The sequence below is a fragment of the Streptomyces sp. NPDC058239 genome, from assembly GCF_042882185.1.
GTDB lineage: Bacteria > Actinomycetota > Actinomycetes > Streptomycetales > Streptomycetaceae > Streptomyces.
Genome location: NZ_JBHVWS010000054.1, coordinates 18,488 through 62,058, shown reverse-complemented (window position 1 = coordinate 62,058; position 43,571 = coordinate 18,488). Strand labels below are relative to the sequence as shown.

The 43,571-nt window shown below is 66.8% G+C and carries 27 protein-coding genes and 3 pseudogenes; 12 read left to right on the top strand and 18 right to left on the bottom strand.

What is annotated here, in order from left to right; all coding sequences use genetic code 11:
• Nucleotides 1–174 precede the first annotated feature (174 nt).
• Nucleotides 175–840: an SDR family NAD(P)-dependent oxidoreductase gene (locus ACFVYE_RS37940; protein ID WP_383975889.1), complete on the top strand. Its 666-nt coding sequence runs from the start codon at nt 175–177 to the stop codon at nt 838–840.
• A gap of 870 nt (nt 841–1,710) precedes the next feature.
• Nucleotides 1,711–2,304 carry a hypothetical protein gene (locus tag ACFVYE_RS37935; RefSeq protein ID WP_389608465.1) on the top strand — a complete coding sequence of 198 codons (594 nt, stop codon included), beginning with the start codon at nt 1,711–1,713 and terminating at the stop codon, nt 2,302–2,304.
• 200 nt (nt 2,305–2,504) lie between these two features.
• Here the strand turns inward: ACFVYE_RS37935 and ACFVYE_RS37930 are convergent, their stop codons facing one another.
• Complete coding sequence (locus ACFVYE_RS37930; protein WP_389608467.1) at nt 2,505–2,696, bottom strand: hypothetical protein; 192 nt, start codon at nt 2,694–2,696, stop codon at nt 2,505–2,507.
• Nucleotides 2,697–2,916: 220 nt separating this feature from the next.
• A complete protein-coding gene (locus tag ACFVYE_RS37925; RefSeq protein WP_389608464.1) occupies nt 2,917–4,461 on the bottom strand; it encodes a hypothetical protein in 1,545 nt (514 codons plus the stop codon).
• A gap of 313 nt (nt 4,462–4,774) precedes the next feature.
• Here ACFVYE_RS37925 and ACFVYE_RS37920 point away from each other — a divergent pair.
• Nucleotides 4,775–5,564 (top strand): annotated as a pseudogene (locus tag ACFVYE_RS37920) (phospholipase domain-containing protein); the annotation flags it as partial.
• 58 nt (nt 5,565–5,622) lie between these two features.
• Here ACFVYE_RS37920 and ACFVYE_RS37915 read toward each other — a convergent pair.
• Together ACFVYE_RS37915 and ACFVYE_RS37910 are read right to left on the bottom strand one after the other, a co-directional pair.
• Nucleotides 5,623–5,748, bottom strand: a complete 126-nt coding sequence (locus ACFVYE_RS37915; RefSeq protein ID WP_389608463.1) for a hypothetical protein — start codon at nt 5,746–5,748, stop codon at nt 5,623–5,625.
• A gap of 266 nt (nt 5,749–6,014) precedes the next feature.
• Nucleotides 6,015–7,349 (bottom strand): GH1 family beta-glucosidase, encoded by a 1,335-nt coding sequence (locus ACFVYE_RS37910; protein ID WP_383978166.1) that lies wholly within the window; start codon nt 7,347–7,349, stop codon nt 6,015–6,017.
• A 61-nt stretch (nt 7,350–7,410) separates the two neighbouring features.
• On the opposite strand from ACFVYE_RS37910, the gene ACFVYE_RS37905 reads away from it, so the two are divergent.
• The gene (locus ACFVYE_RS37905) at nt 7,411–8,034 is read left to right on the top strand and encodes a TetR family transcriptional regulator (RefSeq protein WP_383978169.1); all 624 of its coding nucleotides are present in this window, start codon (nt 7,411–7,413) and stop codon (nt 8,032–8,034) included.
• A 135-nt stretch (nt 8,035–8,169) separates the two neighbouring features.
• Here the strand turns inward: ACFVYE_RS37905 and ACFVYE_RS37900 are convergent, their stop codons facing one another.
• From ACFVYE_RS37900 to ACFVYE_RS37890, 3 genes are all read right to left on the bottom strand, one after another.
• Complete coding sequence (locus tag ACFVYE_RS37900; RefSeq protein WP_383978172.1) at nt 8,170–9,432, bottom strand: MFS transporter; 1,263 nt, start codon at nt 9,430–9,432, stop codon at nt 8,170–8,172.
• A complete protein-coding gene (locus ACFVYE_RS37895) occupies nt 9,429–11,489 on the bottom strand; it encodes an alpha-galactosidase (RefSeq protein ID WP_389608462.1) in 2,061 nt (686 codons plus the stop codon). The genes ACFVYE_RS37900 and ACFVYE_RS37895 overlap by 4 nt, the downstream gene beginning before the upstream one ends.
• 221 nt (nt 11,490–11,710) lie before the next feature.
• Nucleotides 11,711–13,774, bottom strand: a complete 2,064-nt coding sequence (locus tag ACFVYE_RS37890) for a discoidin domain-containing protein (RefSeq protein WP_383978237.1) — start codon at nt 13,772–13,774, stop codon at nt 11,711–11,713.
• A gap of 1,149 nt (nt 13,775–14,923) precedes the next feature.
• Here ACFVYE_RS37890 and ACFVYE_RS37885 point away from each other — a divergent pair.
• Entirely contained in the window at nt 14,924–15,391 is a 468-nt protein-coding gene (locus tag ACFVYE_RS37885; protein ID WP_383978240.1) for a hypothetical protein, read from the top strand.
• Nucleotides 15,392–15,527: 136 nt separating this feature from the next.
• Nucleotides 15,528–16,871: an endonuclease domain-containing protein gene (locus ACFVYE_RS37880; RefSeq protein WP_383978234.1), complete on the top strand. Its 1,344-nt coding sequence runs from the start codon at nt 15,528–15,530 to the stop codon at nt 16,869–16,871.
• Between the two features lie 273 nt (nt 16,872–17,144).
• On the opposite strand, the gene ACFVYE_RS37875 is transcribed toward ACFVYE_RS37880, so the two are convergent.
• Complete coding sequence (locus tag ACFVYE_RS37875; RefSeq protein WP_383978231.1) at nt 17,145–17,267, bottom strand: hypothetical protein; 123 nt, start codon at nt 17,265–17,267, stop codon at nt 17,145–17,147.
• Nucleotides 17,268–17,448: 181 nt separating this feature from the next.
• Here ACFVYE_RS37875 and ACFVYE_RS37870 point away from each other — a divergent pair, with 181 nt between their 5' ends.
• From ACFVYE_RS37870 to ACFVYE_RS37860, 3 genes are all read left to right on the top strand, one after another.
• Nucleotides 17,449–17,889, top strand: coding sequence for a hypothetical protein (locus ACFVYE_RS37870; RefSeq protein WP_383978228.1), 441 nt, complete (start codon nt 17,449–17,451; stop codon nt 17,887–17,889).
• Nucleotides 17,890–18,040: 151 nt separating this feature from the next.
• Complete coding sequence (locus ACFVYE_RS37865) at nt 18,041–18,775, top strand: hypothetical protein (protein WP_383978225.1); 735 nt, start codon at nt 18,041–18,043, stop codon at nt 18,773–18,775.
• A gap of 372 nt (nt 18,776–19,147) precedes the next feature.
• On the top strand, nt 19,148–19,687 hold the full coding sequence (locus ACFVYE_RS37860; RefSeq protein WP_383979186.1) for a YidB family protein: 540 nt from the start codon (nt 19,148–19,150) through the stop codon (nt 19,685–19,687).
• Between the two features lie 208 nt (nt 19,688–19,895).
• Here ACFVYE_RS37860 and ACFVYE_RS37855 read toward each other — a convergent pair whose 3' ends face one another.
• From ACFVYE_RS37855 to ACFVYE_RS37845, 3 genes and pseudogenes are all read right to left on the bottom strand, one after another.
• Nucleotides 19,896–20,402: a hypothetical protein gene (locus tag ACFVYE_RS37855; protein WP_389608466.1), complete on the bottom strand. Its 507-nt coding sequence runs from the start codon at nt 20,400–20,402 to the stop codon at nt 19,896–19,898.
• Between the two features lie 20 nt (nt 20,403–20,422).
• On the bottom strand, nt 20,423–22,906 hold the full coding sequence (locus ACFVYE_RS37850) for an Ig domain-containing protein (RefSeq protein ID WP_383979189.1): 2,484 nt from the start codon (nt 22,904–22,906) through the stop codon (nt 20,423–20,425).
• 56 nt (nt 22,907–22,962) lie between these two features.
• Nucleotides 22,963–23,070, bottom strand: a pseudogene (locus tag ACFVYE_RS37845) (carbohydrate ABC transporter permease); the annotation flags it as partial.
• A gap of 120 nt (nt 23,071–23,190) precedes the next feature.
• Here ACFVYE_RS37845 and ACFVYE_RS37840 point away from each other — a divergent pair.
• Nucleotides 23,191–23,349 carry a hypothetical protein gene (locus ACFVYE_RS37840; protein ID WP_389608461.1) on the top strand — a complete coding sequence of 53 codons (159 nt, stop codon included), beginning with the start codon at nt 23,191–23,193 and terminating at the stop codon, nt 23,347–23,349.
• 13 nt (nt 23,350–23,362) lie between these two features.
• Here the strand turns inward: ACFVYE_RS37840 and ACFVYE_RS37835 are convergent, their stop codons facing one another.
• The gene (locus ACFVYE_RS37835) at nt 23,363–28,201 is read right to left on the bottom strand and encodes a discoidin domain-containing protein (protein ID WP_389608460.1); all 4,839 of its coding nucleotides are present in this window, start codon (nt 28,199–28,201) and stop codon (nt 23,363–23,365) included.
• A gap of 139 nt (nt 28,202–28,340) precedes the next feature.
• On the opposite strand from ACFVYE_RS37835, the pseudogene ACFVYE_RS37830 reads away from it, so the two are divergent.
• Nucleotides 28,341–28,880: pseudogene (locus ACFVYE_RS37830) on the top strand (zinc ribbon domain-containing protein); the annotation flags it as partial.
• A 344-nt stretch (nt 28,881–29,224) separates the two neighbouring features.
• Here ACFVYE_RS37830 and ACFVYE_RS37825 read toward each other — a convergent pair.
• The 3 genes from ACFVYE_RS37825 to ACFVYE_RS37815 all read right to left on the bottom strand — a co-directional run bounded on the left by ACFVYE_RS37825 (nt 29,225) and on the right by ACFVYE_RS37815 (nt 34,239).
• Nucleotides 29,225–32,287 (bottom strand): TIM-barrel domain-containing protein, encoded by a 3,063-nt coding sequence (locus ACFVYE_RS37825; RefSeq protein WP_383973804.1) that lies wholly within the window; start codon nt 32,285–32,287, stop codon nt 29,225–29,227.
• A gap of 218 nt (nt 32,288–32,505) precedes the next feature.
• Nucleotides 32,506–32,778: a hypothetical protein gene (locus ACFVYE_RS37820; RefSeq protein ID WP_389608459.1), complete on the bottom strand. Its 273-nt coding sequence runs from the start codon at nt 32,776–32,778 to the stop codon at nt 32,506–32,508.
• A gap of 81 nt (nt 32,779–32,859) precedes the next feature.
• Nucleotides 32,860–34,239, bottom strand: a complete 1,380-nt coding sequence (locus ACFVYE_RS37815) for a glycoside hydrolase family 36 protein (protein WP_389608458.1) — start codon at nt 34,237–34,239, stop codon at nt 32,860–32,862.
• A 60-nt stretch (nt 34,240–34,299) separates the two neighbouring features.
• On the opposite strand from ACFVYE_RS37815, the gene ACFVYE_RS37810 reads away from it, so the two are divergent.
• A complete protein-coding gene (locus ACFVYE_RS37810) occupies nt 34,300–34,596 on the top strand; it encodes a hypothetical protein (protein WP_383973808.1) in 297 nt (98 codons plus the stop codon).
• A 68-nt stretch (nt 34,597–34,664) separates the two neighbouring features.
• Here ACFVYE_RS37810 and ACFVYE_RS37805 read toward each other — a convergent pair whose 3' ends face one another.
• The 3 genes from ACFVYE_RS37805 to ACFVYE_RS37795 all read right to left on the bottom strand — a co-directional run bounded on the left by ACFVYE_RS37805 (nt 34,665) and on the right by ACFVYE_RS37795 (nt 43,369).
• On the bottom strand, nt 34,665–37,046 hold the full coding sequence (locus ACFVYE_RS37805) for an Ig domain-containing protein (RefSeq protein ID WP_389608457.1): 2,382 nt from the start codon (nt 37,044–37,046) through the stop codon (nt 34,665–34,667).
• Nucleotides 37,047–37,173: 127 nt separating this feature from the next.
• The gene (locus ACFVYE_RS37800; RefSeq protein WP_389608456.1) at nt 37,174–40,560 is read right to left on the bottom strand and encodes a discoidin domain-containing protein; all 3,387 of its coding nucleotides are present in this window, start codon (nt 40,558–40,560) and stop codon (nt 37,174–37,176) included.
• A 436-nt stretch (nt 40,561–40,996) separates the two neighbouring features.
• On the bottom strand, nt 40,997–43,369 hold the full coding sequence (locus ACFVYE_RS37795) for a discoidin domain-containing protein (protein ID WP_383973814.1): 2,373 nt from the start codon (nt 43,367–43,369) through the stop codon (nt 40,997–40,999).
• Nucleotides 43,370–43,571 lie beyond the last annotated feature (202 nt).

Sequence of the window (43,571 nt, the reverse complement as noted above, 5' to 3'; positions counted from 1 at the left end):
GATCCGAAAATCGATCACCCTCAACTGCCTTCAACTGTCCTGGTCTTGGCACACCAACTCAACGAGCCAGCACCTGCAAAGTCACCGGTATTGGGACTAAACCCCGCGTACGCCCCTTCGTCTTCGCCCGGCCGACCGGCCGGGACCGCGCCACCCCCTCGCCAAGGAGTACGTATGCCCACTATCGCCATCGTCGGAGCCGGACCGGGCCTGGGCCTGTCCATCGCCAAGGTCTTCGGCGGTCACGGCTTCGACGTCGCTCTGATCTCCCGCACCGAGGACAAGCTCGACGTCCTGGTCGCCGAACTCGCCGAGGCCGGGATCACCGCGGAAGCCTTTCCCGCCGACGCCGGAGACTCGGCCCAGCTCACCGATGCGCTGGGGGCGGCGATCGCGCGGTTCGGGCGGATCGACGTCCTGGAGTTCTCCCCGCACGCGGGCCTGTCCATGACCGCACCCAAGGAGGTGACCATCGACACCCTGCGCCCGCAGATCGACAGCCTGCTCTACGGTGCGGTCGCCGCCGTCCAGGTGGTGCTGCCCGGGATGCTCGAGGCCGGATCCGGCACCCTGCTGTTCACCACCGGCGGCGGCGCGGTCAGCCCGTACCCGATGCTCGCCGACGCCAACATCGCCCAGGCAGGCCAGCGGAACTGGGCGATCAACCTTCACAACACCCTCGCCGGCGAGGGCATCTACGCGGCCAACGTGGCCATCAACCTCATGATCGGCACCGAAGCCCCAGAAGGCGTCCCCTACCGCTCGCCCGACGAGATCGCCCTCGACTACTGGGCCCTCCACACCAGCCGTGACCAGGCCGAGCACTTCATCGGCGTCTGACCCCAGTACACCGACGACGGGCGGCCCCCAGTCCACGCTGTCACCGGACGATGGACGGCAGTAGAAGCTCTCGATGTTGATCCCCCGTGAGCTCACGGATTCTGAAGGGTGCTCCGGACGAACCCACGGATGGCCTTGGGAATTTGGCCTGCATGGGCCTGCTGTCGGAGTACTCGTCCGCCCAGCCGGGTGCACGCGAACAGGCTCTGGCGCTGATCTTGTGATGCCGATGGATGCTCAAGTCCGAACTGGTGCCAGGATGGGCTTGTGCCGGACGCCGTAGTGAGGGGGCGACATGGGCGGGCTGCCACGGTGGCTTGAGCTGTGGTTCGCAGAGAACGAGGCCGGGTGCCGAGCGCGTGGAACCAAGGTGGTGCTGTGGCTCAGGCCTGCCAATGGTCCCCTGACCGTCCGGGCCGAAAGCCGACTGCCGACGTGAGGGTGACCGCCGAAACGGGCAGCCGGTGGGGCAACGCCGCCGTGTATGCCGAGGGCTGGGGCCGTCTCATGGGGATTGATGACTTGACCGAGGCAGTTTGGCAGGCAGACATTCACCCAGAGTCACAGGGCGAAGTCGATGTGGTCATCGGGCACCCCTGGCTTGGGCCGAATCGACAGCTGAGGTACCGAGCTGGGCCAAAAGCTGGAAGCGATTGGGGCCGCTGGGAGCACTCTTTGCTCTCGAATGGCCTTCGTCGTCCAGACCGGCGTCGATGACCAACTGCGGGATGGCGCCGGTTGTGGAGTCCGAATCGATGGTGCTTCCCATCAAGTGTTGTAGTCGGTACCTCAACCGAAATGTCGGATCCCAGGTCACGATCCGGCGCGACCGGGCAGACAGGGCTGTCAAGACACGAGGAGAGTGAGCGCGTGAGTGGAGAATGGTCTGCGGTGGTGGCGGCCGTTGTGGGCACACTCGGCGCAGCACTTCTGACGCAAAGTCGAGCCGACCGAACGAGGCGGATGGAGCTGGAGGCAGCCCATGCGCAGAGGCGCGAGGAGCGCCAGCATGCGGAGGAGCTCCTCCAAGCCGAGCGCGCTGAACAGAAGGCGCAGGCGCTGGTCGACCTGCACCGTTCCTGCTGCATATCGCTGAACACAGCCACACGGCAGTACATGACCGCTCAGGTCAACCTCCTGCACGCGGTGCGGGAGGGCACTGGGGTCGGCCTTTGCCTGGAGCAGCTCGAAACCTGCCGCATCGCTCAGCGGGACAGCTTTGCTGAGGCTGAGATGGTGGTACCTGATGAGGTGCTTATGGCTGCCACGGCCGCCGGGCACCGGCTGAACGCGGGCTATGGACTGCTCAAGCGTATGTCCGCGACATCCCCGTGCGATCAGGAGGAATTGAATGCTTTCGCAGCCGGGGTCGATGAGTCGTGGGGCCAACTGGCCCTGATGCAGAAACGGATGCGCCAAGCTCTGGGCATCGAGAGCAGTATGCAGAGCGGAGGTGTCGACTGAGCTGCCGGTCTGCCAAGCGGTGGTGTCCTGGAAGGGCAAACCGGTCAGGCAGGAGCAGGTCATCCCAGGTCGGTAACGACCAGCCCGTGTGAAAAGACTCCCCGTGTCCTCACACGCCTCGGCATCACTCGGATCGCCCCGTCTCATGCCCACATCAACGACCCGGACACGGAGCAGTCACATGATCCGCAAGTGAGGTTCTAATAGTCCATAGCCACCACGACGTATAGACACGCCACGGCTGCGACGACGACGAGCGCGACCAAGACGATCAGTGTGCAGGCCAGTGCTCCTGCCGTCCCAGCGATCGCTGCCCAGCCGAACCGCGTCGCTCGTTCGGCCCGTTGGGCTGCGTCGTGGTACTCGTTGTCGTACCAGCCGCGATCGGTCATGGTCACCCCCGGTCGAACCCTATAACTCGGCCATATCGCCCCCGATTTCACGGCGCGGATCCGCTGGGACAGCGATGGCACGATCGCCCGGACAGCTCGTAGTCTTCTTCCGCCGGCTCAGGAGCGGTGCCCGCCGTCGGTAGCCCTCGCCTACATCCACGGGCTGCGGTTCATCACGATCGAGCCCCGCCGGCCGGTGGGCCTGACAGGCCTGGTTTGGCTAGGGAAGGGGGCAGGTGAGCGGCAGGACGCGTTCGGGCAGCCGCCCGGTGAGGTGGGTGTCGGTGACGGCGGCTTCGGTGAGCCAGTCCGCTGCGGTCAGCTGGTCGACCAGGTGCTGCAGTTCGCCGGGACCCACCGGGCACAAGGTGGCGAGGGAATCCAGGGCGACGCCCGTTCCGCCGGGGCCGAGCCGTCCCGATGCGTTGGTCTGGGTGGCCAAGGTCAGGGCGAGCAGCCTGGTACCTGCGGTGGCCTTGGCCTTGCGGAGCTTCTTGTCCGAGACGACCTTCTGGGCCCATCCGCTGAGTTTGGGCCGCAACTTCTTGCCGAACGTGAACGGGGCCGTCCCGTCCCCGCGGGCCACGAGGGACGGGACGGTGACCGGGGTGGGGTTCTCGGGGCGGGAGGCGAGCAGGTCGCCGACGGTGCCGGGGACGCTCAGCCAGCCGCAGTTGGTCATCTTCCCGACCAGGTCTTCCGGATCGGTCAGGCCCAGCGCGGTGAGGTCCTGCTTGACGAGGTTGCCGGTGCCGGTGTGCGCGGTGCGCAGGGTCAGCATCACCACCAGCAACCGTGCTTCCGGGTCGGGCAGCGGGCTGTGGTCGGCCGCGTACGCGAGGACGGAGCGTGCGTGTTCCCATTGCGTCGCCGTGGTCAGCAGCCGGGTCACCGCCGGCCCATCGCTGTCCGTACCGCGGCCGGTGCGCTGCTGGTGCTGGAGGCGGGCGGTGGTGGCGGCCTGCTCGGCGCGCCGGGCCTCAAGCCGCAGATTGACGTCGCCGGTGACATCGGCCCAGGTGGTGAAGGCGCGTGCCTTGCGTTCCTGCAGGTCGGCGAGGAGCGCCAGGTCGGGTTCGGTGCGCTGCTGGTAGGTGCGGAAGAGTTCACCGAGTTCGACGAGTTCGTCCCGCAGGACGACGGGCCGCAGATCGTGGGGGATGGCCCGCTGCGCGATCTTCCCGTACGGATAGTGGCGCCGGACCGGGGCGGAGCGGGGAGCCGGTACGTTCCGCGGGCCGGCCGTGGGCGGGGGGCGGTCGGAGAACTGCGGCGCGCCGGCAGGAGCGTTCGACGGGCGGTCGGCAGTATCCGGGGTGTCGGTCGCCGGGACGGAGGCGGTCTGAGCGGTGATGACGACCTTCGCACCGGGCGCGGCGGCCGCGCAGCGTGAACAGCATTCCATGGCCTGCCACCAGCGGCCTTCCCGGTCGGTGACCACGGCCAGCACGACTGCCCCGCCGCAGCGCCAGGGCTGGGCACGTACCTGCCGGTCGTCGGGACGAAGGTGCGTGTGGCAGCTCTCGGCCCGGCACGCGCAGTACACCTCGGCCCGGGGCCCGGGGGCGGCCCGGAGGTGGGCCTTGAGGTGGGCGACCGCGGCCGCACGGCCGGCGGCCGCGGACGGCAGACGCTGCTCGGCGCAGGAGGGACGGCTGCACGAGATGCGCACCGCCGCACTGCCACGACCGGCAGCGTCCAGACGCACCGTCCATCTGCGCCCCAGCACTCGCTCGTTCGGCTCGCTCGCAGTGGCCTCCGTCATCCCGTTCTTCCTCCCGTTCCGTGTCCGTCCCCATGGCCTGTACCCGTCCTCACCGCGACGGACGGGGCGCGGGGGCGGGCCCACCGTACGCGGGCGGGCGGCCCGATGTCCGGTGAACTCGCCCGGTTCACCAGCCCACGGCGTCGACCTGGCCCGACGGGACGGGTGTGAACCGCTGGACGCGCTTGGCGCGCTGGTCACCGGAAACGGCCGACGTTCTGCATCAGGTTGCCGCGCCGGGGACGGGTCACGGCCGGGTGCGCAGCAGATTGGGCACGCGGCTGGTCTGCCCGAGCCGGGTGGCGACGTCCTTATGGAGAACAGGTTCGGAGTGAAGGAGACCAACATCTCACCATGGCGGCGCGCCATCTGCGGTGACCTCACATCCGCCTTCGACTTCTCCCTCGAGATCACAGACCCGGCCGACCTGCCGGACACCGCGGGCTACGCCCCGCCGGACCGCGACCGCCACAACAGCTACGTACCGAGGCCACCCGCCCAGGGCGCCGCGCCCCGGCAGGAGGCCGGGGCGCGGCCGAGCCGCCCGCTCTCCTACGCTCCCTGCGTCGACGGGGCCGCAGACCTCACGACCGGCAAGTACAAGCTGACGTTCAGCGCAGGGGACCAGGCGGGTGCCGCCTTCCAGGTGCCGCTCGCAGCAGCGCACCGGCGGCCCGTGGACGTACACGGCGGCAGCCGGAAAGCCTGTTTCCGACAGCTGGAACTCGGCGTACTCCGGCGGCAGTTACGACCCCACGGCCCACGGGCCGAACGGCTTCCTGCGCACCTTCAAGGGCAACAACAAAGCCGCCGAGCCGGAGGTGACGGCACGCCACGACGCCGGCAACCTGAAGCTCACCCTGACCAACCCGTCGACCGCCGACGCGCACTTCATCGTGACCAACGCGTACGGCGGCGGCCGACAAACCTACACGGTCCGCGCCGGCGCCACCGTCGTGCAGGGCATCGACCTGCGCGCCACCAAACGCTGGTACGACCTGACGGTCGTCGTCGAGGGCAACGCCGGATACCTGCGGCGCCTCGCCGGGCACGTCGAGAACGGTCGAGCCGGCGTGAGTGACCCGGGCATCGCAACCGTGTGAGACCCGCACCCCACCGCCCGGCGGACGGAGGGGCACACACCCGGAGGATGACGAGGCATCAGCGCGACGTGCCGGAGCTCACCAAGACCTTGGACACACGCACGAGCAAGCACACCGGCAGGGCAACTCTGCCGGTCGGGCGGGCCGCGTACCGGACGGTCATGGTCTTGGTGAACCCGCTCATACGGTTCTCCTTCTCTCCATAGGCGCGCCGGAGACAGCCGACGGCCGCCGCGTCGTACGGGTCGATCATGTCGACGTCGTCGGTGCGGTCACCCCCGGCGCGACGTCATCGACGGGCCCGGGCGTGACGGCTGATCGGTCCGTCGGCTCACCCGCCCTCCGAACGAGGACGAACCCCGCGAGCCTGGCCCGTCAGGCCGAGACCTGATCGATGCACCCGGGGTCCGCCGGAGCGCGTACGGAATCCGCGCGAGCTCGGCGGGCGGCTCAACCGCGGTGAGCGCGGATGAGGTCGCGGTACCACGCGAAGGACGCCTTCGGGGTGCGGACCTGGGTGTCGTGGTCGACGTGGACGAGACCGAAGCGCTGGTGGAAGCCCTCGGCCCATTCGAAGTTGTCCATCAGGGTCCAGGTGAAGTAGCCGCGCACGTCCACGCCCTGGGCCACGGAGGCGTCGACGGCCTGGAGGTGGGTGTCCAAGTACTCGATGCGGTCGAGGTCGAGGACGGTGCCGTCCGCGTTGACGACGTCCTCGGCCGAGCAGCCGTTCTCCGTGATGTGAACTGGCGGTAGTGCCGGGTAACGCTCCTTGAGGCCGACGAGCAGTTCCCGTAGGCCGTCGGGGACGACGGGCCAGTCGAAGGCGGTGCGGCGGTAGCCCTCGATGGGGGCCTCTTCGAACGGCAGCCCCTCGGACGCCGGCGCCTGGATCCGGGTCGGGTTGTAGTAGTTGATGCCGAGCGCGCTCAAGGGGGCCGAGATCAGTTCGAGATCGCCGTCCCGGACGGAGCCGCCGAGGGTCGCATCCGCGCCGAAGTCCGACAGGTCTGGGTAGGTGCCCGCGAGGATCGGGTCGTTGAACAGACGGTTGTGCAGGTTGTCATAGGCTCGCGCGGCGGCGCGGTCGGCGGGGGAGTCCGAGGCGGGCCAGACCGGGGTGCAGTTGTTGGCGATCATCACCTGGAGGCCGCGCCCCCGCAGTTCCCCCAGCGCCAGGCCGTGGCCGAGCAGTTGATGGTGGGCGACCGGCAGGCAGTCCAGGAACAGGGTGCGGCCCGGTGCGTGAGTGCCGAGACCGTAGCCCCAGACCATGTGGATGAACGGCTCGTTGAGTGTGATCCACTTCTGGACGCGGTCGCCCAGCCTGTCGGCCATGATGGCGGCGTACTCGGCGAAGCGGTACGCGGTGTCGCGGTTCAGCCAGCCGCCGCTGTCCTCGAGGCCCTGCGGGAGGTCCCAGTGGAACAGGGTCGGGACAGGTTCGATGTTGTGTGCGAGCAGGCCGTCGACCAGCCGGTCATAGAAGTCAAGACCCCGAGGATTGACCTCACCTGTGCCGGTCGGCTGGATCCGGGGCCAGGCGATGGAGAAGCGGTAGCCGGTGAGGCCCGCCTCGGCCATCAGCGCGATGTCCTCCTCGTACCGGTGGTAGTGGTCGCAGGCCACGTCACCCGTGTGCCCGTCGCGGATTGTGCCTGGCCGCGCGGTGAAGGTGTCCCATACCGAGGGTCCGCGGCCGTCCTCCTTGGTGGCGCCCTCGATCTGATACGACGCCGTCGAGGCGCCCCAGATGAAGTCCGCAGGGAGATGGTCCAGTGTCACACCTAACCTCCTATAACATGAGCAAGGCTCACGTTAACCTGCTTGATGGGATGATGGAAGCGTGAATCAAGATCGCACCGCAGGGACGCTGCGCCGACTGCCGGTCCAGAAGCGCAGCGCCGAACGCTTCGAACGGCTGCTGGACGCCTGCGCCGAACTCCTGGACGAGGTCGGCTATGCAGGGCTGACCACCAAGGAGGTGGCCCGCAGGGCCGAGGTGCCCATCGGCACCCTTTACCAGTTCTTCTCCGACAGGGAGGGGCTGATCGGTGCGCTCGCCGCCCGCAATCTGGAGTCCTTCCTGGGGCGGGTCGCGGACCGGCTGGAGCAAGAGGAGCCCGAAGGCATCTCGGGCATCGTGGATGTGACAGTCGATGAGTTCGTCACCATGCGCCGGACGGTCACCGGTTTCGGCGTGGTCGACTTCGGCGCGGTGGGACAGGACCACATCCTGGAGCCGACCCTGGACAACAACACCGCGGTCGCCGGAAGACTGCGCTCACTGACCGCCTCCCTGATCGGGGCCCAGGACAACGCCGAATTCGAGATCGCGGTGCGGGTGGCCCTGGAGTGCGCGGACAGCGTGCTGCAACTCGCCTTCCGTATCGATCCGCAGGGCGACGCCCAGCTGATCGCTGAGTGCAAACGAGTCCTCAACAGCTATCTGAACGATCGACGCCGGTGACTGGCAACCAGCAGTGGTCAAGGCGTGCTTCGCGGCCGGAGGCGCGAATGGCTGGAGCCACCCGGGCGCTGTTGCAAGCAACGTCGGGTGATGCCCTGGATCTGCCGGAGGACGCCGCCGCCGTCCTCCCGAGTGCTAACGGACGGCTTTGACCTTCCAGACCAATACCGCGCCCAGCGCGGACATGGCCGCCGAGCAGAGGAACAGCGAGCTGTAGCTCCCCGGACCGCCGAGCACGACCGAGGCGATCGGGGGAACGAGAACGTAGGGCAAGGAGGTCATCAGGTTGGCCAGGGCCATGTCCTTGCCGCGGTCCGCCGAGGCGGGGAGCACCTCGGTGACCAGGGCGGTGTCGACGGCCAGGTACACGCCGTAGCCCAGGCCCAGGATGACGGCTGCGACCAGCGTCATGGTCCACGTGGGCGACAGCGCGAGCGGGACCGCGGCGACGGCCATCGTGACGCCGCCGAGGAAGACCAGCATGCGCCGCTTGCCCAGCTTGTCGGAGAGCCAACCGCTGAGGACGACCGTCGAAATCGTGGCCAGGCAGTTGACGCCGATCACGATGAGCAGGCCGTCCTCGGTCGACCGGCCGGGGAACAACTGCTCGTAGTGCAGTACGTCGTCCAGGAAGTACGGCAGGTAGAGCGTGCCCATCCCGTAGCCCAGCCCCATGGTGAACCGGGAGCTCATCGCCCAGGCGAAGTCGGGGTGCTCGCGCGGGTTGATCCGGTAGCCGTCCAGGAAGGTGCGCAGCGAGAACGGCTCGCGGCGCCGGCGGGGAAGCGGCGGATCCTTCATGGTGGTCGCGAACAGCAGTATCAGCAGCGGCAGAGCGGCCATCAGCATGTACTGCGCCGAGAAGCCCGTGACCAGCCCGAGCAGCAGCCCGCCCGCGATCATGCTGCCGGCCTGCGGGGCCATGGCCCAGCCCAGCACCACACCGCGCTGGGCGACCGGGACCTGGTCGGGCACCACTGGGGAGAGTCCGGCACCGATGATCATGAAGCTGGCGGACAGTACGAGGGAGCCGAGCGCGACCCCGGCGACGGTTGTCTGGATACCGATGCAGGCCAGTGCCGCCATGCAGGCCAGCGAGCCTGCGATGATCCACGGTCGGCGGCGGCCGAACCGGCTGGTGGTGCGGTCGCTGAGCGCGCCGGCCAGCGGCGCGAGGACGATTCCCGAGATCGCGCCCATCATGCTGACCCAGGCGTAGCTGCCGACCTTCCCCGCCGGGTCGATCTGGGCGATTTGTTCGGGCATCAGGAACGTGGTCGGCGCCTGCATCGGAATGAACATTCCGACGTTGGCCAGGACGTACAGCGCGACCCAGCCGGGGCCGACTTTACGGGCCGGCTCGGCGAGGGCCTCGGGCCGCTCGGGGGCGAGGCTCATCGGGGCACTCTCTTGAGGTGGACGAGCTCGCTCGTCCAGTCGAAGGACAGCAGTAGCGGGAGGCCGTGGCTGAGCAGGACGGCGCCCTCGTGGACGGCGCCGGTGGTCTCATCCCGGTAGCGGGCGTCGGGGTCGAGGTCCTTCAGCCGGGTGCGGGCGACCGAGCGGGTCAGCGCGGACGGCTGGAACTGGAAGACGACTACCTCGTCCTCGGTGAGATACTGCACGGCGTCGTGCCCCAGGCGGTACTGGACGCCGCCGTGTACCACGGGCCGGATCCGCTTGTACTGCTCGACCAGCATCCGGGCCCAGGCCAGATCCTCCTCGCTCCAGTTCCGCAGGTTGCCGCCGATGCCCATCGCGCCGGCCATCGAGACATGGAAGCGGTACCGGATCGAGGTCGGGCGGGCGGTGAAGCTGTGCGGGCTGTCGGTGACCCAGGCGCCCATGGTCCGGGCGGGCAGCAGCTGGCCGTGGCCGTGCTGGATCGCGACCCGGTCGGCGGCGTCGGTGTTGTCCGACGTCCAGACCTGGTCGGCGCGGGCCAGCACGCCCAGGTCGGCCCGGCCGCCGCCGCCCGCGCACGATTCCAGGTACAGGCCGGGACGGGCGGCGCGCAGCCGGTCCATCACCTCGTAGACCCCGCGCGTGTGCTCGATCCAGACCCGGTCGGGGTCGGCGGCCCCGGGCTGGCCCGCCTCGCTGAAGGGCCGGTTCATGTCCCATTTGAGGAAGACCACGTCCAGCTCGGTGACGGTCCTGACCAGCCAGTCGACCGCCCATTCCCGGACGTCGCGGCGGGCGAAGTTCAGCACGTGCTGGTGGCGGCGCTGGGTGCGGGTACGGCCGTCCTGGCAGAGGATCCAGTCGGGGTGCGCACGGAAGAGGTCGCTGTCGGGGTTGACCGCCTCGGGCTCGACCCACAGGCCGAAGCCCATGCCCAGTGCGCGGACGTGGTCGGCGAGCGGGCCCAGGCCGTTCGGGAAGCGGTCGGGGTTGGGCCACCAGTCGCCGAGCCCGGCCATGTCGCTGGTGCGGGCGCCGAACCAGGCGTCGTCCACGACGAAGACTTCGACGCCGAGACCCGCGGCCAGGTCGGCCAACTCGGTCTGCTGTTTCTCGCTGATGTCGAACTCGGTCGCCTCCCACGAGTTGAAGATCAACGGGCGTTCGGCAGGACGGGCGGGCAGCACCTCACGTTCGATGTAGGCGTGCCAGCGGCGGCTGGTGCCGCCGAAGCCGTCGGGGGCATACAGCCCGGTGAAGACGGGGGTCTCCAGACGCTCGCCGGCGGCCAGCTTCCAGACCAGGCCCTCGTGGCCGAACCCGCCCGTCCAGGAGGCGCGGCCGTAGGCGTCGCGGCGCAGGGTGATCCGGCGGCTGCCGCTCCAGGCCAGGGCCGCGCTCCAGACCTCGCCGTGCTCCTCGGCGGCGTTCTGCGCGTCGAGCATCAGCCACGGCCCGGCGTGCTGTCCCGTGATGCCGAGTCGGCTGGTGAACACGGTCTCCCCGACGGGCACCCGGTCGCGCTGGAGTTGGAACTCCCGGCCCCATTCCCCCACCACATGGCTGACGCGGTAGTCGTCGCGGGCGGGCAGCGTCCAGGCGGCGGAGTCGAACCGCAGGACGTCCACCGGCTCGTCCGCGGTGAGGACGGCCCAGCGCTCGATCTGGTCATGGCCGTCCCGGAGCCGGTAGTGCAGGTCGAGACCGAGGGAGCGGACACGGTCGGTGAAGGAGAGCGTGAGCAGGTCGTCCTCGACCGTGTGCGAGAGGAACCGCCACTCGAAGCCGCGGACACCGTCGTCGAACCGGACGGTCAGGGACTGCGCCCCGAACCGCAGGCCGCCCTCGACCACGTACTCCTCACCCCCGGGGTCGTCGCTGCCGGGGTCCTCGTCGGGCAGGTCGGCCGCGATCACGACGGCCTGCTCCAGGGTCAGCGGCCGGCCCCAGTGCACGTGCCGGGGGGCGTCGTCGGCGTCCAGCTGGAATGCGTAAGAGGTGCCAGGGGTGCTCAGAAGCCAGAGGCGGGCTTCGGAGTGGTGAGTGATCACGCAAATCCTCAAACTTGAGTAGGGCTCATGTTTGGTCAACGTTAGGCACGCGACCCCGCGACGCCAAGCCCCCTGACGGTGGCTATCGAAATTCGCGGCATGTGGTTTCCCGCTCCCTGCGCGGATCGGTCGGCGAACGCGCGGGAAAGTCAGCCGGGGCCGGCCGGATGAGGAGAGCTGATTCGGCCGGCCCCGGCCCTGGACACCGCCTCAAGGGTGCGTCAGTCGGCGTAGACGCCGACCTCGCGAAGCGAGTAGCCCCACTGGGTGCCGCGTTCCAGCCCCTTGATTCGTACGTAACGCGCCCGATTTCCGGCGAAACGTGCCGTGTCCAGGCCGCCGTCACCGGCGGCCGTGGACCAGACCGCCTTCCAGGTCGCGCCGTCCTCCGACAGCTCGACGCGGTACGACTTCCCGTACGCCTCCTCCCAGTCGAGGGTGACGCGGTCGACCGGCTTCGAGGATCCGAGGTCGATCCGCAGCCACTGGTCGTTGTTCCACTCGCTGGCCCAGCGGGTGCCGGTGTCGCCGTCCACGGCCTTGCCGGGCGCGAAGCTGACGAACGGGTTCCACCATTCCGACGAGGACGCCGAGGCGGTGGCACCCGAGGCCAGGTTCGCCCCGGACTCGTGCTTCTCGGTGTTGCCCCAGGTGCGGAGGTAGGACTCGGCGCCCGAGAAGAGGTCGTCCACGACCCCCTGGCCGCCGACGATCCGGATGTCCTCGATCCAGTCCGGGACCATGCCGTAGTGCGAGGCGCCATCGGTGTTGAAGTCCCATGTGCGCTCGCCGGCGGTCTGCTTGTCGATCACCGAGCCGCCGTCCGTGCTGCGGAAGGGGTACTTGACCGGGTTCGGGGTGTCCCCGCCCCGCGGGGCCGGCCAGCCGCCGACACCGTTCATGTCGGTGCCGTATCCGTAGCCGACCTTGTACTTCTCACGCAGCGCGTCCGTGCGCTTGGCCTCGGCGCTGAACGCCTCGGAGCCGCTCATGTACTGGGCGGCGAACCCGCCGAGCTTGTAGAGCCGCTCGGTCCAGCCCAGGTCCATCCAGCTGTGCGAGGAGATGGCGCCCGGGTACGACTCCGACTCCATGATGTCGAAGGCCTGACCCGCGGCCTTGACGCTCATGTGGTCGAGTTCCAGCATCATGTGACGTTGCATCATGCCGCGCACCGCGTACGCGCCGAGGTCGGTCAGCCCGCGGGTGTTGCACTGCGCGTCCGAGGCGTACGAGGGGACGGCCACCCCCTCCGGCAGCTGCTTCTCCGCCTCGGGTGCCTTCGCGTTGCCGATGGGGTTGTCGTGCTGCGGGCCGCGGCAGGTCTCCGTCTTCCAGAAGGTGCCGGTCGACAGGAACTGGCCCACGTTGATGGCCGTACCGAGGGCGCCGGAGTCGTAGCGCACCCCGCACAGGGCGTTGTCGAACTTGTGGCACAGGAACATGCTGCGCACACCCAGCTTGTACAGCTCGTCGAGGCCGCGGTCGATGTCCTCCTTGCTGCACTGCGCGATGTCCAGGATCTGCTTGCAGCCGAACGGCTCGGAGGTCTCGACCCCCAGGACGACGGCCAGCTTGCCCTGCTTGATGACCTCGCGAGCCTGCGCACTGTCGGTGACGATACGGAACCAGCCCTTGCCCGGGCCGCCGTACATCTTGTCGATGAAGGCCTGCATGTCGTACGACTTCTGCGCCTCGAGACGGATGGCGGTCATCTCGTCGCAGCTGCGGTCCTTGAAGAAGTAGACCGAGCAGATCACGCCGTTGGTGACCAGGTCGTTGACCAGCACCCGCTGGCCGCCGCGCCATGCCCGCTCGATCCAGGCGTAGTAGTTCTGCTGGTGGGTCAGCGAGTCGTGGGCGGGCCAGTCCTTGAACGTGGGCCACCCGTTGGGGTCGTGCTTCCCGTCCCCCTTGGTGATGAAGTCGAAGACGGCGCCCGTGCCGTCGGGGTAGTGCTCGGGGCAGTCCTTGAGCGCGTCGGCGACGCCCTGTTCCGAGAACGGCTTGCCGCAGATCAGCCGGCCGCCGAAGCCCTCGTTGGACATGATGTGGTCGTGGGCGTCGACGAAGCCCCTTACGCGCCCTTGGGCGTCGGTGCCCTTGAAAGGCTCGCCCGTGACGTTGATCTGCGAGTCGGGTGTGGGCCGGGCGGTCGGATCCCACCAGTTGGGCTCCGCCGCGGAGCTGGGCACCGGACCGAGTGCCAGGGTCATCACGGCGAGGAGCAGTGACACCACCGTGAGGGATCTGAGTCTGCGGCGTGGAGGTTGAACCATGGTCATCGCGAAGATCCTTAAATGTGAGCGGGACTCATGTTCTGCTCATAACTTAGGGATATGAGCCCGCGACGCCAAGCCCCTGACGGGGCCATCGCCGGGAAATGAGGAAGAGCACCCCACCGGAAACGGGTGCTCGCACGCCTGCTGTCGAGATTGCGCAGCGCATGGGCGCCTCGGACATGACCGGTGTGTACGTAGGAACCTGCGAGAACGGGCGTGACCGCCGTTCTGGCGGCACGGCCGAGACGCGGGCAGGCGAGGACGCGCGCGAGCGCGGCGGTGACGGGGGTGAAGCCGGCCGGGAGGACGGCCAGAGAGGCGGCGGCGAGGCGGCACGCCTGCTCGATGTCGCCGTCGTGGTGGGCACAGGCTGCGCCGTCGACGGCCAGCAGGCAAGGGTGTGGGCGCGGGCGGGGACGGAGGCGGCCAGGGTTGCGGCGGCGGTCGGCGAGGTTCCGGCGACGCGGCGGGCCTGTTCGGCCAGGCCCGCCGCAGCGTTGGGGGAGCCGAAGCTCAGCCCCCAGTATCGCCTTGCGGGCTGTCATCCATGCGTGCAGTTGCCGGTCGCCGGAACCACCGGCGGCACCTCGACCTGGTCCAGCCTCTGCAGGAGTGGGCCGACCGACTGCGGGGCCGGTAGCCCTTCGTGCCGAGGCGGTCTCCGGCGCACCGGCCTTGCCGGAGGACAACAGCCGCCAACTGGCTGGTCCTTGGCGCCCCCTGGCACGATGCGATCACGACACAGGGCATACAGGCCCACGGCGAGGCGCTCGTCGCCGCCGCCCGCGCGGGCGACACCAATACCGCCCGCAGGCACACCGACTTCTTCGTGCTGCGCAAGCACGTGGACGCAGGCATCCCGTACTGGGAGCAGGCCGTGGCGGCCGGCGATGCCTTCTCGCACTACACCCTGCCCGGTACCGCAAGATCCGGGGTGATCGGCAGGCCGCGGACGCGCTCTGCCGTGCCGTCGCCGAACGGCATGCCGGGTGTGCCTACGGACTCGGCGTACTGCTCCAAGAGGATGGTGATCCGGAGGCGGCCGATTGGTTCCGCCGTGGCTGGGAGGGAGAGCGCAACCTCGACTGCAAGATCGAGCTCGGCAAGCTGCTCGCGGCCGAGGGGAGACTCGACGAGGCGGCGAAGTTCCTGATGAGCGACATCGCGGTCTTTCGCTGGGCGCGGCTCTTCGAGTCGATCCGCGAAGACTTCGACCGCGTTGCTGCGGGGCTCGAGGCCGCCGGGGACGGGGCCGCCGCCGCAGAGGCGCTGAGCCCGCTCTTCGCCCTGGAACAGCGTTTCCGTGAATACCCGGGCTTGACGACCGAGGCCGCCCGCACCATGCCGCACACCCTGCGCTCCCTGGAACTGACCGACGAGATCACCGCCGAACTCACCGTCCTCGTCGGATTCGACCAGGACCTCGCGAGTTGCGGGAATTGCTGTAACTCGTTGACGCGGTCTCGGTGTTGGTGGTGGTCCTGCAGGTCTCCTGCAGTGTCCTTCGAGGATCTGCCAGTGACGCTGTCCTGCCACTTTGGCTCGCCGCGGGACTCTGTTGCTCAATTCGTCTGGGCTCGGGGACCGCTGATGTACGAGGGCGACTTGCCCGGTTCTTGACGTTCTGGTGGTGAGGCTACGGGCACGGGAGGTGCTGACGAACCAGATGCTCAGGAATATGGAGTTGCAGGCGGCGGCCCGGCTGACCGAGGCGCTTGGGACCCGTTGCCGCGTTGCAGGCCGTTAGCCTGTCGGTATGTCAGAGCGTGTCATGCCCGGCCGCACGGACGGCCTGATCACCCTGGGCGCCGCGGACGGTCTGTGGGTCGATTTGACGGCCGGCAGTGCTGTGCCGACGGCTCCTGGGGCATTCACCTGCTCTCCTGCCCGTGCCCGGGTGGGGTACGTCCTGCTCGGCGGCCATGCGGTGACGACAGTGAGGGCGAGCGGCGGTCAGTTGAGTGTTCCGGAGGCTGAGGTGCGCCGGGCGGCCGCGGAACTGAACGCGGTTGGGATGGATCGGCAAGACCTCGTCCGCATCGGTCCGTTTCGTGGGGCGCCGAGGCAGGAGTGCAACGAGGAAACGCCGCTGCGCTGGCGCCGGCGCATCACGGGGGAACTGCAGGAGTTGGGCGGCCCCGAGCGGGCAGCACGACGTGAAGACGCCCGGCCGTACCATCTGGCGGGGATCGACTGGCGACAGATACTCGTGGAGCAGACCCGCGACGGGACGCAGCGCACGTGGTGGCTGCCGCGCGCTGTGGTCAGGCTGCTCGATGCGGCCGAGCACACCGAAACGCAGTGGGTGCAAGCCGCGCGGACCCGCCAGGCAAGCGCAGCCGCCACCGAGCCACCCTCCCACCCCCGCCAGGCCCGAGACGCCGACGGTCGGCAGACGACGAGCCCCGAGGGCCCCACCGCCTCACTGCGCCCGTACAACAAAGAGCTGGAAGGCCAGCTGTACTCGGTGCTCAGCAGGAAGCCCGGTACCTCCCGCAGGGTGGCTGGGTGGGCGTGCGCCGTCTGCCGCACTGCGCCCGCCACCGTCCTCGACCACTGCCACGAACACGGCTACGTCCGCGCCCCCGTCTGCCAGTCCTGCAACACACAGGAACGCCCCGACCACCTGTACAGCAACGACATCCGCGTGGCGAACCGCTACACACGCCTCTTCCACACCGACACCGACGACTGGCTCCGCCACTGGCACCGCTGCCCCGGCTGCCGCGCACGCACCACCCTGCCCCTGCCGCACCTCGCCGCATGGACCGCCCACACAGCCTGCCGATCGCTGCGCCCGACCCACCGCGCCCCCCGCGGGCGCAAGCCCTGCGGTGTCCTGCGCGTGTCCTGGACGGGCAGTCAGAACGCGCCCCGTTCCTGCCTGCTCACTGTCGCCGTCGACTTCTGCCCCTCCGGCGAGCACCGTGTCCTGGCGCGAGTCCCCTACCGCGAAGCCGCCGAGCGGTTTCGTATCTGGTTGGCCGAGACGGCCCCTGCCGTGGCCGCCGCGGCCGGTCCTGACCGCTTGGACGGCCTCCCTGCCCAGTTCCGGCCAGTCATCGCGGACACCAGCGGCGAGGGCCTGGCACTGTTTTGAGCGAGCACCGGGAGACCTGACACCCCAACGTCACTTCGCAGCTACTGGCCCCCGACACGCCAACCCCGCACGCCCCAGCGAAATGCGCAGCAGAGTTGAGTGTGCAACGCCTCGTCCGGCCGCTTCAACAGCGTCTCGTCCATCCCCCCGGCATCCCGTCACGGGGATGCCGCCGCCAGGGAAACCCTGGCACTCCACCCCGAAGATCCGGGACCAGGGCCGCTGCCGGGTGCAAGAAGGAGAGGAATAGCGCAGGGTCGGAACACTGCCTCCTCACCAGTACTGCTCACCTACGACCAGGTCGTCCACGAGTACGGGCTGCCCGCGACCGAGGGTGAGCGCGGCGACCCGCGTTGGCCGGCCTTCGCCCGCCGCTACGGCTTCGACACCGCCCACCCCGTGCAGTCGCTCATGAGCACCCCACCCCCCCGCCCCGCAGTCGCGACCTGGGCCCCATCCCAGTCCGGACTGTGCGTGCGCTGTCATCGAACATGTTGTCGATATGGGGTCGGCGGGAAAACCCCCTCTCCCAGGAGTGCCGCGCGCCCGCCCCTCCGTAGACAGCAGAGGAAGACCCATGCGCATCCGCTTCGCTATGCCCGCCCTCGCGGGCATGGCCGTTCTCGCCGCCGTGGCGGCCACGTTCACCGCTCCGGCGGCGGCCGGCTCCGCGGCCTTGAACGAACTGACCTACGGCAGCAATATCCTGCTGCAGAACCAGTACCAGGGCGACGGCGGCTACCTGGACACCAACGGGCGCTCTGCGCAATCCGGGGCCACCTACGACGTGAGCACCAACGAGACTCCCAACAGCCGCGGTCCCAAGACGTTGGTCTGGGAGATCGTCTCCGCCACCGGCAAGGCCAACGGCACCCGCGTCACCAGCGGCGACGTCGTCTACCTCGTCAACCAGTACTCCAGTGGCACCTACCTGGACATCAACGGGCGTTCCGCCCGCTCCGGACGTCACGGATCAGGAGTGACGCGGCGTGCACACCGCACACGTCGCTACGTTTAGTAGCTTCAAGATCGCATAGTGTGTCGGTCGGGCGTCTGTGCCGTTTCGGTTCTTGTGATGCGCCGGGCTCCGCCTGCCGGCAGCACGGGACAGCCACAGTCCGTCGAACCCGGGACAGCCGCGTCAGCCCGTTAACGATCAAGGGAGCGCAGTGAGCGACAACGAACCGAAGCTGATCTACGGTCAGGGAGCCGGGGCGTGCCCCGAGGGGAACTTCTGCCTCTACCGGGGCAGTGGCCTCAACGCCGGTCAGACCCCGGGGCGCGGCGACAAGATCCTCGCCATTCCGATGGGCGCGTACATCAACGACTTCTCCGAGTACGGGTTCGACCACAGTGGCGACGGGGTGAGCTCCGTCGTCAACAACACCACTGAGGACAACGCCCTCTTCTCGGCCGCCAACCAGCAGGGGCACTCGCTGCCGGTAGACGCGGGCACCTCGATTGCCGACCTGCGGGCCATTCCCATGGCCGGAAGCCCCAACGGTTCCTGGAACGACCAGGCCCAGTCCGCACTGGCGTCCCGCTTCGTGGGGAACCTGCGCGTCGAACAGGAGCTTCGGACGCCCCCCTGGCCCGAAGGACCGGGGTACGTCTACTCCTACCGGCTCACCATGCATGCCGCGGAAACCCGCGTCATGAAATGGGCCGTCGGCTTCGGTGACCTGCCGGACGGGACCTCACTGTCCAAGAGCTTCACCGACAACTTCTGGGGCGAGATCCTCCGCAACGGCAGTGACGGTGCAGTGATGCTCGGCTCTCCCCAAGGCGGCGGACACACCGTCGATCCCAATACGCCCCTCCTCATCGACATCCAGGTCCTCTACCCGAACCAGGATCAGGCCTACGAGCACCTCACGGGCCTGCACGCCCAGCAACTGGGCTGACCAGCCCCCCGCCCGACGGGCCTCGCCCGGGGGAGTCGGAACCACTTGGAACCTCGCCGGGTGCACGCGTGCACCCGGCGAGGATCCGAACGGGGCCCATGAGCAGCCTGTCGGCCTGCGGCACCTGGGCCGCCATGATGAACCACTCCCGTCGCCACCCCTCGCCCGCACTGTGCCTGGACCCGACGACGGCAAGCGGTGTACCCAGCCCCAAGCCCGGCCGGAGCCGGGCCAGCGCCGGGTGCCGCCGGGCGTGAGCAGACTGGTGTTCTGTCATATGGGGACTTTTCGACAGAAGCGACAACGAGCGTCACAGCAGTAGAGGAAGATCAAATCAGGGCGGCATCGTGCCGGCTACGAGGAGGTATGGACATGGGAGACCTGACAGGCCGAGGTCCCGCACCCGTGGAGGGAAAAGATCACTCCGTGACCGGTCCCGTGATTTCGCCCAACGACGGCGATGTGTCGCCGGTGACCTTGTCGATCTCTGTGAAGGACCTCTCGGACGCCGGCTTGGAACCGCATTTGCGGTCCTGGATCGGCTCCGGGCCCAACGAGCCGGTGACCGCCGAACAGATCACCCTGGTCATCGGGGAGGACGCACTCGCCCAAAGCGCCGAATCCCTTGGACACGAGCCCGCCGACCTCGCCGCGAAGATCGCGGTCGCTCTCCCTCAACTGATCGACACGGCATCCCCCGACGGCCGTGCCGGACCGGCCCTCACGCAGGACGGTGCTGGCGGCGTCCGCGCCCGTGAACTGACGCTGACACCCCAGATGGTGGTCGGGGAAGCGGAATCGGATGTCAATTACAGGGCCCCACTGAGGATCAGCGCGAAGGGGATGAACTTCACGCCGGGCGACTACACCGGCGCCGTGACGATGATGTTCGACGCCGTGCCCCCGGTGTAGGCCGAGGCAAGGTCGCGGGCGGCGGCATTGACCACGCGACACACCCGAAACGAAGAGCGGCTCCGCCCGCGCGTGCGGCCTCGCCCTGGTGGTCGGCGCCGGTGGGGTCCAGGCGCAGGACGGGGATGTGCGGCAGTGCTCTGCTGTGACGTCATGATCTACCTCCGGTGCACGAGTACGAGGGGCGGGCGGTGGCACGGTGGGACGGCTATTGGGACGAGGGTCTGGTGGGAGTTGTGGTTGCTGCCTTGGTGAAGGTCACGGGCAGGCTGGACGGGGGGCGGCGCGGACCGCCACGCTTGCGGTGCAGTCGTTCCTCGCGCAGTGAGCCCAGCTCGGGTGCGAGCTTCCCTGCCAGGGCCGCCATCTCGTCGCGGCTCATCCCAGTCAGGGCAGGCTCGGCCAGCAGATCGAGCACCTGTCGGCGGGCTGTGTCGTGGTCCGTGACCTGCGCGGGCTCCTCGTTGAGATGGCCGGCGGGCCGGACGGTGTAGTTCCAGATGCCGTGCGTGTTGTGGTACTCGATCGGCAAGCTCTTCAGCTGGGCCTTGCTGATCGAGATGCCCAGGGGGTAGCGGCAGGTGTCGAGTTCGGCTTCGACCCGCAGCCCGCTGCGGGTCCGGGTCGCGGCGATGGCGTTGACAACAACGTCGTGGCTGGTCAGCGGGCGGCCTCGCCAGTTCATCGTGATATGGGAGAACAGCCGATGCTCGATCTTGTACGTACAGGTCTCTTTCAGCGTGACGGTGATCCGCCGCGCTCGACCGACTCACTGGCCACGTCGATTTCGTAGTCGCGCTGGGCCCGCGGCTGGCCGGAGCTCTGGTATGCCGTGATCGTGAACCGCGCCGTTCCCTGGGTGACCGGGGTTCCGACGATCCCTCCGGTGTCGGCGTTGAGTACGAGTCCCGCGGGCAGGGCTCCCGAGGTCACCGCGTATCGCGTGGTCGCCGGCGTGTTGGTCTTCACGGTCGCCTCGTACAGGTGTCCCTTGGCCGCCGCGAGCAGCGGTCCGGCGTCGAGCTTCGGGGTCGGAGCGACGACGGCCTGGGGGGCGCCGACCGGCTTGCCGTCAGCGTCCAACTCCTGCAAAGACCATCGCTTGCCCGGCTCGACCACGGTCAGGTGCCAGTTCGTCGTCAGGTCGCGGAACCGCGCCCGCTGCTCCGCGGTGAACGCACCCAGGTTGCGGGCCGTCTCCCATTGCTGGATGGCATCGAGCAGCCGCGTGGTGTTCTCCCCGCCCGACACGAGGCTGGAGACCGAGCTCTGGAAACCCGCCCCGGCGTTCAGACCGGCGCCTCGAGCCAGCTTCCACTCCATGGTGAGCAGACTGTCCGAGCCCTTGAGGCTGATCCAGCCGAGCATTCCGGGAAGGTAGTTCGCCTGGAGGTACTTGTTGTTCTTGAACACCTGCTCCATCGAGGTGCTGCCGACTTCGCCCCAGCTGGCCCGGGTCAGCGCGTCCCAGGTGTTCGAGGTCATCCGGCTGGTCTCGGAGATGAATCGGTCCTTGGCATTGGTTCGCCGGAACGTCTTGTTCACGAGGTGAGCCATGCCGTATGCGCCCCAGCCGGACTCCGATGCCGACTCCAGGCCGTCCCACGACATACCGGTGATGCCGGTGTTGTTCCACGCGGTGGTCAGCCTGTCGCTGATCTCGTCGAGGACGGCATGGTTACCGATCGCGCCGCCGTAGCTGTTGGCCACGACTCGGGCGGCGTGGTCGCCCGCAGCGTGTGAGACCGCGACCGATCCCCATCGGGCGCGGTCCAGGCCGGTCAGCTTCCACTCGTTCCCGACCTGCTCGGCCGCTTCGTAGCTGACGAATTCGTCCCCGATGCGCAAGTAGCTGTGGTGCACTCCCGCAGCAAGCAGCGCGCCGGAGTCGAGGTACACGGTGGTGTCGCCGGCCGTCAACGAGCGGGTGAGCGAGGCGCTGCCCCCTGTCACGAGCCGGTCGTCGGCGGGTGGCGTGAGGTAGTCGTCGCGCGGGAACCAGGCCCAGTCGTAGGGCTCGTCGCCGGTGCTGATGAAGTCCGACAGGGTGTGTACGCCGAGCTGTACGCCGTTGGCCTTGGCGATGTCCACGGCTGCCGCGGCCCCGGCGTCGCTCCCGCCCAGGCTCGAGTCGAACTTGTAGTGGCCGCTCGACTCCCATGGGCCGTAGCTGCTGGTAAGTGAGTAGATGCGGTTCATGCCGGCCGCCTTGGCGAATCGGGCCGCCGCCGGAATGTTGTCGGTCTTCAGGTCGCCGAGCACGAGCCACGACTGGCTGCTCGCCTGTGAGGCCTTCTGCCACTGACCGTTCAGTCTTGGGTAGGGCAGCTTCTCGCCCGCCGCGATGTAGGACAGGATCGTCGGCGTCGCCTCAGGCGCGGCTCCGAAGAGTGCCATCTTGGAACCGGCGATCTTGCCGTCGCGGCCGGGCAGCGGCCCGACCGGGATCGGATAACCGTTTACCTTGCGCTGGCGTTCCTTGGTGTAGTCGAAGGTGAAGGCGCGCAGTACGGAACCCCAGGGGGTCACGCCTGCCGCGCTCCACTCCTCCAGAGAACCCACGCTCACGTGGTCCGGGTCGTGGTCAACCTCGCTCTCCCAGCCCATGTCCTGGTACTCCTGCGGCCAGGCGCCTTCGGTACGGTCGGTCAGCGGACGGAGCCCGACGGCGAAATCGTCGTCGCGGACCACGCCCACCGATGTGCCGACCGTCTCGGAGATCGACGTGGCCAGTGGGCCCCACAGCAGGGTCTGCACATCGACGCCCTTCGGCGCGTCGACGGCGACCGCCTCGAACGTGGTGTAGCCGGCCTTGCCGACCACCTCCACCTGAATCGTCCAGTTCGCCGCCGTGTTCCTGAACGAGAGAATCCGGCCGCCGCGCCCGGACCGTTTCACCACGGTCGGCCGTTGCTGTGTGCCGTCGACCACCAGGCTCACCAGGGACGCGGCACGATCGGACGCCATGTAATCGACCCCGGTCCTGACGTCAACGAGTCCCACGATCGTCCCGGCCGCGTCCAGCTTGAGTTTCAGATAGCCGGCCCCGATCTCGATCGACGGAGCCATACCGGCGGAGAGTGCTTGCGCCGACTGTGCCCCGACCACAGTCAGGGCGCCGATGGGCAGCATCGCGGCTGCCAACGCACCGGCGCCTCCGCGAAGTACAGCTCTGCGCGGGGTGTGCTGGAAACAAGGCGTGCTCTTTGAGAACTGCATGTTGGTGCTCCTGTCATCTTTGACGGAAACTGCGCGGCACCGGCCGCTTGTGCCGGTCAGCCCTTCGTGGCACCACCGGTCAGGCCACGGACGAAGTGCTTCTGAAACGCGAGGTAGAAGGCCAGAACGGGCAGTGTGGCCAGCAGCATGAAAGCGAACACCGCAAGACCCGGCGGGCACCGCTCAAGTTCGAAGATCTGGCTATTCCAATGCGGCGCGCAGTGCCGCCTGGAGTAGTGCCCGCGCGTCCGGTTCAGCCGCTACCCGCTCGGCGCGTTCGGACGGTGGCACTGTGGAGCCTGACCTTCGTCTTCCCGACGGCGTTCATCACTTATCTCGCGAGCGCTGCCCTGCTGGAGCGGCTCGACGGAGTCCCGCTGCCGCCCAGGCTGGCCTGGGCGGCAGCGGGAGCCGGCGTGATCGTCTTCGCCCCCAACAACTGAGTTGTCAGGCCGGCTACTTGTCGGTCACGGTGACGACCGCTCGCGCCTTGACCGATGTGTCGGCGACCGTTCCGGCCACGGTAAACCGTCCCTCCTTGGCCACCGTGTCGTCCGAGACAGGATCCCAGGTCACATCGACCGACTTGGTCGTGCCGTCGCTGTAGACGGCCTCGGTCTGTGCGGGCAGCGTAGGCATGGCGCCGACCTTCGTATCGACTGCGACGGTCTTGAAGTCGACGATGGACGTCGCCTTCTGCGCCTCGTACACCTGGAACTCGGCCAAACCGCTCTCCGCGCCGGTCGGGTTCTGGTAATTGCCATCGGGATCGATGGTGAGCTTCACCCAGTTGGTCTTGACGGGCGCATCAAGTTTCACGACATTGTCCGGTTGGCCATCCCACTGGATATCGGTGACCCGCTTGCTGCCACCTTCCCATTCCAGGACTCCTTCCGAGATCCGGTCACCAGACCCTCCGCGATCGGCCAGGTTGATGTGATCAATCTCCACCGCAGTGGGGAAGTCGAGTTTGATCCACGGAGTCCGGTCTGCCTTCTTCGCTGCCCAGGAGGTGGCTTTGGAACCGTCGATCGCCTTCGCACCGAGATAGCGGTCGTCTTGATCGTTGCCGTCCGGGTTGCCGTTTCGATCTCGCACCGAAGAGACCGTCACCTTTGCCTGAGTGGCAATGTTGGTGCTGCGCGCGACGATCGCTTCCTGGTTCGAGCGCACCTTCACCCCATCCAAGGTCACGACCACTTCCGCAGTCGCCTTGAATGTGCCGGTGATCGGCTCCTTCAGCACGATGGTGTTACTGCCCGGCACGTTCTCCAGGCGGTCATCGCTGAACTCGTAGGCGACCGTCGCCTTCGACAGGTTTACTTTCTCGCCGGTGCTGAGGGTTCCCTCAACCGCTGCGACAATCGGCTCGTTTGTCTTGATGTCGCTCTTGTTGAGCGACAGCTTCGCTTCTTTGAGGAATACCGGCAGGGACAGCTGGCCGGATGCATCCACGTCGACGTAGAAGTAGTCGCTTGCGCGGTACCCGTCCAACTCCGCGGTCACGTTGATTCTGGCGCGCCCCTTCCCTGCGGCCGTTACCACACCGTCGGCCCCCACTTCGGCCACGGACGGATCATCGCTGGTGAAAGCAAGCTTTGCAGCTCCCAGGTCGATCGGCTCACCGAGGAAGGAGAATCCTGCTACGCCGGTCGCGGCGGTGCGGCCACCCGCACCGACCTTCGGATCCAGTTTGATGCTGCCGAGCGCGGTGAGATCCTTGGAGGAGAAGGCCTGGACTTCGAGCACGTCGACCGGGCTGCCGTTCTGGCCACCGCCGGGGAACGAGACCCTCACGTAACGCGCCTGCACGCTGGAGTGGTCAGGATCGACCGGATAGTTGTAGTAGAGGCCTTCCTGTTCCCAGGCATACAGTGTCGTGTCACTCGTCGGAACGGCCTGCGTGTCCTTCGACTTCGGCAAACCCGCCCCAGACAGGACCGACGTTTCGTTGCCCTTGGTCCACTTCACGCCATCTTCGCTGTACTCGATCTTCACCTTCTTCGGCACGTTGTAGTAGGTCACATTGTCGGGGTTCGGCATGTGATGGTTGAAGAAGACGTTGACGCGAGTGAGTTCCTGCATCTTCCGCAGGTCGTAGGTGATGCTCGGCGATTCATCGCAGGCCGGCGCGACCCACTTTTCGGAATTGCCTCCCGACGCATCATTGATGGTGCCGTCGGACAACGTGCTCGCGTGCTCGCTGTCGGTGGACACCTGCGGCGCGATCCCCTCCGCGGCATTGAAATCGGGCAGGAGCGTGACGTAGTTCCGGGTTGAGGTGTAGGTCTTCCCATCCACCGTAATGTCGGCCCAGTAGCTGTACATCGTCGGCTTGGCGACCTTGCCGGTGAACTTCATGGTGTTGCCATCGACGACGAACGGCGATTCGTCGGCCGGTACCTCGGTGACCGTGACCTTGCCGGCCGCGTTGTCGCGCTTGCCGTCGACGGTCGCGTAGTGGTACTTGATCTTGGAAGTGTCCAGGATGTCGACCGTGCCGCCCTTACGGGTGAAGGCCTTGAAGGCCACCGGGACGTCCTTGTTCGTGGAGAACTGTCCCCAGAACGTCGCCCCCTTCGTGTACATGTTCACGCCGACAATCGGGAGTGCCGCCGAGATCGCGCCGTTGTGAACCTTGACCGGATACGTGTCGGTCTTGACCTGGGGATCGTTCACACCGTCGTCGTAGGTTGCGGTCACCTTGATGGTCGCGGTCCCGTCGCCGAAAGCCTTGACCCGGCCGGAGCCGCCCACCCTTGCGACCTGCTCGTTGTCGCTGGCGAACTTGAGCTTCGCCGGCGCGAAGACATTGGTGTAGTCGTTCATGTAGCTCTCGGCCCTGAGCTGCAGGGCCTTGGTCGAGGTCTGGCTGCTGAACAGCTTGACGCTCGTCATCTTGTAGTCTCTGACCGGGCTCTTCGTCCTGATCTTGATGATCGTGTCGATGGGATCCGTGGTCACCTTGGACGTGTCGATGTTGATGTAGTACTTGTTGCCGTCCCGCTCCATGGTGAACGGCAGCTCGGTCCCCTTGTTCAGCCACTTCACGGCGTCGACCTTGTAGTCGAACGGCCCGATCCGGCTCATCCGATCCTGGCCGCTGAAGCCCGACTTCGCCACGCCGGAGATCTGGTTCTTGACCATGTGCATGTAGACGTACTGGTCACGAGCCATGGCGTAGCCCCACTCGGGACCCTGACCGTGAGCGATGGCCTTCTGCGGATCGGTGTACCAGCCTGGCTTGCGCGTGTAGTCCAGGGTGTACGGCGTGGTGCCGTACATGGACTCGCGCAGATCAGGCCCGGTGCTGTTGTCCATCCACTTCACGATCGACGCGCGCATGTCCGACAGTTGCTGTGAGGAGACCGGCACCATCGAGAAGATGTTGGTGTTGTCCAGGTTGCTGCTCAAGTTGTCCATGCCGCGGGTCACGGTGATCGAGGAGTCATAGTTCATGACGTAGCCGTGGCCGTACTGGTTGATCAGCTCTTTTGCTGCTTCGGCCCAGTTGTCCCGCTCATTGCCCTTGGCGTATTGGGTCCAGACGTCCAGGGCCGTGGTGTAGGGGTCGTTCCATTCCTCATGGGCGACCTTCCTGCCCTGCGGCAGGACTCCGTTATGCCAGCCGCCGTTGTTGTACGGTTCGCTGTTCCAGAACGGCCGCTCGTGCAGAGTGATGTCCTGATCGCCGGTTTGCGCATTCGGGTTCGCGTCGATGAGTACGCGGTCGTTGTAGTTGCGGGCCGAGCTCCAGGCGACGTCGACGTTGGAATAGGACTCGGGGCCACCATCGGCGAACACGTACGACGGGTTGTATCGCGCCACCAAGTTCTGGATGTCGCTTTCGAGAATCTCGGATCCCTCGTACAGCGATGAGACGTAGACACCGAACTTCAGACCGTAACGCTCGGCAGCCTCCTTGGCCTGCTGTACGCGGTCCTTCACGTGCCAGGTGCCGTCATCCGCCTTGTACAGCGCGTTGTACTTGTACAGCTTGTTGCTGTCGCTCGGGGCCAGGTTCGCATTCGGCGACGGCCAGTAGTAGATGGTGTTCTGGAGGCTTTCTGTCGAAAGCATCGTCATGCCCATCTCTTTGGCCCTCTGGGCCCACTCGTCGTAGTTGTAGTTCGGGTCGTAGAGGTTCGGCGTCGTCCCCGTGGTGTGCGACAGGGCCGACATCTTCCCGTCGATGAACCAATCGACCGGGTTCCTCTTGACCGTGATGGTGTACTGCTTCGTCGCGGAGGCGCCCTGAGCGTCGGTCACCTTCACGGTGAAGGTGTAATCCTTCTGCGTCTTGCCTTGCGCACCGTCCGAGACCGTGCCGTCGATGTGACCGTCGGCCGCCAGTGTGAGCCCGGGCGGCAGTTGGCCATCGGCGACGATCCACTTGTACCCAGGAGCTCCGCCGGCGGCCTGGAAGGAGAACGGAGCAGCCTGCGGGGCGATACTCGACGTGTTCCGCTTGCCGTCGATCGTCGCGACCATTCCGACATACGGGTTCTCGTCATAGGCGTACGGCAGGCTGTTGGACGGATAGTCGTTCGCCGGCGTGTTCGCGTTGCGCTTCTTGAACGCCTCCTGATCAACACTGAGGCCTGTCGTGACAACGGACAGCTGATTGTTGGACGCATTCGGTCCCGCCACGGAGTGCGTCAGGCCGGGGACGAGGTCTCCGTTGCCGTCGCACAGTCTCGCGTAGAAGCCGAGGAAGTTCTTGTTCTTGCCGGTGTTCTTGTGCTGAATCTCGATCAGAAGCTTGTTCCAGCCCTGCTTCAGCTGAACGGGATACTTCGTGCCGTTCTTGTTGACCCTGTTCACGACGCTGCCTTGCTGACCGACCTGAGCGTCGTCTGCGAACAGCCGGTACACACCCGAGCCGCCGACCTGCCACTGAACGTCCTGCGCGGTCGGGCTGTAGACGTAGCTTGCGGCCATAACCCACTTGCCGGTTGTGGCCTGGCCCTGCTTGACGTCGAAGTAGCCCATCAGGTCGTTGTAGTCGTCGTAGTTCCGGTTGAAGATGCGATCGTCGAAGTACTGCCAGGTCGAGGTCTCGTTGCTTCCCGGGTCAGCAAGAGACTTGCCGATCGCGGGGACAACGGGTACGGAAGACCGCTCGACCACCGGATCGGTGTAGGGACCGGAGACCACCCACTGGTTCAGGTATGGTGCCGTGCCTCCGGTTTGAGCCGCCTGGGCTTGCGGCCCCGTGACTACATTGCCAACCGCAAAGGCGAGCGCCATTGCGGTCGCGACGACGCCGCACTGGATCTTGCGCAAATTTTTCATTTTACCTCCTTGTACTTGTCGAGATGGCCGATGCCCGCCGTTGTGGATCTTCAGCGGCCCATTCGCCCCCACAGCCGTCCTCAAGTCGCGGGATCGAAGCCTCCCTCCTGCCCACACCGCTGCATTCAGGGTTGTCAGGATGTTTCACATCCTTTCCAAGGGCGTGCGAATTAGATCAGATCTATTCTCGCCCGACAAGGGTTCTAACGGACGTACCTGTGGCGCGCCGGCATGCAGCGAAGCGAACGCACGGCGATGGCCAGGCACGCGCAACGGGTCCCGCGTCGCGCTCTCGTCGACCCGTGACGGGCTTCCGTGCCCCTCAGCTTTGGCCATTGAGCAGATCTATGCTGGGTCTTCGAACGTGAGCGGAATGAGATCCATCACCGGGTCGCGAAACCTCCCTGAGGACACCCTCCACCAGATGACGACCCGCCTCGCCTGCGAGTACGGCACGATCGTCGTCGAAAACCTGGGCGTCGCCGGAATGGGCCGCAACCGGCGCCTGTCCCGCCGCTTCGCGGACGCCGCGTTCGGCGAGATCCGACGCCAGCGCACCTACAAGACCTGCCGGCGCGGCACGCGGCTCTTCGTCGCCGACCGCTGGTACCCCTCCTCGAAGACCTGCTCCCGCTGTGGTGCGGTGAAAACCGAACTGCCCCTCAGCATGCGCATCTTCGAGTGCGACAACTGCGGCCTCGTCCTGGACCGGGACGCCAGCGCCGGACACAACCTGGTCGCCCTCGCGGCCCGCACCACAGGTACCGGAGTGGCCGGAGACTGGACCTCGCCAAGGCGAAGTCGAAGCCCCGTGGAGCCGACCGGAAGACCCGCGCCACCGGCCCGCGCCGCAAGGCCGGGACGGGGCGGGCAGGTGGCGCGATCCCCAGCCCCCGGGCCGGGAAGGAAACGGGAGACCGTCAACAGGACACCGGCGCGCACCTCGCGCTCTGATGACCCGTTACGGACCATTCCGGTGGAAACATCGGGATCGCTGAGATTGCTTGTTGATCAAAGCAACGGTCAGTGGATCGTCAGGCTGTCCATGTGGGCGCCGTTGGATCCGGCCGTGGTCGCGCGGATCGTGACCCTGCCCACGGGCAGCGCGGCGGCGAGGGAGGTCGTCTTCCAGGTGGCCCACCCCCCGGTCGGGTGGAACGGCAGGGCGCTCTCGACAGGGGAGCCGTTGACCGACACGGACAGCCGGCGATCGCTCGGGCCGCCGTTGGCATAGCGGAAAGTCAGCGTCCTGGTTCCGGCGTCGGGAACGTCGACGGTCCACTCGATGAAGGCGCCGTCCGCCGAGGAGTCGGCGAAGCAGGCGTAACCCGTCCCGGTGTAATCCGGGTGCCGTGTGTCGATGAACGCGCCGTCCAGGGCGGCGCTCTCGACCTGGTGCACGGTCCCGCCCGTGGCCGTCGGGAGCTGCTCGCCGCTCGGCTCGATCCGCGCGGCCACGCCGCCGCGCTCGGCCGCGGGGATCGAGGGTGTCACGACCGACAGGACCTTCCTGGCGGAATCCCACACCGTTCCGCTTCCGTTGACGATCGCCGCGGCCTCGCTGGTGAAGGCGGGCAGGGTGGCGCCGCCGTTGACGCGCATACCGACGGGCGCTGAGAGACCGTGGAGGCGGACCACGTAGCGGCGCGCGGTGGGTGCGTCGGAATAGGTTCCCCGCGGGTGGCGGATGACGACCTTGCGCGCCTTGTCGGCGTAGGTCAGTTCGGTGACGCTCCGCTCGCCCAGTTGGTGGTCCTCGGTGACCCCGTCGTCCTCGACGAGGGAGAACGCACCGTCGGCGCCGCAGTAGACGTCCATCTCCAACTGCCGCTTGTTCATGTACTTCGTGCTCTGCGCGTAGGGATACCTGGGCAGGATGGCGCCGGCCTTGACGAACAGGGGTGTCTCTCCGGTGCGGGTGGCACAGGAGAGTTCGCTGTTGTCGGAACCGGTGTACGGGGTGTCGTTCCAGAAGTCGTACCAGGTGCCGCCCGCGGGCAGCCAGACCTGGGTGCTGCCGCCGCCGTCCGAGGTCAGTGGCGCGACCAGCAGCGAGGGGCCCCACATGTACTGCAGGTCGTGCGCGTAGGCGGTGGCCCTGTCCTGGTAGTCGATGAACATGGCCCTGGCCATCGGCATACCGGTGGAGTGCGCCTGGTGGGCGATTGTGTAGATGTAGGGCATGAGTGTGTAGCGCAGCCGGCTGTACTTCGTGAAGTCCGCCTGCGCGTCCGTGCCCTGGTCCAGCGGCCAGCGAGAGGCGCGCCGACCCGCGCTCGTCGTGTTGGCCGCGCCGTGCGGCCGCCAGATCGGCGAGAGGCTCGACCAGGCCGCCGGCCAGTTGCGGTAGAGGGGATCGGAGATCAGGCCGTTCGCGGCGGGGTGGTAGCCCCCGCCGTCGATGTTGGCGTAGGGGAAGCCGCCGAGGCCGGCGGCCTGCATTCCCCTGATCTGCATCCGCATCTCGTCGTAGGTGGAGTTGGTGTCGCCGCTCCAGTAGTGGCCGTAGCGCTGCTGGCCCGCTGAGGCGCCCCGGCTCCAGTTCCAGGGGCGCTTGGCGCGGCCGATGTGGTCGCCGGTGTCGGGGTCCCAGCCTTCCTGGCCGACTCCCTTGTGCAGATAGAAGAAGTACGCGTTGCGCAGCTCCGACCACTTCCAGCCGTTGGCCGCGTCGGCGTTGTACGGGATGGGTCCCAGCTCGTCGGGCTCGTCCAGCCAGAGGCCGTCGCCGGGATACTTCAGAGTGGGGTCGAAGGCCTTCTTCCAGAAGACGCTCCACACCCAGGCGCGGGTGGCGGGGTTGGTCCAGTCGGGCACCGCGTCCTTCTGGTTCACCGCCGTGACGTCGGCGGCGTCGAAGCTGTAGCCGGGCGGCGGCCCCGCGACCCAGCCGTCCATCTCGTTGGAGTTGTTGCGGTTGTAGTCGAGGGTGACCGTGACACCGTGGGCAGCGGCCCACTCCTCGTATCCCGCGGGGTCGGGCCAGCGCTCGTCGCTGAACTCGAACCACGATCCCGACCAGGCGCCCGAGCCCTGTCGCCAGCGGTTGTCGTTGACCTGGTGGTCGAACGGGAATCCGGCGGCACGGTGCTCGGTGATCTTCTGGCGCCACCAGTTCTGGTCGCTCACACTCGCGAAGTTCTTGTCCGACATCTGCAGGCCGAAGATGGATGCCTGGGGCAGCCGCGGGCGTCCGGTGAGCTGCGTGTACTGGTCGAGCAGGCCGGCGAAGTCCGGGCCGTTGATGAGGAAGTAGTCCAGCTGGGGACGGACACCCTCGGTGTTGTGATCGTCGGCGGAGAACGCATAAGGTCTGCTCCCGCCGAAGCTGAAGGTGGTGTCGAAGGTCGTGTTGAAGAAGACGCCGTACCCGTTGCTGGACAGATAGAGGGGGACGAGCGCGGGCGCCTGCCCGCCGCTCGTGGTGGAGTAGTTGTGCGCTACGAGATCGCCGGTCCGGTCGAGCCTGGGCGACCGCCCGAACGTTCCGTGTCCGGCCTTGATGAAGTGCTCGTCCGCGTCCGCCACAGGCGGCACGAATTCCTGTGTGACCACGCTGTTGTCGGGGCCGCCCCAGCCGAGACTGCGCGTGTCGTCCTCCTTGGCCAGCAGATTGCCGGCCTTCGTGGAGCGCGTGGAGTGCTTGCGATGGAACTCGAGGCGCAGGGGCTTCTTGCGCAGCAGAATCCGGATGCCGTCGAGACCGGCGGTGGTGATCACGAGGGAGTCGTCGTGGTCGTCGACGCTGAGACTTCCGCGCATCCGCGCATGGTTGCCGGGCACCACCATCTCGTAGCGCGAGTCCGGAAAGAACGTCTCACCTGCGCGGATCGCCTGGACCCGCACCATTTGATGGCCATAAGCGGTGATCTTCAGCTGCTGGCCCGTGGCGCTGGTCACGGTGAGGCTGCGGGTGTCCGCCGTGTGGCCGGCGTAGTCGCCGAGTCTCTCCTGGCCCTCGGCGTGGGCGGGGTCGGCGAGGAGGACCGAGGCGGCGGAGGCCGGCAGGGCTGCCGCGGTCAGACGCAGACCTAAGGCACCGACGGTGGCCCGGTTGAACTGACGGCGATTCATCGAGCTGGGCATGACAACTCCTTGCGGTTCTTCGAAGGAGGGGCGGAAGGACCATGGAAGGCTCCCCGCATGAGAGATGACTCGGCTTTAAGTTCACGTATATATACGAAACTTGGACTCGTGAACGGAATGTAGTCAAGCCGCGCTCACGGTGCAAGGGTGCGTGCATGGACCTGAAGGGACAGGTCTGGCACGGATTCTCAAGGTCCCCGACAGGGTCTCTCATCGGATCAGTGGAGAAGGCGGAGGGAGAGCAGGCCCGACGGTGGGACGGTCAGCGAGTACAGACCGGGCCCGAGGGTGAACCGGCGGTTACCCATGAGCGCCCCGGTGGCGTCCCGGACGGTTTCCTCCACGTCAGTTGAGCCGGTGACGTCCAGCGTGACCCGGGGCGCTGAGGTGACGTTCACCACCTCGACCAGCCGGGTCCGCGCCAGATCGACCGGGGCGATCCGCTCGGCATGCAGCACGACGACCTGGTGCCCGTCCGCTCGGGCTCGCACGATCGGGTACAGCTCGTCGGGACGGCCCGGGTCCACTTCGCCGTCGAGCAGGACCGGCCGCAGCCGGGTCCAGGTCCGCAGTCAGAACGCCAGGGCCGCCCGGTGGTCGTCGCGCAGCCGGTCCAGCCTGCTCGACAGCTGTGGCACTGACGTAAGGACGCTGAGCAGCTGGCGGGCCGCAGATTCCGGTGAGCCGTCGGGATCCCACATGAGCATGTCGGAGTGGACGGCGCCGCCGAGCGCGAGCAGTCCGGTGTCCAGGGTCCTGACTCTGTTCGCGACGGCGTCGGCCGGGCAGTCGGTGGCCCTGAGCAGGTTGCCGTAGGCGGCCATGCCGTGGCCGAGGTAGGGCTGGCGCAGCTCGATCATGATGCCGGGCCTGATCGCCTGGAGTGCGACGCGCAGTTCGTCGAGCAGGACGGTCATGGCGAGGCCGATGTCCTCGCCGTCGCCCGCGTAGATCTGCGCGTCGTCGAGGAAGTCGATCTTCAGCCCGTCGAGCCCGTGATCGGCGACCATCCCGGCGCACAGCGCCACGATGTGGGCCCGCACTTCGGGACGGCGTGGGTCGAGCACATGGGCACCCGGAGCCGTGCGGCTGGGCAGCGGGGCAAGGTCGCGCATGCGTTCCCAGGCAGCCGACTCCGGGCCGAGCAGCAGCGGGGCGACCCAGACCAGGTAGGCCATGCCGAGTTCCTTGACCCGTCGGACATGCCCGGCCAGATCGGGGAACTTGGCAGTGTCGACCGCCCAGTCGCCGGCCCACGCGTAGCCGCGCTTGTTGCCGCCGGCGACCCAGCCGTCGTCGAGGATCAGCGTTCCGCAGCCGAGGTCGGCGGCGTGCGCGGCCTCGGCCTCAACGGCGTCCGCGTGGACGTCCTGGCCGAAGGCGTACCAGGTGGAGTAGACCGGCGCCCGTCCCGCGGCGGGGGTCGGCAACGGCGGGAGGGCGGCGGTCTCGGCGAGACGGCCGCGTAGCGACCGCAGCGCCGTGGCGACGGAGGTTGCGCGGGGCGCGAATGCCAGCGTGTATGGCCCGTCCCCGGCGGTCAGATGCAGATGGACCACGAACCGCTTGGTCGCCTCGGAGATGCCGAAGACCAACTCGGTCTCGATGACAGGGTCTTGTGCCGCGAACGCCAGCATGGTCGCGCCGGATGTCTCGTAGAGGCAGCCGACGGGAGCGCCCTTGATCAAGCTGGTGTGGATCCTGCCCGCCCAGTCCGCCAGCAGGGTCCGCTCCCAGCCACAGGCCGGATGCCAGAAGCCGACGGCATCGCGCAGCGGAACAGCCAGCCGGATTTCCACGGCGGTGCCCTTCGGGGCGGTGATGTCCAGGGCAATCAGCCCGCCGGGCAGCTCGCGGACGGCGAACCGACCGCCCAGCAGCGCGACCGTCACGTCGTCGATCAACGGGGTCTCCGGCGCCGCGGGGCGCTCGGCAGTGGTCACAATACTCATGGTCATGAACTCCTCGGTAGTGGAGACAGGCGTGGGAGCCCGGATCGGGCGGACGGGGCGATGGCCTCGGCCAACGCGCGGCTCAGCAGGCTGTCGTGGGGTCGTCGTCCGCAGGACGGTGCCGCGCGCGACGACGATCCGCCGGGTCCGGGGCAGGTGGTGCTTCCCCGGTCGTGCCGCAGGTGTGCACATCACGGCCGGCAGATCGCCCTGCGCGCACTGCGCGGCCCGTACCAGGCAATGATGCGGGTCAGTGTCGACGGTGCGGCCCCCGTCACGATCACGGTGTCGGCGCACAAGAACCAGGCGAGCCAGGGCCACGACATCTCTCTGGACGCCGTCGAAGGGCAGCGCTGAGGCGTGTCGTCACACTTCCGTCGTGGCCCTGACTGTTTTCAGCGGTCATGGACCGACCGAGGCCGTTGTCAGCCGCGAGTGACCTGCAGGCTGTACGTGACCTCCGCGTCGGGCATGATGCCGTTGTTGCGCGCGGTGATCGTGAACCGCTTGGTGCCCGGGGCGGTGGGGACTCCGGTGATGCCGCCGGTGTCCTTGTTCAGGCTCAGTCCGGCGGGCAGCGCGCCGGATGTGACCTCGTACCGGACCGTCCGGGGCGAGCTAGAGGTGACCTTGAACGCGTACAGCTCACCCACGCGGCCGTCGGCCGGCTCCGGTGTCGTGAAACCGGGCTTCGGCGCCTGCACCGGCTGAGCCTGGCCGACCGGACTGCCGGACGAGTCCAGCTCCTGCAGCGACCATTCCTTCCCCTCGGTCATCTCGCTCAGGTGCCAGTTCTTCTTCTCGTCGGTCATGAGTTGCTGCTGGGCGGGCGTGAAGGCGCCGGCCTCGATGGCGGAGTTCCAGATGCGTACCGCGGTGAGGACCGCCGCTGTGTTGGATCCCTTGGCGAGACTGTCCGTGCTCGTCTCGAACCAGCCGAAGTTCGCGCCGATCGACGCTCCAAGGGCCAGGTTGCGCTCGACGCCGAGCGTGCTCGCACCTCCGCCGATCGGTAGTGAACCACCCATGGCAGGCAGGAAGTTGGCCCGGTAGAAGTTGTTGTTCCTATTCACCTGCGTGTAGTTGGAGTCGGACCAGCCGATGCCGCCCCAGCTGATCCGCGACTGGGCGAACCACGAGTTGGACGACGGGTTGGAGGCCTCGCAGATGAAGCCGTCCTGGGAGTCGAGCCGGCGGTAGATCCCGTTGACCAGGTGAGCGAAACCCTGGCCGCGCCAGCCGCTCCAGGACACCTCCTCCAGTCCGTCGTACGAGATGCTCCGGACGCCGCTGGTGTTGGCCATCGTGGCAAGGCGGGTGGCGATCTCGTCGATGATCGGCAGGTCGCCCCGTGCGCCGCCGTACTGGTTCTCCGCGATCCGGGTGGCGTCGGCCCCGGCGGGGTAGGCCGCCGCGGTCGATCCCCACTGCGCACGGCGGACGCCGGTGAACTGCCACTCGCCGGCGCCTGCCTGCGTCACACCGGAGTACGTGAGGAACTCGTCGCCGATGCGCAGCCGGTGGCCGATGATGTGTCCGCCGCCGCCGGAGTCTCCGTCGGCGTACAGGGTCGTGTCCGACGCGGCCAGAGCGTGGGTCAGCTTCACGGTCGCGCCGACCGTGAGCCGCTTGTCGGCCGGTGTGGGAGAGATGTACGGGTCATTGGCCTGGATGAAGTTGGACAGGGTGTGCACGCCGACCCGCATGCCGCCCGCGGCGGCGGTCGCCACCAGTTGAGCCGCGGCGGCGTCCGAGCCGCCGAAGCCGCTGTTGAACTGGTAGTGCCCCGTCGACTTCCAGGGACCGGCCGCGCCCTGCACGGAGTAGACGTTCTTGATGCCCGCCTGCTTCGCGAACTTCATGGCGTCGGAGAGGTTCGAGGTGCCGAGGGACGACAGGGCCAGGAACGGCTGCCGGGTCGCCCTGGCCACCTTCTGCCACTGCCCGTCGATGGTCGGGTACGGCAGGTGCTCGCCCTGCGCGATCTGGCTGAGCACGGTGAGCACGAGATCAGGGGCGCTGCCGTACACGGCCAGCTTCGATCCGAGGATCCGGCCTTCGAAGCCCGGCAGCGGGCCGATCCGGATGCCGTCCTCGCGCGTCCGTACGGTGCTGTAGTCGTAGGAGTAGGCGCGCAGAATGCTGCCCCACGACGTCTTCGCCGCGGCGCCCCACTCGTTCTGCGTTCCGGCCTCCCCGTACGGCTTCGACTTCACCTCCGAGCCGAACCCGTACGCGTCGAACTCCTTGGGCCAGCCGCCGACGGTCTTGTCGTTGAGCGGGGTGATGCCGAGGGCGAAGCCGCTGTCGCGGACCACGCCGACGGCCTCACCGACGGTGTCGGTGACGCTGGTGGTCAGCGGGCCCCACAGCAGGGTCCGCACATCCGCGCCCGGTGCGGCGTCCAGACCGACGACCTCAAGTGTGGCGTATATCGCGTGGTTGACGAACTTGACCTCGACCGTCGCCTTGTCGCCGCTGAACACCAGCACGTGCCGGTCCCGCCGCGAGACCTTCACCTGGGTGGGGACGTCCTGTTTCCCGTCGCCCAGCACGACGGACACCAGGGGGAGTGACTTGCCTGCCGCCAGGTAGTCGGTTCCCTTGCGTATGTCCTTCAGTTCGACGACCCGGCCTGTCGGGTCGAGGCCCAGCGACAGAAATCCCGCCCTGATCCGCAACGGGCGGCCGGCCTGCTCCGTGATCGCCGGCCCTGCTGCTGCCGCCGCCGGCTGGGCGAGGGCCGACGTCGCGATGAGCGCCAGCGAACCGAGACCACCGGCGATCAGGACGTTTCTTCTGTCCACGATTCCTCCAAATCGACATGTGTCGATATGTCTCGTGTTTTACGTGGAAGGTGCAATCGGTTGTGCAGTGGTGCCGGCCGGCGTCGTCACCGATGAAGACCACGACGCCGACCGGTCGCCGTGTCACCTATCTCCCGTTGATGGAAACCTCGAGCAGATCGGTCGTTGACCCGTTCGAGCCGCCGTCGAACACCAACTTCACATACTGGGCCTGTGCGCTAAGGGGGTACTGGTTGTGGAACCCGAAATAGGCAGTTCCCGTTGGGCCGTTGACGGTACTGGCATCACTCCAGGTCACGCCGTCGACACTGGTTTGAATCTTGATTGTCTTGGGCGTGTTGATGTACCGCTGATCCAACGTGTTGAAGTCGATGTCGATGTTCGCGATATCGGACTTCGCGGGAAGCTTGAATTGAATCCAAGCCTGTTCGCTTCCTGGCACCGACCACTTCGACTGATCGAAGTGGTCGCCATCGATGAGCCTGCCGTCGGTGAGGTTCGACAACACATCTTGCCCCTGGCCGGCCGTGATTTCGGCGCCCTTCGTAAGGTTCCGGTGCGGCAGCAGGTCCATGAAGACCTTGTTTGTTCGGTAGGTTTTACCGTCCAGTGTCACGTCTGCCCAGACGACTCCTCTCGTGGGTGCCTTGACCTGCGGGGTGATGATCTCTTTCCCCTTGACCGTGAACGTGTCCACTTCCTTGATGGCGACCGGCTTGTATTTGTCACCGCCGACCAGGTCGACGATTCCGCCATGCCATCTGATCTGAGCTGCATCCAAGCCGATGGGCCCGCCTGAGGCCGACCTGCCTTGTATCTCGTACTTGAGCCCATCGTTCAGGCCGAACTCGCCGTAGGCCTCTTTCCCTTCCACCGACAACGATGCACTGATCATGTCGGCGGCATAGACGAGGCCATCCTTGACCGTCACCTTCAACGCGCCTTGTTTGGTCACGCCCTCATAAGTGCCTCGTACCGTGATGCTCGTCGTGCCGTCCGACACCGGATGCACGATTCCACTGGCGCGAACTTTCGCTACCTCAGGGTTCGTGCTGCTGTAGATCACGTCCGAAAGCTTGTCTTTCAGCGCGGGATACGTCATGTAGCCCGCGGCATTGACCTTCAGTACCTTCGGCGCCAGCTGCTCACCGGTGACGTCGACGTCGGTCAGCTTGTACTTGCGCTCAGGATTGTCAGTCACGATCTTGACGATCGTGTCGATCGGGTCTTCCCGCACATCGGCCAGGTTGATGGTCAGGCTGTCGCCCTTCTGGCTGAACGATGTGACCGGGATGTCGCTGTTCAACCATCTCACTGACTTCACCCGATCCTTGACCGGACGAATGGTCAAGGACTTGTCGGTGATCGCGTCGAATCCCTTCTTGCCGTCCGGCCCCTTCAGGATGTGAAGATAGATGCTGTTGTCTCTGGCGGTCGCATAGCCCCATTGCGGGCCAGTCGTGCTGTTGGGGAAAGCGAACTTCTCGTAGTTTCCTCGTCCATCGTCTTCGTAGCCGGCGCCCGCCAGGAAGTACGGCGTTGTTCCCGTCGTGGACTCGTGTCTCTCCGGCCCATGCTCCGGAGCGAACCAGTTGGCCAGGTCCTCTCTTACGTCGATGAACTCCTGGACAGCCTTCGGGTATCTCGTGGCGATGTCCTGGGGAGAGTCCCAGTTCGGTCCCCGGCTGTCGAGAACCGATTGATCGTTGTTGTCGACATAGCCCCGACCGGCATTCATCACCATCTCTTTCGTGACCTGCCTGAAGTCGTCGCGCTTTCCGTAGTACGGCGAGAGCATGTTCTTGGTGTGGATCATCTTCCACGGTTCCATGGGGGTCCGCTTGAGAAGATGGTTCTTCCCCGCATTGGCGTAGATGCCCGACGCCTCGCCGGTTCTCACATCCGGATCGCCGTACTCTGCTCCCCAGGCATTCGAGTCCACGATGATCTCATCGCTGTGGTTGCGTACCGCGCTGTACATCGCGTCGTAGTTGGCATTGGGCATTGCCTGTGGACCGTCGAAGTACAGGTAGTCCGGAGTGTAACGCCCAATGAGATCCTCCATGTTCTGCACGAACACATCGGTGGAGTAATGCTGCAAACCGCCGCCCTCGGTCCCGTAGTACAGGCCGAATTTCATGCCGTACCGCTTTACTGCCTGTTCGTACTGCTTCAATCCATCTACTATTTTTCCGTTCTCGTCCTTTGGGAGGTATTCCGCCCTGATGTGCTTCGGATCGGCGAATTTCGACGGCCAGAAGTAGTTCTGCTGCAGAGATTCGATCGACACCAGCGAGTGTCCTTGACGCTTCGCTCTCGCTGCCCATAGATCAACGGAGTAGTTCGGATCCACGAAGTAGTTGTACGTCGGGGTGGCATGGGTCAGTGCGCCGACCCTGCCCTCCTCGAACCACTTGTTCGGACGTTCCTTCACCGTGATCGTGAAGTCTTTTGAAGCAGTGTCCCCTTCCTTGTCGGCCACCTGGACGGTGAAGTGGTAGTTGCCTGGTTTGGTGTTGACGCCGACGATGCCTTTGGCGCTGTTCAGATCGACTTTCCCGTCGACCAGTCCATCCGCGATGGAGCCATCAGGGTTCAGCTCCAGACCACCAGGCAACTTCCCGTCGATGACCTTCCATGTATAGCCCGGCGCACCGCCGGCGGCCATGAACTGGAAAGCCGAAGCGCCGACGCCGTGCTTGTTGCTGGACGCCGACTTGTTCCAGACGTACGGCCATTCCTTGTAGCCGGCAGGCATGTTGTTCTTCGGAAGCGAAGTATGGATCGCATCGTCGGTCGAGAGTCCTTGTGACGCGATCTGCAGACTCCCCGACGGCCCTGTCACGGAATTGACCAGACCATCGATCTTGTTGCCGTTCTGATCCGCCACCCGGCCGTAGAACCCGAGATAGGCGACGTTCTGATCCTTGGCGATCGGCACACCGTTTGAATTCACGTCCTCCGTGTAGGTGTGCTTGACCTGAATCATCAGCTTGTTCCAGCCTGCGTGCAGCTGGACTGCTTGCTTCGTCAGATCCTTCTGCACCTCCACCGGGGTGCTTGGGGTCGTCAGACAGCTGTCGTTCGCATACAGCCGGTACGAACCGCTCGCTCCGGCGTTGAAATATGCCTGCTGCTCGACCGGACTGTAGACGTACGTGTGCGCGTACACGTACTTGTTCCTCGTATCGACACCCTTCTTGACGGAGTAATACCCGTAAAGATCCTGGTAGTCGTCGTAGTTCCGGTTATAGATGCGGTCGTCGAAGTACTCCCACTTTCTGCTTTCGTTGCCGAAGCTCAACGGCTCGCCGACCTTCGGGGTAATCTTCGTCTTCCCCTCGACCGGGGTCTTCGAGTCATCGGCTTCACAGTCATATCGCTTGTCGACCACCGGCGAATTGAACGGTCCCGAGACCAGCCACGAGTTGATGAACGGAGCGTTCCCGGCAGCTTGCTGCGCGGATGACTGCTTCGTTGCGGATACACCGAACAGGAGTGATGCGACGATCATCACTCCCAAGAAAGAAGCGATCTTTCTATAGCTTTTACTCACTGTCGAGTGGCCCTCTCTCCATAAGCGACTATTCCGTGCTCCGCTATTACAGGAATGCGGGACTGATCGTCAGCTGGCTTCAGCACCAGCTCTGCCGGTAGAGCACCAGCGGAGACCTCGCACCGGCTCGTCTATGAAGTGGCACCTCGGCCAACTGCCCTCCGCTGTGCAGGGAGACTGTGGCGGTGCATTCCGCGGCGACCGCCTCACGGGCGGCGCCGGGCGCCGTGAGGGTGGTCCCGCCTTCGGTGGTGATCGCCGGCGATCAGGAAGTTCTGCTGTCCACGACTCCTCGATTCCTTCAAATCGAGATGTGCCGATATACCTCATGTTTACGTGGATGATGCAATCGGTTGTGGTGCCGACCGGCGCCGTCACCGGTCGGCACCTCGACTCAGCCGCGCAGGAGGTTCGTCGCCGGGCTCGCGGCCCGGACCTCGAAGCGCCGGAGCGAATAGCCGAAGGACGACGTGCGCTTGACGCCCTGCATGCGGAGGTACCGGCCCGACACGGGAGCGAAGGTGAGTTCGTCGACACGGGCGCCCGCAGGCTTGTCCCTGACGGCGGTAGCTGTCTTCCAGTTCGTCCCGTCGTCGGAGAGCTGGATGTCGTAGTCCTGGCCGGAAGCGGTCTCCCAGTCGAGCAGGACGCGGCGGACCTTCTGTACCTGGCCCAGGTCCACCTGGATCCATTCACCGTCGTGATAGGCGCTGGCCCAGCGGCTTCCGGCGTCCCCGTCGGTGGCGTTCTCCGGTCCCAGACCGGCTGTTTCGGACGACGACGCGGTGGCCGGCCGGTGCAGCGCCAGATCTGGCGCGTCGAATACACGCATGCTCCACAGCGCGTAGCCGTCCTGCTTGCGGGCAGCTTCGGTGCCGACGAGACGCACGTACCGGGCGGTGACCGGTTCGAAGGTGAGCGTGTCTGACCCTGCGGACGTGCGGTCCGTGCGGTGGGCGACCGTGGTCCAGGTCGTACCGTCGCCGGACACCTGGATCGCGTAGTCGCGGCCGTGTGCGGGCGCCCAGTCCAGGTCGACCTTGGTGACGGTCTGCGGGCGGCCGAGGTCCACGCGGAGCCAGGCGTGATCTCCCGGGCCGCTCTGCCACTTGGTGGTGCTCACCCCGTCGAACGCCGCGTCGGCCGTGCCCGCGGACGCGATCGCCGGCTTGCCCGCGCTCAGCTCGCTGTTGGCCGGGGTGGCCAGCGTCGTGGCGACCTCGGTCAGCCCCGTACCCACGCCGAGCTTGCGCACGGTCGACATGAAATCGCTGTACGGGACACCCGAGTTGGCGCCGCTCCACATCTTCTGCGCGAGGACTCCGAAGGTGGGCTCGACCAGTTTGTGTACGTCAAGTTCGGTGTAGCTGGACTTGGTCAGGTCGTTCCACACCGAGGACATGGCGCCGAGGAGTTGGGGGTCCTTCGGTGCGACGCTCTGGCCGCCCGGGAAGACGTTGGGCTCCCACTGGTCGTAGAGGTACTTACCGTCCAGACCGTGGCCGTGGTAGTAGCTCGCGAACGGGACGATATAGAGCAGGGCGTCGTTGGTGTTGATGAACGAGTAGCCGTCCTTCATGGCGGCCTGTGGGCCGTACCACGAGTTGTTCCAGCTGTTGAGGGTGACGTCCCGGTCGTAGCCCTCGGTGCTGGACGCCATCAGGGACAGGCTGCCCCAGGCGCGCGGATGCTTGCCGAGCGTGCGGATGTGGGCGGCCACGTCGTTGAAGTAGGTCTTGTAGCGGGGCTTGTCGACCCGGTACTCGTCGGCGCCGAAGTGCACGTCCGGGCCGCGGAACCACGGCGTGAACTCGTCGAACACCGACTTCATGAACGCGGTGGTCTCCGGCTTGGACAGGTCCAGGTGGTCGGAGTCGCCGTTGTTCAGACCGAGGGACGGCTTGAACCGGATGAACGCGAGGGCGTGGGCGGGAGCGTCGAACTCGGGGACGATCGTGACGCCGTTGGCGGCGGCAGTGTCCTCGAAGGAGTCCCAGTCGCGCCGGTCGTATGCTCCGTCCTTCGAGGCCAGGCCGGACAGCGCGGGGTTGTCGGTCTTGAGCCGGAAGCCGGCCTGGGCCTCGCTCCAGGGCCGGTCGCCCTTGAACCCGTTGTCGTTGAGGTGGATCTGGAACTCGTTGAGCTTGAACCAGCCCATGAGACGGATGTAGTCCCGGATGAAGTCCGCGGTGAAGAAGCGCCGCCCGACATCCAGCGTGAAGCCCCGCACCTTGTAGTTCGGCCAGTCCACGGCAGTGCCCACGGGGACGGAGTCACGGCCGTCGTCGAGCAGCAGGATCTGCAGGAGCGTACGGGTGCCGTAGTAGACGCCCTTCGCGGTCGGCGCGGTGATCCGCACGTTCTTGCCGGTGACCGTGAAGGTGTAGCCCTCTTCCTTGAACCGGGCGCTGTCCACCGCTTCGGGCAGGGTGGGATCGATCGACAGCACGATGTCGCCGCTGTGCGGGTGGCGCGGCGACAGGGCCGGCTTGCGCCCCGTGACCTGCTCGATCTCGTCAGGGAGCGTGGCGAGTTGGTCGCGGAGGCTGTCGCGCTGTGCGCCGGCGAACACGATGCGGCTGTGCCGGCGCAGTTCGAAGAATCCGGTGCGGCCCTGCCACTTCTGGAGGGCGGGTACCACTGCGGGTTTGCCGTTGACCGGTACGGGGTCGGCGCTCGCCGGCGTGGCGGGAGCGGCGAGGGCGAGGGCGAGCAGGGTGACCATTAACGAGAGAAGGCACAGCAGCTGTCTTGGACGCACTCTCATGTGAAACTCCAAGCGTTCTCGATGGATTCGTTCCTGGAGATCCGTGCGGGTGACGCGAAGGGGAGCAGGTGCCGACTGCGCCGCGGCCCCGCGGGGGGCCGGGGGGGGGGGGGGGGGTGTAGGGCGGGGGGGGGCCGTGGGTTTGTTTTTTGGGTGGGGGGGTGTGCCCCCCGTAATTGGGGGGGTGGGGGGTTTTTGGGTG

What these genes read in the sequence shown, in the direction of transcription:
- ACFVYE_RS37795 (WP_383973814.1), bottom strand. Translation starts at nt 43,369, where the DNA reads ATGAGAGTGCGTCCAAGACAGCTGCTGTGCCTTCTCTCGTTAATGGTC.
- ACFVYE_RS37850 (WP_383979189.1), bottom strand. Translation starts at nt 22,906, where the DNA reads ATGCAGTTCTCAAAGAGCACGCCTTGTTTCCAGCACACCCCGCGCAGA.
- ACFVYE_RS37885 (WP_383978240.1), top strand. Translation starts at nt 14,924, where the DNA reads ATGAGCGACATCGCGGTCTTTCGCTGGGCGCGGCTCTTCGAGTCGATC.
- ACFVYE_RS37835 (WP_389608460.1), bottom strand. Translation starts at nt 28,201, where the DNA reads ATGAAAAATTTGCGCAAGATCCAGTGCGGCGTCGTCGCGACCGCAATG.
- ACFVYE_RS37870 (WP_383978228.1), top strand. Translation starts at nt 17,449, where the DNA reads ATGCGCATCCGCTTCGCTATGCCCGCCCTCGCGGGCATGGCCGTTCTC.
- ACFVYE_RS37925 (WP_389608464.1), bottom strand. Translation starts at nt 4,461, where the DNA reads ATGACGGAGGCCACTGCGAGCGAGCCGAACGAGCGAGTGCTGGGGCGC.
- ACFVYE_RS37900 (WP_383978172.1), bottom strand. Translation starts at nt 9,432, where the DNA reads ATGAGCCTCGCCCCCGAGCGGCCCGAGGCCCTCGCCGAGCCGGCCCGT.
- ACFVYE_RS37860 (WP_383979186.1), top strand. Translation starts at nt 19,148, where the DNA reads ATGGGAGACCTGACAGGCCGAGGTCCCGCACCCGTGGAGGGAAAAGAT.
- ACFVYE_RS37880 (WP_383978234.1), top strand. Translation starts at nt 15,528, where the DNA reads ATGTCAGAGCGTGTCATGCCCGGCCGCACGGACGGCCTGATCACCCTG.
- ACFVYE_RS37930 (WP_389608467.1), bottom strand. Translation starts at nt 2,696, where the DNA reads ATGACCGATCGCGGCTGGTACGACAACGAGTACCACGACGCAGCCCAA.
- ACFVYE_RS37915 (WP_389608463.1), bottom strand. Translation starts at nt 5,748, where the DNA reads ATGAGCGGGTTCACCAAGACCATGACCGTCCGGTACGCGGCCCGCCCG.
- ACFVYE_RS37810 (WP_383973808.1), top strand. Translation starts at nt 34,300, where the DNA reads ATGGCCTCGGCCAACGCGCGGCTCAGCAGGCTGTCGTGGGGTCGTCGT.
- ACFVYE_RS37890 (WP_383978237.1), bottom strand. Translation starts at nt 13,774, where the DNA reads ATGACCATGGTTCAACCTCCACGCCGCAGACTCAGATCCCTCACGGTG.
- ACFVYE_RS37815 (WP_389608458.1), bottom strand. Translation starts at nt 34,239, where the DNA reads ATGAGTATTGTGACCACTGCCGAGCGCCCCGCGGCGCCGGAGACCCCG.
- ACFVYE_RS37800 (WP_389608456.1), bottom strand. Translation starts at nt 40,560, where the DNA reads ATGATCGTCGCATCACTCCTGTTCGGTGTATCCGCAACGAAGCAGTCA.
- ACFVYE_RS37825 (WP_383973804.1), bottom strand. Translation starts at nt 32,287, where the DNA reads ATGCCCAGCTCGATGAATCGCCGTCAGTTCAACCGGGCCACCGTCGGT.
- ACFVYE_RS37940 (WP_383975889.1), top strand. Translation starts at nt 175, where the DNA reads ATGCCCACTATCGCCATCGTCGGAGCCGGACCGGGCCTGGGCCTGTCC.